General features: G+C 60.9%; 53 protein-coding genes and 2 pseudogenes (1 of these 55 running past the window's edge). 30 read left to right on the forward strand and 25 right to left on the reverse strand.

Annotation, left to right across the window (positions count from 1 at the left end):
- Nucleotides 1-62 precede the first annotated feature (62 nt).
- On the reverse strand, nt 63-665 hold the full coding sequence (locus C5748_RS04095; protein ID WP_105740682.1) for an AraC family ligand binding domain-containing protein: 603 nt from the start codon (nt 663-665) through the stop codon (nt 63-65).
- Nucleotides 666-770: 105 nt separating this feature from the next.
- On the opposite strand from C5748_RS04095, the gene pobA reads away from it, so the two are divergent.
- Complete coding sequence (gene pobA, locus C5748_RS04100; RefSeq protein WP_105740683.1) at nt 771-1,943, forward strand: 4-hydroxybenzoate 3-monooxygenase; 1,173 nt, start codon at nt 771-773, stop codon at nt 1,941-1,943.
- Here pobA and pcaQ read toward each other — a convergent pair.
- Nucleotides 1,937-2,863, reverse strand: coding sequence for a pca operon transcription factor PcaQ (pcaQ, locus tag C5748_RS04105; protein ID WP_105740684.1), 927 nt, complete (start codon nt 2,861-2,863; stop codon nt 1,937-1,939). The two genes, pobA and pcaQ, sit on opposite strands and share 7 nt — an antisense overlap.
- Nucleotides 2,864-2,958: 95 nt before the next feature.
- Between pcaQ and pcaD the strand changes: the two genes are divergently transcribed.
- The 10 genes from pcaD to C5748_RS04155 all read left to right on the forward strand — a co-directional run bounded on the left by pcaD (nt 2,959) and on the right by C5748_RS04155 (nt 11,344).
- A complete protein-coding gene (pcaD, locus tag C5748_RS04110) occupies nt 2,959-3,771 on the forward strand; it encodes a 3-oxoadipate enol-lactonase (protein ID WP_105740685.1) in 813 nt (270 codons plus the stop codon).
- Nucleotides 3,764-4,168 (forward strand): 4-carboxymuconolactone decarboxylase, encoded by a 405-nt coding sequence (pcaC, locus tag C5748_RS04115; RefSeq protein WP_105740686.1) that lies wholly within the window; start codon nt 3,764-3,766, stop codon nt 4,166-4,168. Before pcaD ends, pcaC begins: the two co-directional genes overlap by 8 nt.
- Nucleotides 4,158-4,907: a protocatechuate 3,4-dioxygenase subunit beta gene (pcaH, locus tag C5748_RS04120; protein WP_105740687.1), complete on the forward strand. Its 750-nt coding sequence runs from the start codon at nt 4,158-4,160 to the stop codon at nt 4,905-4,907. Before pcaC ends, pcaH begins: the two co-directional genes overlap by 11 nt.
- On the forward strand, nt 4,907-5,521 hold the full coding sequence (pcaG, locus tag C5748_RS04125; protein WP_105740688.1) for a protocatechuate 3,4-dioxygenase subunit alpha: 615 nt from the start codon (nt 4,907-4,909) through the stop codon (nt 5,519-5,521). Before pcaH ends, pcaG begins: the two co-directional genes overlap by 1 nt.
- A gap of 7 nt (nt 5,522-5,528) precedes the next feature.
- Entirely contained in the window at nt 5,529-6,593 is a 1,065-nt protein-coding gene (locus tag C5748_RS04130; protein ID WP_105740689.1) for a 3-carboxy-cis,cis-muconate cycloisomerase, read from the forward strand.
- A 147-nt stretch (nt 6,594-6,740) separates the two neighbouring features.
- Complete coding sequence (locus C5748_RS04135) at nt 6,741-7,922, forward strand: ABC transporter substrate-binding protein (RefSeq protein WP_105740690.1); 1,182 nt, start codon at nt 6,741-6,743, stop codon at nt 7,920-7,922.
- A 96-nt stretch (nt 7,923-8,018) separates the two neighbouring features.
- Nucleotides 8,019-8,882 carry a branched-chain amino acid ABC transporter permease gene (locus tag C5748_RS04140; RefSeq protein ID WP_105740691.1) on the forward strand — a complete coding sequence of 288 codons (864 nt, stop codon included), beginning with the start codon at nt 8,019-8,021 and terminating at the stop codon, nt 8,880-8,882.
- Complete coding sequence (locus C5748_RS04145) at nt 8,882-9,886, forward strand: branched-chain amino acid ABC transporter permease (protein WP_105740692.1); 1,005 nt, start codon at nt 8,882-8,884, stop codon at nt 9,884-9,886. Before C5748_RS04140 ends, C5748_RS04145 begins: the two co-directional genes overlap by 1 nt.
- Nucleotides 9,883-10,647, forward strand: coding sequence for an ABC transporter ATP-binding protein (locus C5748_RS04150; protein ID WP_105740693.1), 765 nt, complete (start codon nt 9,883-9,885; stop codon nt 10,645-10,647). The genes C5748_RS04145 and C5748_RS04150 overlap by 4 nt, the downstream gene beginning before the upstream one ends.
- Complete coding sequence (locus C5748_RS04155) at nt 10,628-11,344, forward strand: ABC transporter ATP-binding protein (protein ID WP_105740694.1); 717 nt, start codon at nt 10,628-10,630, stop codon at nt 11,342-11,344. Before C5748_RS04150 ends, C5748_RS04155 begins: the two co-directional genes overlap by 20 nt.
- 44 nt (nt 11,345-11,388) lie before the next feature.
- Here the strand turns inward: C5748_RS04155 and C5748_RS04160 are convergent, their stop codons facing one another.
- The 6 genes from C5748_RS04160 to C5748_RS04185 form a co-directional block, all read right to left on the reverse strand.
- On the reverse strand, nt 11,389-11,610 hold the full coding sequence (locus C5748_RS04160; RefSeq protein WP_105740999.1) for a hypothetical protein: 222 nt from the start codon (nt 11,608-11,610) through the stop codon (nt 11,389-11,391).
- 44 nt (nt 11,611-11,654) lie between these two features.
- Nucleotides 11,655-12,086, reverse strand: a complete 432-nt coding sequence (locus tag C5748_RS04165) for an SRPBCC family protein (protein WP_105740695.1) — start codon at nt 12,084-12,086, stop codon at nt 11,655-11,657.
- Entirely contained in the window at nt 12,083-12,406 is a 324-nt protein-coding gene (locus C5748_RS04170; RefSeq protein ID WP_105740696.1) for an ArsR/SmtB family transcription factor, read from the reverse strand. Before C5748_RS04170 ends, C5748_RS04165 begins: the two co-directional genes overlap by 4 nt.
- A gap of 126 nt (nt 12,407-12,532) precedes the next feature.
- Nucleotides 12,533-13,561: a glycoside hydrolase family 25 protein gene (locus tag C5748_RS04175; RefSeq protein ID WP_105740697.1), complete on the reverse strand. Its 1,029-nt coding sequence runs from the start codon at nt 13,559-13,561 to the stop codon at nt 12,533-12,535.
- 168 nt (nt 13,562-13,729) lie between these two features.
- Nucleotides 13,730-15,082, reverse strand: a complete 1,353-nt coding sequence (locus tag C5748_RS04180; protein ID WP_105740698.1) for a four-carbon acid sugar kinase family protein — start codon at nt 15,080-15,082, stop codon at nt 13,730-13,732.
- Nucleotides 15,079-16,344 carry a ribulose-bisphosphate carboxylase large subunit family protein gene (locus C5748_RS04185; RefSeq protein WP_105740699.1) on the reverse strand — a complete coding sequence of 422 codons (1,266 nt, stop codon included), beginning with the start codon at nt 16,342-16,344 and terminating at the stop codon, nt 15,079-15,081. Before C5748_RS04185 ends, C5748_RS04180 begins: the two co-directional genes overlap by 4 nt.
- 186 nt (nt 16,345-16,530) lie before the next feature.
- Here C5748_RS04185 and C5748_RS04190 point away from each other — a divergent pair, with 186 nt between their 5' ends.
- The 9 genes from C5748_RS04190 (at nt 16,531) to C5748_RS04235 (ending at nt 27,791) form a co-directional block, all read left to right on the forward strand.
- Entirely contained in the window at nt 16,531-17,355 is an 825-nt protein-coding gene (locus C5748_RS04190) for a phosphogluconate dehydrogenase C-terminal domain-containing protein (RefSeq protein WP_146119476.1), read from the forward strand.
- A 95-nt stretch (nt 17,356-17,450) separates the two neighbouring features.
- Nucleotides 17,451-18,392 carry a D-ribose ABC transporter substrate-binding protein gene (locus tag C5748_RS04195; RefSeq protein ID WP_105740700.1) on the forward strand — a complete coding sequence of 314 codons (942 nt, stop codon included), beginning with the start codon at nt 17,451-17,453 and terminating at the stop codon, nt 18,390-18,392.
- Nucleotides 18,393-18,589: 197 nt separating this feature from the next.
- Nucleotides 18,590-19,267 (forward strand): DUF2291 family protein, encoded by a 678-nt coding sequence (locus tag C5748_RS04205; protein WP_245428793.1) that lies wholly within the window; start codon nt 18,590-18,592, stop codon nt 19,265-19,267.
- Entirely contained in the window at nt 19,264-20,814 is a 1,551-nt protein-coding gene (locus tag C5748_RS04210) for a sugar ABC transporter ATP-binding protein (protein ID WP_105740701.1), read from the forward strand. The genes C5748_RS04205 and C5748_RS04210 overlap by 4 nt, the downstream gene beginning before the upstream one ends.
- Nucleotides 20,811-21,875 (forward strand): ABC transporter permease, encoded by a 1,065-nt coding sequence (locus C5748_RS04215; protein WP_105740702.1) that lies wholly within the window; start codon nt 20,811-20,813, stop codon nt 21,873-21,875. Before C5748_RS04210 ends, C5748_RS04215 begins: the two co-directional genes overlap by 4 nt.
- 2 nt (nt 21,876-21,877) lie before the next feature.
- The gene (locus C5748_RS04220; RefSeq protein WP_105740703.1) at nt 21,878-22,918 is read left to right on the forward strand and encodes a Gfo/Idh/MocA family protein; all 1,041 of its coding nucleotides are present in this window, start codon (nt 21,878-21,880) and stop codon (nt 22,916-22,918) included.
- Complete coding sequence (gene apnL, locus C5748_RS04225) at nt 22,918-24,852, forward strand: D-apionate lactonase (RefSeq protein ID WP_105740704.1); 1,935 nt, start codon at nt 22,918-22,920, stop codon at nt 24,850-24,852. Before C5748_RS04220 ends, apnL begins: the two co-directional genes overlap by 1 nt.
- A gap of 123 nt (nt 24,853-24,975) precedes the next feature.
- A complete protein-coding gene (locus C5748_RS04230; protein ID WP_105740705.1) occupies nt 24,976-25,698 on the forward strand; it encodes a transcriptional regulator NanR in 723 nt (240 codons plus the stop codon).
- 101 nt (nt 25,699-25,799) lie between these two features.
- Nucleotides 25,800-27,791, forward strand: a complete 1,992-nt coding sequence (locus tag C5748_RS04235; RefSeq protein WP_105740706.1) for a PhoX family protein — start codon at nt 25,800-25,802, stop codon at nt 27,789-27,791.
- Between the two features lie 69 nt (nt 27,792-27,860).
- Here C5748_RS04235 and C5748_RS04240 read toward each other — a convergent pair whose 3' ends face one another.
- From C5748_RS04240 to C5748_RS04310, 16 genes and pseudogenes are all read right to left on the reverse strand, one after another.
- The gene (locus C5748_RS04240; protein WP_158259806.1) at nt 27,861-28,835 is read right to left on the reverse strand and encodes an NAD(P)-dependent oxidoreductase; all 975 of its coding nucleotides are present in this window, start codon (nt 28,833-28,835) and stop codon (nt 27,861-27,863) included.
- A 76-nt stretch (nt 28,836-28,911) separates the two neighbouring features.
- Nucleotides 28,912-31,587: a nitrate reductase gene (locus C5748_RS04245; protein WP_425350205.1), complete on the reverse strand. Its 2,676-nt coding sequence runs from the start codon at nt 31,585-31,587 to the stop codon at nt 28,912-28,914.
- Nucleotides 31,588-31,689: 102 nt separating this feature from the next.
- Nucleotides 31,690-31,893 (reverse strand): annotated as a pseudogene (locus tag C5748_RS29390) (hypothetical protein); the annotation flags it as partial.
- The gene (nirD, locus tag C5748_RS04250; protein ID WP_105741002.1) at nt 31,893-32,225 is read right to left on the reverse strand and encodes a nitrite reductase small subunit NirD; all 333 of its coding nucleotides are present in this window, start codon (nt 32,223-32,225) and stop codon (nt 31,893-31,895) included. The pseudogene C5748_RS29390 and the gene nirD, both read right to left, overlap by 1 nt.
- Before the next feature lie 198 nt (nt 32,226-32,423).
- Nucleotides 32,424-34,874 carry a nitrite reductase large subunit NirB gene (nirB, locus tag C5748_RS04255; RefSeq protein WP_105740709.1) on the reverse strand — a complete coding sequence of 817 codons (2,451 nt, stop codon included), beginning with the start codon at nt 34,872-34,874 and terminating at the stop codon, nt 32,424-32,426.
- A gap of 10 nt (nt 34,875-34,884) precedes the next feature.
- A complete protein-coding gene (locus tag C5748_RS04260) occupies nt 34,885-36,645 on the reverse strand; it encodes an ABC transporter ATP-binding protein (protein WP_105740710.1) in 1,761 nt (586 codons plus the stop codon).
- Nucleotides 36,646-36,654: 9 nt separating this feature from the next.
- Nucleotides 36,655-37,740, reverse strand: a complete 1,086-nt coding sequence (locus C5748_RS04265) for an ABC transporter permease (RefSeq protein ID WP_105740711.1) — start codon at nt 37,738-37,740, stop codon at nt 36,655-36,657.
- 75 nt (nt 37,741-37,815) lie between these two features.
- Nucleotides 37,816-39,168 carry a CmpA/NrtA family ABC transporter substrate-binding protein gene (locus C5748_RS04270; protein ID WP_245428833.1) on the reverse strand — a complete coding sequence of 451 codons (1,353 nt, stop codon included), beginning with the start codon at nt 39,166-39,168 and terminating at the stop codon, nt 37,816-37,818.
- 399 nt (nt 39,169-39,567) lie between these two features.
- Nucleotides 39,568-40,803, reverse strand: a complete 1,236-nt coding sequence (locus C5748_RS04275) for a CmpA/NrtA family ABC transporter substrate-binding protein (RefSeq protein ID WP_105740712.1) — start codon at nt 40,801-40,803, stop codon at nt 39,568-39,570.
- 2 nt (nt 40,804-40,805) lie between these two features.
- Complete coding sequence (locus C5748_RS04280) at nt 40,806-41,396, reverse strand: ANTAR domain-containing response regulator (RefSeq protein WP_105741004.1); 591 nt, start codon at nt 41,394-41,396, stop codon at nt 40,806-40,808.
- Between the two features lie 89 nt (nt 41,397-41,485).
- Nucleotides 41,486-42,487: pseudogene (locus C5748_RS04285) on the reverse strand (PLP-dependent transferase); the annotation flags it as partial.
- Nucleotides 42,488-42,500: 13 nt separating this feature from the next.
- Entirely contained in the window at nt 42,501-43,214 is a 714-nt protein-coding gene (locus tag C5748_RS04290) for a FadR/GntR family transcriptional regulator (RefSeq protein WP_199194713.1), read from the reverse strand.
- A 296-nt stretch (nt 43,215-43,510) separates the two neighbouring features.
- Nucleotides 43,511-43,900 (reverse strand): helix-turn-helix domain-containing protein, encoded by a 390-nt coding sequence (locus C5748_RS04295; protein WP_105740714.1) that lies wholly within the window; start codon nt 43,898-43,900, stop codon nt 43,511-43,513.
- 402 nt (nt 43,901-44,302) lie between these two features.
- The gene (locus C5748_RS04300; protein ID WP_105740715.1) at nt 44,303-45,682 is read right to left on the reverse strand and encodes an aspartate aminotransferase family protein; all 1,380 of its coding nucleotides are present in this window, start codon (nt 45,680-45,682) and stop codon (nt 44,303-44,305) included.
- A 23-nt stretch (nt 45,683-45,705) separates the two neighbouring features.
- Nucleotides 45,706-47,199, reverse strand: a complete 1,494-nt coding sequence (locus tag C5748_RS04305; RefSeq protein WP_105740716.1) for an NAD-dependent succinate-semialdehyde dehydrogenase — start codon at nt 47,197-47,199, stop codon at nt 45,706-45,708.
- A gap of 121 nt (nt 47,200-47,320) precedes the next feature.
- Complete coding sequence (locus tag C5748_RS04310) at nt 47,321-47,809, reverse strand: Lrp/AsnC family transcriptional regulator (protein WP_105740717.1); 489 nt, start codon at nt 47,807-47,809, stop codon at nt 47,321-47,323.
- Nucleotides 47,810-47,894: 85 nt separating this feature from the next.
- Between C5748_RS04310 and ehuR the strand changes: the two genes are divergently transcribed.
- From ehuR to doeB, 10 genes are all read left to right on the forward strand, one after another.
- A complete protein-coding gene (ehuR, locus tag C5748_RS04315) occupies nt 47,895-49,280 on the forward strand; it encodes a MocR-like ectoine utilization transcription factor EhuR (RefSeq protein ID WP_105740718.1) in 1,386 nt (461 codons plus the stop codon).
- 124 nt (nt 49,281-49,404) lie between these two features.
- On the forward strand, nt 49,405-50,202 hold the full coding sequence (gene ehuA / locus C5748_RS04320) for an ectoine/hydroxyectoine ABC transporter ATP-binding protein EhuA (RefSeq protein ID WP_105740719.1): 798 nt from the start codon (nt 49,405-49,407) through the stop codon (nt 50,200-50,202).
- A gap of 103 nt (nt 50,203-50,305) precedes the next feature.
- Nucleotides 50,306-51,157: an ectoine/hydroxyectoine ABC transporter substrate-binding protein EhuB gene (gene ehuB, locus C5748_RS04325; RefSeq protein WP_105740720.1), complete on the forward strand. Its 852-nt coding sequence runs from the start codon at nt 50,306-50,308 to the stop codon at nt 51,155-51,157.
- An 80-nt stretch (nt 51,158-51,237) separates the two neighbouring features.
- Entirely contained in the window at nt 51,238-51,897 is a 660-nt protein-coding gene (ehuC, locus tag C5748_RS04330) for an ectoine/hydroxyectoine ABC transporter permease subunit EhuC (protein WP_105740721.1), read from the forward strand.
- Nucleotides 51,898-51,906: 9 nt separating this feature from the next.
- On the forward strand, nt 51,907-52,563 hold the full coding sequence (ehuD, locus tag C5748_RS04335) for an ectoine/hydroxyectoine ABC transporter permease subunit EhuD (protein ID WP_105740722.1): 657 nt from the start codon (nt 51,907-51,909) through the stop codon (nt 52,561-52,563).
- 10 nt (nt 52,564-52,573) lie between these two features.
- Nucleotides 52,574-53,353, forward strand: a complete 780-nt coding sequence (gene eutA, locus C5748_RS04340) for an ectoine utilization protein EutA (RefSeq protein ID WP_105741006.1) — start codon at nt 52,574-52,576, stop codon at nt 53,351-53,353.
- Between the two features lie 3 nt (nt 53,354-53,356).
- Complete coding sequence (eutB, locus tag C5748_RS04345) at nt 53,357-54,346, forward strand: hydroxyectoine utilization dehydratase EutB (protein ID WP_105740723.1); 990 nt, start codon at nt 53,357-53,359, stop codon at nt 54,344-54,346.
- A gap of 3 nt (nt 54,347-54,349) precedes the next feature.
- A complete protein-coding gene (gene eutC / locus C5748_RS04350) occupies nt 54,350-55,342 on the forward strand; it encodes an ectoine utilization protein EutC (protein WP_105740724.1) in 993 nt (330 codons plus the stop codon).
- Nucleotides 55,343-55,377: 35 nt separating this feature from the next.
- Entirely contained in the window at nt 55,378-56,559 is a 1,182-nt protein-coding gene (gene doeA, locus C5748_RS04355) for an ectoine hydrolase DoeA (RefSeq protein WP_105740725.1), read from the forward strand.
- A gap of 9 nt (nt 56,560-56,568) precedes the next feature.
- Nucleotides 56,569-57,573, forward strand: a complete 1,005-nt coding sequence (doeB, locus tag C5748_RS04360; RefSeq protein ID WP_105740726.1) for a N(2)-acetyl-L-2,4-diaminobutanoate deacetylase DoeB — start codon at nt 56,569-56,571, stop codon at nt 57,571-57,573.
- Nucleotides 57,574-57,623: 50 nt separating this feature from the next.
- On the opposite strand, the gene C5748_RS04365 is transcribed toward doeB, so the two are convergent.
- Nucleotides 57,624-57,671 carry the 3' portion of a DUF1850 domain-containing protein gene (locus C5748_RS04365; protein ID WP_105740727.1) on the reverse strand. The gene runs 324 nt beyond the window's last position, so 48 of the gene's 372 nt are visible here — the last part of the coding sequence; its start codon lies off the right edge, out of view — the gene reads right to left on this strand; it ends in the stop codon at nt 57,624-57,626.

Here is a 57,671-nt window from a genome sequence, read left to right on the forward strand (position 1 = left end):
CCTTGATCCGTTCCCATTGATCATCCCGAAGAACATCGCAATCCATCACTGACCTCCAAAAGTCAGTGTTGAATCTGATTTGCCGGAATTTTGGAATCCCAAAACCTTAAATCGTCACTACGACCTAGGAATTCATCCCTTCCCCCGGTTGAAAAACGTGCCGTGAGCACCAGCGCCGATGTCAGGCAGGCATCGATGAGATCATTGCCGCCGCTGTGCCGGCTGGCGAATTCCTCGCCGATCCGTTCCAACGTCCGTCCGAGATAAATGGCGTCATCATCATCCTTATCGAGCGATGTCAGGCATGGGGCCGACAACCATTCTCCCAGGCCGCTATGTGTGCCCGGCCGTATGCGCAGATGCGTTGCGACGACCGTGATCACCAGCCCGGCAATATCCCTGGAAAACCGGAATCCATGGTCGACCTGCGGAGGAATGGTGATGACGGCGGGGGGATGGATGGCGTGAACCCGGCCTTCGAATATGGCCTCCCCCGATCCGGCCTGAATGTACAAGATTTGAAAGAAGCCCTCATGGCGATGCAGGGCAATTTCCCAGCGGTGAAGGCTGCTTCGCGAGGCAATCGTCTCGCAATGCAGCCAGAAATCAGGCCTCTTGTCCGGCTTTTCGCCGTAGAGATCATAAATCGGAACGTGTTCGGTCATGCTGCTGCGATCGCTTCATGTTCGATTTATGCAAGTTTATGCCGAAAATGTCCATTGTTGCAGCATGTCCGTTGGCGCAGACTCTGCCTGATTTCGGGAGGATTCATGCGCACGCAAATCGTCATTATCGGCTCTGGGCCGTCGGGGCTGCTGCTTGGCCAGCTTCTGACCGGCGCCGGCATCGACAATGTCATCTTAGACCGCGTCGGCAAGGATCATATCCTGAACCGTGTGCGGGCGGGCGTGCTTGAAGAGGGTACGGCTCATTTGATGGACCAGGCGGGAGCCGCAGGCCGGATGCATGCCGAGGGCCTGCCGCATGACGGCTTTTCGCTTGCCTTCGACGGGCGCGACCATCGCATCGACCTTCACGGGCTGACGAAGGGCAAGCAGGTCATGATCTATGGCCAGACGGAGATCACCCGCGATCTGATGGAAAAACGCGAGATGTCGGACGGCATCTCCATCTACGAAGCGACGAACGTGGAGCCGCATGGGTTCGACGGTTCCGCGCCTTACGTCACCTATGAGAAGGACGGTCTCACGCATCGCATCGATTGCGATTTCATTGCGGGATGTGACGGGTTTCATGGCATCAGTCGCCGGAGCGTGCCTGAAAGGGCCATCCGCACATTCGAAAAGATCTATCCATTCGGCTGGCTGGGGATCCTCGCCGACGTGTCGCCTGTGAACCATGAGCTGATCTACGCCAATCATCCGCACGGTTTTGCGCTGTGCTCGATGCGCTCGAAAACGCGCAGCCGCTATTACGTTCAGTGCCCGCTGGACGACAAGATCGAGGCGTGGAGCGACGATCGCTTCTGGGATGAGTTGCGCCGCCGCCTTCCCGTGCATCATGCGGAAGCCGTTAAGACCGGCCCATCGTTTGAAAAGTCGATCGCGCCGCTCCGTTCCTTCGTCGCCGAGCCGATGCGTTTCGGCAGGCTTTTTCTCGTCGGCGATGCGGCGCATATCGTACCGCCGACCGGCGCCAAGGGGCTCAATCTTGCGGCAAGCGACGTTCATTATCTCTTCACCGGTCTGAACGAGCACTATCGGGAGCGTTCGGATGCCGGGATCGACGCTTATTCATCGCGCGCGCTTTCACGCGTGTGGAAAGCGGTGCGGTTTTCCTGGTGGATGACCATGATGATGCATCGCTTCCCCGATACCAGCGAATTCGACCAGAAAATCCAGGAAGCCGAGCTCGACTATCTCGTCCATTCGCGCGCCGCATCGACCGCGCTGGCGGAAAACTATGTCGGCCTGCCCTACTGATGCCTCAGGACGTCATTCGCCGCTTCGCGGATCGTCTGCATGAGGATCGACAGCGGCAGGGAAGGCACGGCATCGGCGCGTATCGTCAATCCGACAGGCCCCCTGGTTTCACTCGTATCGATCGGAAGTGCGGCCAGCTTGCCATCGGCGATATCGCCTGCCACCACCCCGGCGGAAATAATCCAGACCGCATCGCTTGAACGGACAAAGGCCCGGCCGAACGAATCCGATACCGTCTCGATCTGGTTGGGCAGGGTGGCGATGCCGTTTGCGATGAGGAACTGCTCCACAAAAGGCCGGATGATCGACGCGCGCGTCGGCATGAGCACTGGATATGCGCCGATGCCCGCAAAGATCGATTGCCCGGCGGCAAGCAATGGGTGCCCTGCCCGCACGGTGAACACCACCTGTTCGGAATAAAGATGCTCGAACGAGAAACCCGTCATCTTCTCAGGCGCCGCGAGACGCCCGACGACGAGATCGAGATCGCCGACCCGCAATTGTTCGAGAAGAACGGCATTCTCTCCGGTGACGATCTTGATCCGGCTTCCGGTTTCCTCCTTCAGGAACAGCGCCATGGCCTGCGGCATGATCCTGGTCGAGACCGTCGGCAGTGCACCGACACGGACAGGCGGTGCGTTTCCTGAATATTCCTGCGAAACGGAATCGATGCCTTGTCTCAACGCCGTCAACGCCGCTCCGGCATAGCGCAGGAACACCTCGCCATAGCGCGTGATCTTGATGCCGCGGCCATCGCGCTCGAAGACGCTGACACCCAGTGCCTCCTCCAACTCGCGGATTGTCTTGGTGACCGCCGGCTGGCTGACATACAGCAATTCAGCCGCCTTCATCACACTTTTCTGGCGTGCGACCTCGACAAAGGTTTGCAAATGGCGAAACTTCACGCGGCTGTCGATCATGCTTCTTTCATAACCCATGAGTTAAGAAAAGGCCATGAAATATCATTTTACCTAACCAGATTAAAACTCCAATCTGGACATGGAGGAGACTTCCCGTGCAATTCGCCCGCATCGATGACATCACGCTGCACTATCAGGTGATCGGCGCCACCGCCGAAAAACCGGTGATCGTCTTTGCCAGTTCGCTTGGAACGGACTTCCGGATCTGGCGGGATGTGATCGTGCGCCTCGTCGGCGATTTTGCGATCGTCACCTATGACAAGCGCGGGCACGGCCTTTCCGATGTCGGGCACGCGCCCTATTCCATCGAGAACCATGTCGACGACCTGATCGCGCTCCTCGATCATCTGGCTGTCCAGAACGCCATCATCTGCGGTCTCTCAGTCGGTGGTTTGATCGCGCAGGGTCTCTATGCCAAGCGCCCGGATCTGGTGCGTGCGCTCATTCTCTGCGACACGGCACACAAGATCGGCACGGCGGATATATGGAACGCGCGCATTGCCACGGTCGAGGAAAGCGGCATTGAAAGCATTGCCGACACCGTGCTCGAACGCTGGTTCACGCCCCCCTTCCGCAGCGAAACAAACCCTGCATTCACCGGCTATCGCAACATGCTCATCCGTCAGCCCGTGGCCGGCTATACCGGCACATGCGCCGCCGTCCGCGATGCCGATTATACCGAAGCGGCGGCCAGGATTGCCGTGCCTGCGATATGTGTCGTCGGCGATCAGGACGGATCGACGCCGCCGGATCTCGTCCTCGAATTGGCAAAACTGATCCCGCGGGCGCGATATGAAGTCATTCGGGACGCCGGGCATATCCCTTGCGTGGAGCAGCCGGAAGCCCTGACCGCCGTCATTCGCGCATTCGTCGATCAAACATTAAACGGAGAGCAGCCCCATGGCTGAAATCGAGGCGCCGTCCGACCGCTACAGGCAGGGAATTGCCACGAGGCGCACCGTCCTCGGCGATCCGCATGTCGACCGGGTGCAATCGGCGGAAACCGATTTCGACCGGCCTTTTCAGGAACTGATCACGGAAGCGGCCTGGGGCAGCGTCTGGTCGCGCCCGAACTGGACAAAACGCGAGCGGTCCATGGTGACGATCGCGCTCCTGGCAGCGCTTGGCCATGACGAGGAGGTGGCGATGCATGTGCGTGCCACCGCCAACACCGGCGCAACACGGGAGGATATCGGCGAGGCTTTGCTGCACGTGGCGATCTATGCGGGGGTTCCGGCGGCCAATCGCGCCATCAAGATCGCCAAGGACGTGTTCGCGCAGATGGATACGGAAAATGTCGGATAGATCGAACATGAAAGCTGAAACGGGCGCCTTTTTTCCGCGCGACCGCAATTGGCATGCGCCGGCGCTGACGCCGGGTTACAAAACATCAGTGCTGCGTTCGCCGCAAAAGGCGCTTCTCTCGCTCGACAATACGCTGTCGGAGATCACCGGACCGGTGTTCGGCCATTCGATACTCGGTGAGCTTGATAATGATTTGATCCATAATTTCGCCCGCCCCGGTGAATCCGCGATCGGCGAGCGGATCATCGTGCACGGGCGCGTCATCGACGAGCGCAGCCGTCCGGTCGCCGGCGCGCTGCTTGAATTCTGGCAGGCCAATGCCGGCGGACGTTACCGCCACAAGAAGGAAAGCTATCTCGCGCCACTCGATCCCAATTTCGGCGGCTGCGGCAGGACGATCACCGACGAGGACGGCTATTATCGTTTCCGCACCATCAAACCCGGCCCCTATCCATGGCCGAACGGTGTCAACGACTGGCGTCCGGCGCATATCCATTTCTCGGTGTTCGGCCATGGCTTCGCGCAGCGGCTGATCACGCAGATGTATTTCGAGGGCGATCCGCTGATCTGGAGATGCCCGATCGTCAACACCATTCCCGACAGGCGCGCCATCGAGCAACTGATCGCCCCGCTCGACATGGCCAATACCATTCCCATGGACGCGCTTGCTTATAAATTCGATATCGTGCTGCGCGGACGCCGCTCCACATTGTTCGAAAACAGGCTGGAGGGCAATTGATGGTCCAGGCCCTTGGATTGCTGAAGGAGACTCCATCCCAGACCGCCGGACCCTATGTCCATATCGGCTGCACGCCGAATTATGCGGAAATCGCGGGCATCTGTGCGGCCGACCATGGCTCGGTCATGCTCGACGACAAGACGCGTGGCGAGCGCATTACCGTGCACGGCCATGTCATCGATGGCGCGGGAGCGCCGCTGAAGGACGCGCTGGTCGAGATATGGCAGGCCGACGGCGCCGGACTTTACAACAGCCCGTCGGAGATGCGCGGGAAGTCCGATCCGAATTTCACCGGCTGGGGCCGCTGCCCCACCAGCGCCGATACGGGAGAATTCCTGTTCGAGACGGTGAAGCCCGGGCGCGTGCCATTCAGGGATGGCCGGCCGATGGCGCCGCACATCACCTTCTGGATCGTGGCGCGCGGCATCAATATCGGTCTGCATACGCGCATGTATTTTCCTGACGAGGCAGAGGCCAATGCCGAAGACCCGTTGCTTGCCCGCATTGAACATCGGCACCGCGTTGCAACGCTGATTGCATCAGGCAAAAGCCCGCTCTACACCTTCGATATCCACCTCCAGGGCGAGAAGGAAACCGTCTTTCTCGATATATGACCCATTCATGAGCTCTTCCGTTTTCGACCATCCCTTTCTTTCCGGCCTCTTCGGTGACGACGACATCGCGGCATGTTTTGCCTGGGATGCCGATCTGCGCGCCATGCTTATCTTCGAGGCGGCTTTGGCAAAGGTGCAGGGCGAGATGGACATCATCCCGGCGGAAAGTGCCGCGGACATCGAGAAATGCTGCGCCAGGTTTCAGCCCGATCTCACCGAGTTGAAGCGGGCCGTCGCAACTGATGGTGTGGTCGTACCCGAACTCATCGGGCAATTGCGCCGGGCGATCGGCGGGACAAGTGCGGCGCATGTGCATTTCGGCGCAACCAGCCAGGATGTGATCGACACCAGCCTGATGCTGCGCCTGAAACCGGTATGCGAAATCTTTGTCGAACGTCTTTCCCGCCTGATCGAGACCATGGAAGAGCTGGAGCGGCGGTTCGGTGATAACAGGTTGATGGCGCATACGCGGATGCAGGCGGCGATCCCCATCCATGTTTGCGACCGGCTGCGTGCATGGCTTGAACCTTTGCTGCGTCACCGTGAGCGGCTGGCGGTTTTGAGCAAAACCGCGCTGGCCGTTCAATTCGGCGGCGCGGCCGGCACGCTGGAGAAATTCAACAATGCCGGGCCGACCCTGCGCGCCGCCCTGGCCGCTGAGCTCGCGCTGGCCGATCAGCCGCAATGGCACAGCCAGCGCGACCGCATTGCCGAATTCGCGGGGCTTTTTTCGCTGATCACCGGCAGCCTCGGAAAGTTCGGGCAGGACATAGCTCTTCTTGCGCTCGCCGGAGATGAAATCGAACTGGCGGGCGGCGGCGGCTCTTCGGTCATGCCGCACAAGCAGAACCCCGTCGCAGCCGAAACGCTCGTCGCGTTGGCCCGGTTCAATGCCGTCCAGCTCTCGGGAATGCATCAGGCGCTCGTCCATGAACAGGAACGGTCCGGCGCCGCATGGACACTGGAATGGATGCTGTTGCCGCAGATGGTGGGCGCCACCGCCGCGGCGCTCAGGCTGGCACAGGAGACGGCGGGCAACATCCGACGTCTTGGCGTCCCACCGGAAACATGAATTCTGCCGCCATATCCATAATCTCTGGATTATGATTCAGGCTTTTTATTTCATTTTACATTACTGTTCGACATGACAAACTTGGGACCAAATCAGCTGAAGCAGAGACACCGGTTCGGGGAACGGGCCGATGGCGGGAGGAGAAACATGAAACGGATAGCCATGGCTGCGTTGGCGGCTCTTGCACTGACTACGATGAGCGGCATAGCCAGTGCGGACACGATCAAGGTGGGTGTCGTCGGCCCCTTCTCGGGACCATTTGCCTTGCAGGGCAAGAATTTCAAGGCCGGCATCGACGCCTATATGACCCTCAACGGCAATACGGTCGGCGACGATACGATCGAGATCCTCTACCGCGACGTGCCGCAGCCCGACCCCGCGCAATCCAGGGCGCTGGCGCAGGAACTCGTCGTCAAAGAAGGCGTGCAATATCTCACGGGATTCTATTTCACGCCGGACGCCATGGCCGTGACGCCGCTTCTCGAACAGGCCAATGTGCCGCTGGTGATCATGAATGCCGCAACCTCGGCGATCGTCACCAAGAGCCCGCTCGTCGTGCGCACGTCGTTCACCACCTGGCAGACCTCGACGCCGATCGCCAAGGTCGCCTATGATCGCGGGGTCAGCAAAATCATCTCGGTGGTCAGCGACTATGGTCCGGGCGTAGACGCGGAAAATGCGTTCAAGACCGCCTTCGAGGCGGCTGGCGGAACGGTCGTCGAAGCGATCCGCATGCCGCTTTCGACGAATGATTTCAGCCCGATCATGCAGCGTATCAAGGATTCGGGCGCCCAAGCCGTCTTCGCCTTTCTGCCGTCGGGACCAACGACGCTCGGCTTCGTCAAGGCCTACAACCAGAATGGATTGAAGCAGGCCGGCATTCAGTTCTTCGCACCCGGCGACCTGACGCAGGAATCGGACCTGCCCGCGCTCGGTGATACCGCTGAAGGCATCCTGACCACCTTCCATTATGCCGTGTCGCATGACTCGCCCGAAAACAAGACTTTCGTCGAGGCGGCACAAAAGGCCATCGGCAACCCCGCCGAGCTTTCGTTTCCCGCCGTCGGGGCCTATGACGCCATGCATGTGATCTACAAGATGATCGAGGCGACAGGCGGCGAGCAGGATGCCCAAAAGGCCGTCGACGCGGTCAAGGGTCTTGCCTGGCAAAGTCCGCGCGGTCCGGTCGAGATCGATCCCGAGACGCGCCACATCACGCAGAATATCTATCTGCGCGAAGTTGGAAAAAACGAGGACGGGACGTACTACAACAAGGAAATCCAGACCTTCGAGAAGCAGGGCGATCCCGGATTGGCCGCCGCCAAATAAAGACTGGCGGGAAGCAGATTGCGCTCGCCCGATCCTCCGCGATAATCAGGATCGGGCGGGAAACATCTGCCTGCGGACAGCATCGGGAATGGCTTCATGCAAACCATCTTCAGTATAGCAGTCGATGCGCTCGCCTATGGCATGGTGCTCTTCGTCATCTCAATCGGGCTTTCGGTCACCATGGGCCTGATGCGGGTCGTCAACCTGGCCCATGGCGCATTTGCCATGATCGGCGGCTATATCGCCTCCTATGCCGCCCGTGATCTCGGGCTCGGCTATGGTTTCGCGGTGCTCATCGCCGTATTTGGCACCATACTGATCGCCATCCCTGTGGAGCGCCTGCTCTACCGGCGCATATATGGCGCGCCCGAACTGACCCAGGTGCTGATGACCATCGGCATCACCTTCTGCATTATCGGCATCACCAATTTCGTCTTCGGTCCGACGCTCAAGACGATCCCGCTGCCCGCGGAACTCCAGGGATCGGTCGACCTCGGCTTTCGCTCCATTGCCACTCAGCGGCTATTCGCCATCGTCTGTGGCCTGGCGGTCGCGCTGGCGCTCTGGTATCTGGTCGAGCGTACCTCTTTCGGCATAAAATTGCGTGCGGCCGTCGATGATGCCGCCATGGCTGCGGCTCTCGGCGTGAAGACGGAAATCGTCTATGCCGTCAGCTTCGCCATTGCCGTCGGCCTTGCCGCCTTCGGCGGTGTGGTCGGCGCGGAACTTCTGCCGGTCGAGCCTTATTATGCCTTGCGCTATATGGTGACCTTCCTCGTCGTCGTTTCCGTCGGCGGCGCGGGCTCCATACCGGGTGCGCTCCTGGCCTGCCTCCTGCTCGGCGGCATCGACACGGCGGGCCGTTATCTCATGCCGGAATTCGGCGAGTTCTTCTTCTATCTGGCGGTGATCGCCATCGTCTGCATCTTTCCGCGCGGCCTGGCCGGGAGGGCCAAATAATGGCGCTGCTCACCAATCGGGAAAGCGCCGCCGCGCCGCGCCGGAGCAGCCGATACAGCCGCGATCTCATCGGCATTGCCGTGATCCTCGTCTTCGCCGTGCTCGGCTATCTGCTCTTTCCCAACAACCTGGCGCTGCTTACCCGCATCACGGCGATTGCACTTCTCGTTCTGTCGCTTGACCTCGTCACCGGCTATTGCGGCGTGGCGACGCTTGGCCATGCCGCCCTCTTCGGCGCGGGCGCCTATGCCGCGGGAATGGCCGCCGTTCATGGCGGGATCACCGAGCCGGTCAGCATGGTGGTGATCGGCGCGCTCGGGGGAGCGGCCGCCGGCCTGATTTCCGGGCTTGTCATCCTGCGCGCGCATGGCCTGCCGCAATTGGTGCTGTCGATCGCGATCATCCACCTCTTCCATGAGGCGGCCAACAAGGCCTCGTCATGGACCGGCGGCAGCGACGGGCTTTCGGGCATCGCGCCGGATCCGCTTCTCGGGCTGTTCGCCTTCGATCTGTGGGGTCGTACCGCCTATGTCTTCGGCATCGTTCTCCTGCTTGCCGTTTTCATTGTGCTGCGCCAACTGGTGCGCTCGCCTTTCGGCATGCTGTGCCGCGGCATCAAGGAAGATCCAATCCGCATCCGCGCCATGGGCGGTTCCGTCCAGGCGACGCTGATCCGCATGTATGTGATCTCCGGCGCTGTGGCCGGCATTGGCGGAGCGCTCAGCGCCGTCTCGACGCAGGTCGTCGGCCTCGATAGCCTGAGCTTCACGCTTTCGGCGGAATCGCTGGTCATGCTGGTTCTGGGCGGCACCGGTTCGCTCTATGGCGCATTGATCGGAACGCTCGCCTTCATGTGGTTCGAGGACCTCGTTTCCGCCGCCAATCCTTTCCACTGGCTCACCATGGTCGGCGTATTGCTGATCGCGGTGGTACTGTTCGCCCCGCGCGGCCTGTTCGGCACGGCGTCCGCTCTCGCCGCGCGCTTGTGGAAAGGCCGGCCATGAGCCCGATCTTCGAAGTCGAGAAGCTGAAAAAATCCTTCGGCGGTCTTGCCGTGGCCAATGACGTTTCACTGTCGCTTGCATCAGGCGACCGGGTTGCGTTGATCGGGCCCAACGGTGCGGGCAAGACGACCTTCGTCAATCTGGTCACCGGGAATCTGACGCCTGATTGCGGTGTCGTCCGGCTCGGTGGCGCAACGATCACGCATCTCGATGCGATGCGGCGGGTCCGCCTGGGCCTCGTGCGCTCCTTCCAGGTAACGCGGCTTTTCCAGGATATGACGCCACAGGAACATATCGCTCTTGCGATCCTGCAGCGTGACGGACGCTCCGGCCGCATGTTCGGCAGTTTTCTCGCCATGCCCGATGTCATGAGCGAAACCAATGATCACCTGTCGACCCTCGGCCTCCTGGAGCTTGCCGACAGAAAGGTCCGCGAGATCGCCTACGGCCAGCAGCGCCTGCTCGAGATCGCGCTGGCGCTGGCGCTGCACCCAAAGGTGTTGCTGCTCGATGAACCCGCCGCCGGCGTGCCGCAGAGCGATACCGGCCGCATCGAACAGGCGCTGGCGCAACTGCCCGCCGATCTCGCCGTCCTGATGATCGAACACGACATGGACCTCGTCTTCCGTTTCGCCAGCCGCGTGGTCGTTCTCGCCGCCGGTCAGATCATCTTCGACGGGTCGCCGGCCGATGTCACACGCGATGCTCATGTCCGCGAAGCCTATCTGGGGAGCTATGCCAATGCCCGCAGCGTCACTTGAGGTGCTCGATCTGAGCGCCGGATACGGCCCCACACGGGTTCTTGAAAGCGTGTCCTTCAGCGTCCCGGCGGGTGAGCGACTGGCCGTGCTTGGCCGCAACGGCATGGGCAAAACCACCCTGCTCGCCACGCTTGCCGGCCAGACGAGGCGATATGAGGGTAAAATCAGCCTGGGCGGTGCCGATATCACGGGATTTGCGAGTGCAGACCGGGCCCGCACCGGCCTTGGATATGTTCCGCAGGCGCGCTGCATCTTTCCGACACTGACCGTCGAGGAGAATTTGTTCGTCGGCCTGAAGGGCAGACCGCGCAGCGCACTCCAGGAGGCCTACGACATGTTCCCGCGCCTGTTCGAGCGGCGCGGAAATCTCGGCTCCCAGCTCTCCGGCGGCGAACAGCAGATGCTTTCGACCGCGCGTTCCATCCTCGGCAGGCCGACCGTCCTTCTGCTCGACGAGCCGCTGGAAGGCCTCGCGCCGGTGATCTGCGAGGAGCTTATGGCTGCCTTCACGCGCCTGGCGCAGACCAGCGACATGACCATCGTCCTGGTCGAGCAGCGCATCCAGAGCGCCATCGATTTCGCCGATCAGGTGATCATCCTCGAACGGGGCAGGCTGGCATGGTCGGGAACGCCCGGGGCGCTGGCTCAAAGCCATGAGACGGTCGACAAACTGCTCGGCGTCGGCGGCCTCCACTGATCCCTAAAGATGATTGAGGGGGTTCATGGCCATTGCGTTCACTGTTATCCGCCGGTGCGTCGCGCGCCGCGCCACTGGGTGGCATACGGCAGCACGAACATGTACAGGCCGGTGAACAGCAGCAAAAACAGCGGGAGTAGTGGTGAGTAGACGACCCAGCTGGGGGGCTCCCCCAATCCCATGGCGACGAAGTTGGCGATCACGGTCGCCGTAAAGGCCATGGACAGCCAGCGGTGGGACTGTCTGATATACTTGTTCCAATCCAATCGAATCTCCTTTGAAGATGAGCCGAAGCGTAAGGCGGCAGGCTTCACTCCGTCCGCGCCAGAACCTCTTCCAATTTCGCAAAGAATTGCTGCCAGCCGAGCTTTGCGCCGCCATAGGCCTGTTTTTGATCCGGCCGGAAGCCTGACTGCTCCATGCGAAGGTGGGTGCCCGTGCTTGTCGGGGTAAGCGTGAAGGTCACCACACTCTTCAGATCGTAGGCAGGATCGTCATGCGTGAAATTCCAGGTGTAGGACAGCATTCTGTTCGGCTCGATGGCCAGAACCTCGCAGTCCAGCACGCCGCCCCAATCTCCGCGAAGATTGAAATGATGGCCCACTGACGGCTTGAAGTCGTTCTTCATGAGCCACGCCTCGATCAGGTGCGGCTGCGTGAGCGCGCGCCAGATCTTTTCCGGCGGAAACGGTACATCCCGTTCGACAACGACGGCGCGCATTTCAGTCGACGTTTTGTTCATTGGTCCATCCTCTTCAACAGATCTTCGAGGTCATCGAACCGGTTCTCCCAGAACCCTGTCATCTCGCTCGTCCAATCGATCAGCGGGGTCAGCGCGCTGAGCTGTGCGCTATAATGCGTCTGGCGACCTTCGTGGCGGTCGCGCACCAGCCCGGCCTGCTTCAAAACGCCAAGATGCTTCGAGACGGCCGGTTGCGAGACCCCGGCGTGAGCCGTCAGTTTCCCAACCGTCTGCTCTCCTTCGCGGCACAATCGCTCGAAGATAGCCCGCCTGGTCGGATCGGCGAGCATTCTGAAGAGCGTGTCATGGGCATTTGGCATCGCAACATATAACTCGTTGGCTATTGATTGAACTCATAACCGACGGGATATATGTAAGTCAAGCGAGAAGGTGGTGCGGCATGATGATGCCCGTCACGGGAACGCCCGCCACTTCATCGGAAGCGATCACCTTGAGCGCGCGGCCACCCATCTGTGCCATGCATCTTCGCTGCCATGGAACGCATTGAGGTCGATCCTGCCATCGACGCCATGCGAAAGGCCGGAACCTGAATATTGCCAGAATACCCATTTCCTGCCGGGATAGACCTTTGAGGGGTGCTCGGCCACGGCGCGAAGCCAGAAGGGATAATCGCGAAATTTTCCGCGCAGATTGTCGCGGTAGAAATCGGGCGCTGTGTAGATGATCGGGCGTTGGCCGTAATGTCTCTCCAGCTTGTCCATGAAGACCTGCATCTTCTTCAGGACGTTTTTGCGCGACGGGCGCCGCTTGCAACGGGACTCGCCGTTCCATTCGACGTCGATGACCGGCGGCAGGGCGCCTTTCACCTTTGGAACATTGCGGATGAACCAGTCAGCCTGCTCGCCAGCGGTTCGGCACCAGTAGAAGAAGTGATAGGCGCCCCGCCTCAACCCGGCCTCGTGAGCCCGATGCCAGTTCTTCTTGAACATCGGATCAAGATGGTCGCCGCCATCCGTCGCCTTGATATAAACGAAATTCGCGCCCTGCGTGCGCAGCTTTCCCCAGTCTATCTCGCCTTGCCAGCGTGAAACGTCGACGCCGTGGACGGCCAGGGCCTTGGGCGAAGCACGACCGAAATTTATCGGCTTCGCGTCGCGAAAACGGCGGCTGTAGATCCGCCCCCGCGCAAAAGTTTTTGCCGATGGCTTCGACGGCACCACAAACGCGACCGGTTCAGCCTTGGGTACGCGCATGTCCGGCGCCTTGACCGTGGGCACCAACGCATCGGGAATGGGAGCTGACGGCGCCATGGCCATCATCTGTTGCGGCGGCTCTTCATTCGAAGCGGCTGAACCGATTTCAGCTGGCGGTATCACATTTACCGGTGGGGTGATGGAGCTTGTCGTCTCAAGCGACGGCTGCGCCAGAAGCTGGTCCACACCCGAACTGGTGGACGTGCAACCGGCCGAGACCGCGCAGGCGAAGAGGATGGCTGACACGCCTGGGAAACGCATATGTACCTTTACGCAAAACAGAACAGACTCGCGGCGAAACCCGACACGGTCGAATCCCCCTTGCCGTAACTGCTAACGATAAATTACCAAGAAAGATTGAATCCAATTTTAACCATATGGAATAACCGATCGTGGGCTTTACGAAATTCCGTTTGCAAGGGCTGTTTCCTACTTTTGCAGCGACTGCTCCAGCTTTCCATCGCGTATCCGCACGAAGAAATCGTCCTTCCCCACCTGCCCGCCCTTGAGGACGATCTCGAAGCTGCCGGCATGGTCGGCGCGGTGGGCGAGACATACCGGCGAGCCGGGCGATTGCGGGATCGGATGGCGCAATGTCAGCGCGGCGATGCCGAGCGCGTCGAGCGCATGGCTCGATGTGTCACCACCTGCAACGATCACGCGATTGAGCGCCTGTTCGCCGGCGAGCCTCTGCAGCATGGCGCCGAGCCTTTGTCCGACCCGGTCATTGTCGAGGGGATGTGTATCGGCGGCCTGCTGCTTCGCGTCATCGCCCGGACCAAGTGCCGTGTAGAGCAAAGGACTGGCGCTTTCCCGCAACGCTTCCAGCGCCGCGGCCAGAGCCGCCTCCTCGGCCCGGTCACCGCCCTGCCCCGAAGCCAACGCGACGTAATCGACCGCGATGGGAACGAAGCCGTTTGCCGAGGCATGATTTATCTGCCGCTCCGTCGTCGGCGAACAACTACCCGAGACAACCGCAATGCGGGCTGCCGCATCGAGCGGTTCATAGGCCTTCCGAGTGCCTACGATGCCGACGGCGCGCCAGGCCTCGATGAGTGCATATTCTACCCCCGAAGATCCGACGACGAACGGCCCCAAGCGGTGACGTTCGTTCCACAGCATTTCGCCGGCAAGCCGCTGGCTGACCGGATCAGCCACATCGATCAGGACGGCTCGGACAGAGGCCGCAAGAGCGGCGGCGAGCCTATCCGCCACAGTGCCTGCATGCATGGCCGGCAGATCGACCAGACCGATCGCCAGTTTCGTCTGATGGGAAAGATGGAGGCGCAGGTCCGCCTCGTTCATCGGCGTCGCCGGATGCCGGCTCATGACGGGGTGGCGGTCGATGCGAAACACCGTCTCGCCATAGCGCGCGAACAATTCGCCGAAAAACGTATAGCGGCCGAGCTGATGCGCACCGACGATGATGGGAGCGACGCTCTGGCCGAATATTTCCAGTCCGATCTCCAATGCGCGGCCGATAGAGCCTTGACGCGGCGCGCTGTCGAAGGTCGAGCAGACCTTGTAATGACAGATCGGCGCGCCGAGACCGCCGAGCCAGCGAAATATGCCGGGAAGCTCTGCATCCATCCATTCCGGCGGCTTGCTGCGGCTAAATCCGGCTAGCCCTATGGCCCGGGCATGGGAGAAGCGTTGCAGCCATGCATCATCGGGTTTGCGGGTGAACAGCACCGTCTCGACACCATTGGAGCTCAAGGCTTCCATGACGTCGGTCGAACCGGTGAAATCGTCGCCGTAATAGGTGAGAAGCGGAGGACTCATGCAAGCCTCGAGCGGAACGCACCGATCGCCGCGGCAAGGGCCGGATGGCTCTTTGCATAATCATCGAGAGATATGCCTTCGGCTGCTGCCTGCCAGCCCTCGCGCAGGCTGGCTATACCGCCGGCGAGACCGTCCGGATGCCCCATGATGCCGCCGCCTGCGCAGTAGATGAGATCGGTCGATTGCAGTGCCGCATAGGTATCTTCGATCTGCTCGGCAGACTGCCCCGACGAGAACACCGGCATCGCCACATAGTCCCGGCCGCCATCGAACAGCGGCGTGAGGCACTGTTTGGCGGATGCAATGGATGACGCGCCGTCCTCGCTGAACTTGTTGCGAAGACCGTTGACGTGGAGATGATCCACACCTGCGAGCCGCCAGAATTTCTGCCAGGCGATGAAGCTGATGCCGATATCGGGCGAGCGGGAAAAGAGACCCCAGCCGTTGCGATGTCCATGGATTGGAAGGTCGGTATGGCGGCGCAGCGCCGCCACGCCGGGCAAGCCGACGCTGTGGATGCCCACCATCACGCAGGTGCCCCCAGCATCGCGCACGAGATCGGCGCCGCGTTTCATCTCGTCGATCTCGCCGGTGATGTTGAAGGCGTACATCGGTTTCTTGCCGGTGCGTTCCGCGTGATCGTTGAGAACGCGCATGATAGCTTTGACGCGGGCATCGAGCGGACAATGCGGCCCGTTTGCCTGCAACTCATCGTCCTTGACGAAATCGATTCCGCCCTCGGCAAGCTTTTTCACCAGCGCAGCCGTCGCCTCCGGATCGAGGCCGACGCTCGGTTTGATGATGGTGCCGATCAGCGGACCGCTTTCAACACCCGCAAGCCTGCGTGTGCCGGCAATGCCGGCGGCGGGACCGGGATAGGCCTTGGCGAAATCATCGGGAAAGTTGATATCGAGCAGCCGCAGCGCCGAGACTTCGCGCAGTTCGAACAGATTGCCGGCGACGGTCGCAAGCGTATTGGGCAGCGACGGGCCGATATTCTCCATCGGCCAGGACAGGCCGATGCGCCCGCGCGTATAGACCTTGCCCTGCATCTTGCACGGCAGCGCCGGCGTGTCGGAACGGCCGGTTTCGACGATGGATTCGATGCGTGCGCCATGCGCCGCCTTGAGTGCTTCGGTCTCGCCTTCGATCTTCAGGAATGTCCCCGACGATTGCTCGCCCGCAATGACCGCCGCCGTATATGCGAGGTCCAACGGTGTCTCAAGTTCATATTCCGCATAGAGCCTGCTCATCGCTTCCATCCTTCCCGGCAACAGTATCTTTGTCCGATTTCTTATCAGGCGATCCGTCATCAGATCAACTCATTATACCAGTTGACATGATGATAATTGCTGGACATATTTCCCCGAACAAAATTCATTTGTCTTGCCGCATTTATGCGGACGTCAGGTGTTCCACCTGACTGCAAAATGCTCGGAGGGTCTTTCATGAAAATCGCATTGCTCGGCGCCGGTGGAAAAATGGGTGTGCGCCTTGCGACCAATCTGAAGGGCTCGCGCTTCGACGTCGCACATGTCGAGATCAGCGAAGCCGGTCGAAAACGGCTGAAGGAAACTCTCGGTTTCGACTGCGTGCCGACCGACGAGGCCCTGGCGGGTGCAAAGGCGGTCATCCTTGCCGTGCCCGACACCGCGATCGGCGCGGTTTCGGGCTCGATCATCGACAAGCTCGATCCCGGCACCATGGTCATCGCGCTCGACGCCGCCGCGCCTTTCGCCGGCCATTTGCCGGTTCGCGACGACATCGTCTATTTCGTCACCCATCCCTGCCATCCGCCGATCTTCAACGACGAGACCGATCCGGCAGCACGGCGCGACCATTTCGGCGGCATAGCGGCCGCGCAGTCGATCGTCAGCGCACTGATACAGGGGCCGGAAGAAGCGTTCGGCCTCGGCGAGGAGATTGCCAGGACGATCTATCAGCCGATCCTGCGCTCGCACCGCGTCACGGTCGAGCAGATGGCGTTGCTTGAGCCAGGCCTGTCGGAAACCGTCTGCGCCACGCTTCTGGTGGTGATGCGCGAGGCGATGGAGGAGGTCATCCGCCGCGGCGTCGATCGCGAGGCGGCGCGCGACTTTCTATTGGGACACATGAATATTCTGGCCGCCGTCGTCATGGGAGAGATCGACGGCGTCTTCTCGGATGCCTGCAACAAGGCGATCGAGAACGGCAAGCCACGCCTGATGCGGCCTGATTGGCTGGGCGTGTTCGAGCCTGCGGAAATAGCGGAGAGCATCCGCCGCATCACCTGAGAAAAGGTGGGCGAAACCGGATGCAACGAAGCTAAAAAGAGGTGAAATCGTTGAAGTAAAACTGGGAAAACGGACCAAATTGGGAGGAGAAAAGAATGACTTTATTCAGGAAAATGCTGCTTGCCGGCGTAACCGCCGTTTCACTCGCGGCGACACCGGTTGTTGCCGGTGCGGCGGATCTTATCGCCATCATCACGCCGTCGCATGACAATCCGTTCTTCAAGGCCGAGGCCGAGGGCGCGAAAGCGCGTGCCGAGGCGCTTGGCTATGAAACCATCGTCCTTGTGCATGACGACGATGCCAACAAGCAGAACCAGCTGATCGATACCGCCATCGCGCGTGGCGCCAAGGCGATCATTCTCGACAACGCCGGTTCCGACGCATCGGTCGCCGCCGTCCAGAAGGCCAAGGATGCGAAGATCCCATCCTTCCTGATCGACCGCGAAATCAATGCAACGGGCATCGCCGTCGCGCAGATCGTCTCGAACAATTACCAGGGCGCGACGCTCGGCGCTGAACAATTCGTCGAGCTGATGGGTGAGGAAGGCAATTATGTCGAGTTGGTCGGCCGTGAAGCCGACATCAATGCCGGCATCCGCTCCAAAGGCTATCACGATATCATCGACCAATATCCTGACATGAAGATGGTATCGCGCCAGTCCGCCAACTGGAGCCAGACGGAAGCCTTCTCCAAGATGGAATCCATCCTGCAGGCCAATCCGGATATCAAGGGCGTGATATCCGGCAACGACACCATGGCCATGGGCGCCTGGGCCGCACTGAAGGCGGCGAAGCGCACCGATGTCATCGTCGTCGGTTTCGACGGCAGCAATGATGTCCGCGACTCCATCCTTGAAGGCGGCATCAAGGCGACGGTTCTCCAGCCCGCCTATCGCCAGGCGGAACTCGCCGTCGAACAGGCCGACAAGTATCTGAAGACGGGTTCGACCGGCGAGGACGAGAAGCAATTGATGGATTGCGTTCTCATCACCGCAGACAATGCCGGCAAGCTCGAAACCTTCGCGCTGAAGGACTGAGTGAGGCAACACCCCCCTCTGCCCTGCCGGGCATCTCCCCCTCAGGGGGGGAGATTACGCCTTCATAAACGCCCGGCACCAATCGCTGCCGTTGGAGGACGATAGGCGTGGTTCGTGTCAGCCAATCTCCCCCCTTGAGGGGGAGATGTCCGGCAGGACAGAGGGGGGTGCTTCGCTATGACGGATGGAATTCGCAAATGACCACGCGCATGAAAATGCTTGCTGCTATCGCCATGGCCGGGATCGTGCTGGGCGTTACCGGCTGCAAGATCAAGAAAAACGAGCCGTCGGCCAAAAAGGCGGATAACGGCGTCGAAATCTTCTTCGACAATGGCGGTTTCAACGCCGATGAATTTATCGCTAAGGCCTGGCCGGAAAAGATCGAACCTTATTTTCGCGACAATGCGCATGATTTTACCGAGGTCAGGGCGCTCATAGCGACAGACCCGGAGGCCGCCGGCAAGAAATACGGCCACAGCGAAAACCCGGTCCAGACACCGTGGAGCTTCGCCGTCCGTCTCGAAGGCCAGATCGTCGACGCCAACACCAAGTCGCGCGCCGCATTCGTCTCGGTCGATACGGATGGCGACACCAAGGCCGATGCCAAGATCCAACTGGGCCCGGTCATCAAGGGTACGTCGCTGCGCGATGTGCTGCCGTTCATCCCTTTCAGCGCCTTCAAGAACCAGATCGAATACGCCAATGTCGGCCGGGCGCTGAACAAATATGTCTATGAGAACAATCTCTCCAAACTGCCGCGCGACGATCTCGTCGGCCAGCATGTCTCAGCGACAGGCGCATTCACTCTGCCCGCACAGGGACAGGAAATCCTCGTTACGCCTGCCGAGATCAAACTTACTGGAGGCGCGCAATGAGCGAAGTCGCGCATGAGACCGCGCTGAGCGTCCGCAAGGTGACCAAGGTCTATCCCGGCACGATCGCCCTCAAATCGGTGGATTTCGACGTGCGCCGGGGTGCCGTCAATGTGCTTGTCGGTGAAAACGGGGCGGGGAAATCGACGCTGATGAAGATCATCGCCGGCGTCGAGCAACCGAGCGAAGGCGAGATCCTGCTCGATGGCGAGCCGATCCGGCTGGCAAACACGCAGGACGCGATCCGCCATGGCATCGGCATCGTCTTTCAGGAACTGAACCTCTTTCCCAACATGACGGTGGCGGAAAACATCTTCATCACCCGCGAGCGCTGCCGGCTTGGCTTCGATATCGATGCGGCGGCGATGCGCGACGAAACCCGCAAGCTGATGCTGCGGCTCGAACACGACATCCCGCCCGACGCCATCGTCGGGGATTTGCGTATCGGGCAACAGCAGATCGTCGAGATCGCCAAGACGCTGTCGCAGGACGCCCGCATCCTCATCATGGACGAGCCCACCTCCGCGCTCAGCGCAGCCGAGGTGGAAATCCTGTTCCGCGTCATCAAGGAGCTGAAAAGTCAGGGCGTCGCCATCGTCTACATCTCGCACCGGCTGGAAGAACTGGTGCGCATCGGCGATTACATCACCGTGCTTCGCGACGGCAACATCACCGGTTCGCGGTCGATGCAGGATGTCGATGTTCCCTGGATCGTCAAAAGCATGATCGGCGCAGCCTCGAAAGATTATGCCAAGGCCGAGGATCATGTGTTCGGCGATGAAATTTTCCGAGCCGAGGATATCGCGCTTGCCCGCCAGGGCGGCGGCTTTACGGTCGATCATGTTTCGCTGTCGCTCAAGGCGGGAGAGATTGTCGGCATCTACGGGCTGATGGGCGCCGGGCGCACCGAGCTGTTCGACTGTATCATGGGCCGCCATCCGAATGCCGGCGGCAGAATTTTCATCACGGGCAAGCAACTGGCAAAAGCCGATGTGGCGACAAGGATCGCCGGTGGGCTCGCGCTGATCCCCGAGGACCGCAAGGCGGAGGGTCTCGTGCAGATCATGTCGATCAGCGACAACATGACTCTGGCAAGCCTGTGGAATTATGTGCGCGGCATCCATATCGACCGAGGCAAGGAGCGCTCGGCGGTCCAGCGTTTCGTCAGCGACCTCGCCATCAAGATCGCCAGTCCGGATCACGAGGTCGCATCGCTATCGGGCGGAAACCAGCAGAAGGTAGTGATCGGCAAGGCGCTGATGACCGGGCCGAAGGTCCTTCTCATGGACGAGCCCAGCCGCGGCATCGATGTCGGCGCCAAGGCCGAGGTGTTCCGCACCATGCGCAAGCTCGCCGCCGACGGGCTGGGTATCCTGTTCGTCACGTCAGACCTCGAAGAGGTGATGGCGCTGTCGGACCGCATCATCGTCATGTCCGGAGGCCAGATCACCGGCGAATTCGACCGCGCGCACGCCACCGAAGAAGCCATCGTCGCCGCGTCCAGCATCGGCCATGACGTTACAACCCATAAAATGGAGCTTGCCCAATGAGCGCCACGCTAGCAAGACCGGCCAGCGCCTATAATTCCTCGTCGATGCTGATGATGCTCCTGCATCTGCGCACCTTCATCGCGCTCATCGCCGTCATCATCTTCTTTTCCTTTGCCGCGCCGAATTTTCTCAGCACCGCCAACATGATGATCATGTCGAAGCATGTGGCGTTGAACGCATTCCTGGCGATCGGCATGACCTTCGTGATCATCACCGGCGGCATCGACCTTTCCGTCGGTTCGATCGTCGGCCTGTCCGGCATGGTCGCCGGCGGGCTGATCCTCAACGGGCTGGATCTCGGCATCGGCTATACCGTCTATTTCAACGTCATCGAGATCATCATGATCACGCTCGCGCTGGGCGTTGTCGTCGGCGCGATCAATGGCCTTCTCATCACCAGGCTCAACGTCGCACCCTTCATCGCGACGCTTGGGGTCCTCTATGTCGCCCGTGGCCTGGCGCTGCTCTCCTCCGACGGGCGCACGTTCCCAAATCTGGTGGGCAATCCCGAACTGGGCACGACGGGATTTCCGATCCTCGGTTCCGGCACGTTTCTCGGCATACCGATCTCGATCTGGCTGCTGGTCGTGGTCGGCCTCGCGGCCGCCTATCTCGCCGCGCGCACGCCGCTCGGCCGCCAGATCTATGCGGTGGGCGGCAATGAGCGGGCCGCTGCCTTGTCAGGCGTCCGCGTCACCAGAGTCAAGATGTTCGTCTACATGTTCTCCGGCTTCTGCGCGGCCATCGTCGGGCTGATCATTTCTTCGGAACTGGTCGCTTCCCATCCGGCGACCGGCGAGACATTCGAGTTGAACGCCATCGCCGCCGCCGTGCTCGGCGGCACATCGATGTCCGGCGGGCGCGGCAAGATCGGCGGGACCATCGTCGGCGCCTTCGTCATCGGTATTCTCTCCGACGGCCTCGTCATGATGGGCGTCAGCTCGTTCTGGCAGATCGTCATCAAGGGGCTCGTCATCATCGCCGCCGTCGTGGTCGATCAGTTCCAGCGCCGCATGCAGCAGCGCATCGCCCTGCAGAGCCAAGCGGCGGTGGGAGGCTGATGATGGCTAGGGTAAAGCAAAAAGGCGGCCTGATCGGTTGCGGCTTCTTCGCCCACAATCATCTCCATGCATGGCAGGAAATCGAAGGCGCCGAAATCGTCGCCTTATGCGATCGTGACGAAAAGCGGCTCAAAGAGGCCGGCGAAAAGTTCGGCATCGCCAATCTCTATACCGATGCAGCGAAAATGCTCGCCAGCGAAAAACTGGATTTCGTCGATATCGCCACGACCGTTGCCACGCACCGCCCGCTGGTCGAACTGGCGGCAAAGGCGGGCGTTGCCGTGATATGCCAGAAGCCGTTCGCGGAAACGCTTAGTGATGCGCAGGCCATGGTGGATGCGTGCAAGACCGCTGACGTGCCACTCATGGTGCATGAGAATTTCCGTTGGCAATCGCCGATAAGAGCCGTCCGTGCGGTGCTCGATGCCGGGACACTGGGAGACATCTTCTGGGGGCGGGTATCGTTCCGCTCCGCCTATGATGTCTTTTCCGGCCAGCCCTATCTCGCTACCGAGGAACGCTTCATCATCCAGGATCTCGGCATCCATATCCTCGATATCGCCCGTTTCCTGTTTGGCGATGTGGCGCAGTTGAGCGCGACGACGCGCCGGGTCAATCCCGCCATTCGCGGCGAGGACGTCGCCACCATCTTGCTGGACCACGAAACCGGCGCGACCAGCATATGCGATTGCAGCTATGCAACGCAGCAGCCCGAGGAGCTTTTCCCGCAAACGCTGGTCGAGATCGACGGCAGCAAGGGAACGCTGCGGCTCGGAGCGAACTACCAGATGATCGTTCATGCCGATGGCCAAACGCAAACGCTCGACGTGTCGCCGAAGCTCCACGCCTGGGCGAGACGGCCATGGCACAACATCCAGGAAAGCGTGTTCAACATCGAACGGCACTGGACCGATTGCCTCAACAGTGGGCATGAGCCGGAAACGTCAGGTGCCGACAATCTGAAGACCATGGCGCTGGTTTTCGCGGCGTATGAATCCGCCGCCGCCGATCAGAAAGCAATAGATGTGAGGCGGATGGCATGATGTCCGCCGGTCTGAGCGAAGCAATCGCACTCTACGGCACGGAAGAACCGCCGCAGACGTTCAGGCAGCTTCGCGCCGGCGATCTTTCAGCAGAGCTGGTCGATGGAAATCTCCGCTATATCCGTTTTCGCGGCCATGAGATTCTGCGCGCCATATCCTATGTGGTGCGCGACGAGAACTGGGGCACCTACGCCTCTGAGATAAGCGGCCTCGTCATCGAACAGGAGCCTGATCGTTTCACGGTGCGCTACCGCGCCGATTGCGGCGGTACGCTCGCCTACGAGGCCCGCATCTCAGGACATTGCGACGGGCGCCTCGTTTTCGAAGCCATCGCCACGCCCGACAAGGATTTCACCACCAACCGCTGCGGCTTCTGCGTGCTGCATCCCATCCTCAATGTCGCCGGCAGGCCTGTGGCGGTTGGACATAATGACGGTTCCTTGCAGGAGACGGCTTTCCCCGATCTGATCGAACCGTGGCAGCCCTTCAAGGAAATCAGCGCACTGACGCACCAGGTGGCTGAGGGCATCACCGCCATTTGCAGCTTTGCCGGTGACGTTTTCGAGATGGAGGATCAGCGCAACTGGTCCGATGCCTCCTACAAGACCTATGTCCGCCCGCTGGCGCTGCCATGGCCCTATGTGATGTCGGCTGGCCAAGAGAGCCGGCAGGCCGTCGATTTGCGGATCACGACGCAAGACAATGCACCGGCGGCTCCCGCGCGCGACGGCCCGGTCACGATCGCGATCAGCGAGGCGGATTCCGCACCAAGGCACCCCGAAATCGGCCTGCTCATCGAGCCCGACGAACTTGCCGCCACCATGGACGGCATTGCGGCTTTGCAAGACCTCGCCCCGCAATTCCTGCTTTTGCATTTCGATCCGACAGTTGGGCATGGCCCCGGCGAACTGGAGGCTTTCGCCCATTTGCAGCGGGAAGCCGGTTGTCCGGTCACGCTCGAATATGTCGTGGCCTGTGAGGGCGACCTGACGGAAGAATTCTCCGGGCTTGCCACGATGGTGCAAACCGCCGGCCTCAAGCTCGCCGCTCTCGCCGTCTGTCCTTCGGTCGACCGGCAATCGACACCACCGGGCAGCGAATGGCCGGAATGCCCTTCCCTTAGCCATATCTACAATGCTGCGCGCCGTGTATTTCCCGATACGCCTCTCGGCGGCGGCATGTTCAGCTATTTCACCGAGTTGAACCGCAAGCGTCCGCCGGTTGATATGCTGGATTTCGTCACCCACGGCACAAACCCGATCGTCCATGCCGCCGACGATATCTCCGTCATGGAGACACTGGAGACTTTGCCCGACATTTTCCGCTCTGCCCGCGCCATCATCGGGAATGGCACGACCTATCGCCTCGGCCTCTGCTCGATCCCGATGCGGCAGAACCCTTATGGCACGCATACGATGGCAAACCCGGACGGCCGGCGCGTTACAATGGTGCGAACAGACCCGCGGCAGCGGGGGCTGTTTGCCGCCGCATGGATGCTGGGTTATGCCGCGCGTGTCGCCGATCACGACATTGCCTCCATGGTTCCAGCGGCGCTGACCGGACCGCTCGGGATCTTGAGCAGCAAACAATCTCGAATACTGCCGATCCATTCGGTTCTTCGGGAGCTATGCAGATTGTCGGGCAAGAGCGCACCCAAATGCCGCTCGTCCGATCAGGCACGCGTGCTGGCGCTGGCAGCCGATGAACACGACGGCAGCCGAGCCCTCTTCATTACCAATCTCACACCAGCGGTGCAGCAGGTGGAATTTTACAACGATCATGGCTCCAAGCCGGTTGCTGTATCGGTGCTGCACGCGGAAAATTTCGGCGCGACCTTCGATGAAGCAGAGCAGGACTGCGTGGCAGGCAGCCTGTCACTGCCACCCTATGCGGTAGCGCGCATGCGGCTTTGCCGGGGAGCATCCGGCGTTTGAAAGCGCGGCGAAAACAAACGCGGGATTGGGCTATAAGCCTGACCGGCCTATGTTTATATGACGATATGAATCATACGCAGTGATTCCCAACGGATTCTCTTGTCGAGGAGGCCGTCGAACTGAATGACGCAGCACGATGAACGCATAGTCCGGCGAAAGCTCTCCGACGAGGTTTTCGATCGCTTGCGCGATCTGATCGCCAGCGGCGAGCTTGGCCCAGGCGACCTCATGCCTTCCGAACGCGATCTGATGGAGCGTTTCGGCGTAGGGCGGCCCGCCATTCGCGAGGCGATGCAGACATTGCACAATATGGGGCTGATCGTGGTGTCGCATGGCGAACGCGCCAGGGTCAGCGAACTGACCGCCCGCACCATGTTCAAGCAGATCGATGTGGTGGCGAGGATGCTGATCTCGACCACGCCCGAAGCGCTGGATCATCTGAAGGAAACAAGGCGTTTCTACGAGCGGGGCCTCGTCCGTCTGGCAGCGGAGCGCGCTGGCGAAACCGATATCCGTGAGCTGGAGGAGATCCTGGCGCGCCAGGAGGGCCATTTCGGTGATCCGCGCATGTTCATCGCCGATGACCTCGCCTTTCACCGCAAGATTGCAGCCATATCGGGCAATCCGATGCTGGAGGCCTTGAGCGAATCCTTGCTCAACTGGTTGTTCGAATATCATACTGAAATGCTGATCTGGACCGGCAAGGAAAAGGTAACGCTGCGTGAACATCACGCCATTCTCGACTGCATCCGTCAGAAAGAGCCCGATGCCGCGGAAACGGCGATGATCGTCCATATCGACCGCTCGGGAACGCTTTATTCCTATCCCCCGCAGGGCAAACGATAATGGCTGGAAAGAGCCCGGAGGTTCATCTGGGTGTTACATGCGGCTCCTACAGTTTGAAAACGCTCTAAACTGGAGCCGTTTTTCATATTGAGGATAGCCAGATGAACGAACACGTTTCACAGCAAGCCCTGTTTAAGACAAGCCAGCTGGAGGACGCCGACAGCGCACCGCGCAACCCGACCGACAACCCGACCATGGGCGAGATCATCAGCACGCGTTTTTCGCGGCGCGGTTTTCTTCAGGGCTCGCTCGCGGTTTCCGCCATCGCGGCAACGGTCAGCCCGCTGGCGCTCCTGACCGCCGAGGATGCCAAGGCAGATACGGGCTCCGCCTTCTCGTTTAGGGAAGTCGAAGCCGGCGTCGATGCCAATCATCATGTCGCCGAAGGCTATGATGCCGATGTGCTGCTGCGCTGGGGCGACCCGCTTTTCCCCGATGCGCCCGCATTCGATCCGACCAAGCAGACCGCCGAGGCGCAGGCCAGGCAGTTCGGCTACAACAATGATTATGTCGGCTATATCCCTCTCGAGGGTTCCGCCACCCATGGCCTGCTCGTGGTCAACCACGAATATACCAACCCGCATCTGATGTTTGCCGGTCTCGTCACCGTCGCGGATGGCAAGATCAAGCAGAACCCGCTCACCAAGGATCAGGTCGATATCGAGCTCGCGGCCCATGGCGGCACGATCGTCGAGATCGAGAAGGTCGACGGCAAGTGGCAGCCCGTGCTCAGCAGCCCCTATAACCGCCGCATCACCGTCAATACCGAGATGATGCTGTCCGGCCCGGCGGCCGGCAACGACAGGTTGAAGACCAGTGCTGACGCGACCGGCACACGAGTCTTCGGCACCGTCAATAATTGCGCTGGCGGTGTCACGCCCTGGAACACCTACATCATGGCCGAAGAGAACATTCACGGCTATTTCAGCGGCGAACTGCCGGCAGGTCATCGCGAAGCCGCCAATTATGAGCGCCTCGGCATCCCCAACGGCTCTTACGAATGGGCGAACTACTATGATCGCTTCGACGTCTCCAAGGAGCCGAACGAAGCCAACCGCTTCGGCTGGGTGGTCGAGGTCGACGCGCTCGATCCCAACGCCATGCCGAAAAAGCGCACCGCGCTTGGCCGCGTCAAGCATGAAGGCGCGGAATCGATCGTCAGCAAGGATGGCCGCGTCGTCTTCTATCTCGGCGATGACGAGCGCTTCGACTATGTCTATAAATTCGTGACGGCGGGCAAGTTCAATCCCGACGATCGCGCCGCCAATATGGACCTGCTCGATGAAGGCACGCTTTATGTCGCCAAATTCTCCGAGGACGGCACCGTGGAATGGATGCCGCTCGTCTTCGGCCAGGGTCCGCTGACTGCCGAAAACGGTTTCCAGAGCCAGGCCGACGTGCTGATCGAGACGCGGCGTTCCGGCGATCTTCTGGGCGCCACCAAGATGGACCGTCCAGAGGACATCCAGCCCAATGGCGTCACCGGCACGGTCTATGTCATGCTGACCAACAACACCAAGCGCACCGACGAACAGGTCGATGCCGCCAATCCGCGCGCCAAGAACGCCTTCGGCCATATCATCGAGATCATGGAAGCCGATGGCGATTTCGCCGCCACCACGGGCAAATGGGAAGTGCTGCTGAAATGCGGCGACCCGTCCATTGCCGATGTCGGCGCGACCTTCTCGACCGAGACGACGAAGAACGGCTGGTTCGGCATGCCGGACAATTGCGCCGTGGATGCAGCCGGGCGTCTGTGGGTTTCCACCGATGGCAACAGCAACAAGGCGACCGGTCGCACCGATGGTCTGTGGGCTGTCGATACGCAGGGTGAAGCCCGCGCCACGTCGAAGCTGTTCTTCCGGGTTCCGGTCGGCGCCGAGATGTGCGGACCGCTGTTCACGCCCGATGATGAGACCGCCTTTGTCGCGGTACAGCATCCGGCCGATGGTGGAGACGACTGGGACGGCCACGGTCGTCCGTCCTATTACGAGGATCTCTCGACCCGCTGGCCTGATTTCCGCGACGGCATGCCGGTGCGCCCCTCGGTCGTCGCCATCACCAAGCAGGGCGGCGGCAAGATCGCTGTCTAGAACCCGGAGCGGTTAAACGACTTCAATTCTTGCGCTCCCGTCCTAGCGGGAGCGCATTGCTATACACGATCAAAACCTGGAGTTTGCGACGATCCGCTGATCGTCAGCCGGGATTGCTGCGATTCCGGGAATAATGTTCACTGCGATGCCGGTTCTTTGCAATTGAGCCGCGGTCTCATGTGCTGATCCAAATTCGTCGGATTTGAGCCATACCACCCGCTGGCCGCCCTCGCGGACCATTGCCATCAGATGTTGCGGCGGCTTGCTGGAGCCGGTTGCCGCAACCCGTTTTGCCTCGCGACGGGCAAGTTGCAGGATATCCGTCGAGATGCCCTCGTCGAACAGGATGATTTCGGCCGCCTGCAGCGCCCTCACCGCCTTCAGTGGTAAAAGCTCCGCGTCGTGCGACTTCACCTCAATGATCGTCGTATGCGTAGGCTCAGTACGGCCTGCCCCGGATGACAATTCCTCCAGGAAAAGCTGTTCGTCCCGCCGGGAAGGTGCTTCTTCCGCGGTGAAGGCACGATCGACGAAGCGCTCCCAGAATTGCCGCCTGCCCTCACCGGGCGCGAGCCGCTCCACCACCGCCATGCGCAGGCTTTGCGCCAGGTCGGTCCAAGCGGAGAGTGATTGCGGTAGCACGGCCTCGATCCTGCGGCGGATCGCCTGCGCCAGGATTGGGGCTGCGCCATCCGTCGAAATGCTGATCACTGCCGGCGACCGGTTGACGATCGAGCCGAACTGGAACTGGCAATAGGCCGGTCTATCGATGACATTGAAGGGAACACCGGCCGTCCTTGCCGCGCTGGCGAAGGCCGCCGCCTCATCGTCACTCGCGGCGTCCGCGATGGCAATAGCGAAGGCAGGCCAATCGGCGCTTTGCCAGGAAGAATTGCGATGGAAAATCTTGCCGGGTCCGTGCGCCGCCAGGAGCCCGATCATCTCTTCGCAGAGATCGTCTGTCGCATGAACCTCCACCATTGCGCCGCTCATCACCAGCAGCTCCGCCTTCCAGGCGGCGGCTGCCGACCCGTGGGCAATCAAGGCCCTTTTTCCCTTCAGCGATATGAACAGCGGGAGGACGGATAGAGGAGCAATCCGCGATCGGCCGTCGGCTGTATTACTCGGCCGCCTGAACCGGGTGTTTTCGATGACGCGCATCCAGTATCTCCCTGATTTCGGAGCGGCATGACCCGCAATTGGTTCCGGCATTGAGGGCGGTGCCGACCTCCTGCACCGAGCGGCAACCATTATCGATGGCCGCCACGATCTGGTTGATGCCGACGGAAAAGCATGAGCAGACGATGGCGCCAGAATCCGGCTGATCCGCCCCGGGCCGTCCGGCCATCACCGCGATGCGGCGACGGATCTCCGTATGCGCTATGCCAAGCTGCGTGACGGCCCATGTGCGCGAAACGGCCACCGGCTGGCGCGCGGCATAAAAGGCGAGCATAAGCTGTTCCCCGTCGAAAAAGGCAATCCGGCTATCGCCATTTTCCCGGTCGAAATAGGCGAGCGCCTCCAGTTCATCCGGGAGCCGCCAGGTTTCCCGGCACCATGCCTCCCAGCCTCCCGGCTGCTCGGCAAAGGCGCATTCCATGCGGAAGCCATGATCGACCTTGGCGATGGCGAAATAATCGGCGTTGTCGGGTATTGGCCGGTTCATCGACACCGCGAAGCCGTAGGAAGCCGTGGCGTATGGCTCTACGGAAACCCCGACATGCTTCAACGCGGGCTGACCGGAAACCGAATCGGTGATTGATGGCACCAGCACATCGACGCGGGCATTGGAGGCAAATTGGTCCGTCCAGTGGATCGGCACAAAGATAGAACTACGCGGTTGCCGGGCCGTGATCAGAGCGCGGACGACGATCTTGCCGTGAGGGCTGGCGATGCGGATAAGCGTCGCATCGCCAGCCCCGAGCGCTCTTGCATCCGCCGGATTGATCTCGGCGAATGGCTCGGCAAGGTGGGCGGACAGCCGGGCGCTTTTGGCCGTTCGCGTCATGGTGTGCCACTGGTCGCGGATCCGTCCAGTGTTGAGAACCAGCGGGTACGCTGCATGGACACGCTCCGTCGCCATCGCTCGAACCGCGATGAAGCGCGCTTTGTGATCCGGGGTATAGAAGCGGCCATTGGCGAAAAAGCGCGAGGCACCCCCCTCTGCCCTGCCGGGCATCTCCCCCACAAGGGGGGAGATTGGCTGACGCAAATGTTGGTGCTTACCTTTCAACGCTTGTGATTTGGGGCCAGCATCTATGAAGGCCTGATCTCCCCCCTTGTGGGGGAGATGGCTGGCAAGCCAGAGGGGGGTGCCTCGGGCAGTTGCGGGCCATTGGAAGGGCTTCAACGTTTCATAAACGGCGTCAGAAATCCTCGCATAATCCCCAATATCGAAATCGCGCTCCCCCCCATTCTCAAAACCCGAAAGCGCCGCATGTTCTGCAAAAATCTGCGCCGGGTTCTCGAATGCGAAAGCCTCGCCAAACCCCATGCGCTTCGCCACATCGCAGATGATGCGCCAATCGCCGCGCGCCTCGCCGGGGAGCGGCAGGAAGGGGCGCTGGCGGGAAATCCGCCGTTCGGAATTGGTGACCGTGCCGTCCTTTTCGCCCCAGCCCGCCGCCGGAAGCAGCACATGGGCATATTGCGTCGTGTCGGTGTCGCGCATGATGTCGGAGACGACAACAAACGGGCAATTGCGGATCGCCTCGGCCACGCTATCGGCATCAGGCATGGAAACCACGGGATTGGTGCCCATGATCCACAGCGCCTTGATCCGCCCATCAGCCACGGCCTTGAACATGTCCACGGCCTTGAGGCCGGGCTTTTGGGCGATGGCAGGCGCATTCCAGAAACGCTGGACGCGCTCGCGATGCTCAGGCTTTTCGATTTCCATATGGGCGGCGAGCATATTGGCGAGCCCGCCGACCTCGCGCCCACCCATGGCGTTCGGTTGGCCGGTAAGCGAAAACGGCCCCATGCCCGGCCTGCCGATGCGCCCTGTCGCCAGATGGCAATTGATGATGGCGTTCACCTTGTCCGTACCGGATGAGGACTGGTTGACGCCCTGGCTATAGCAAGTGACGACCTTCTGCGTGGTCTCGAACAGCCGGTAGAACGCGATGATTTCCTCGATGGAAAGGCCAGTGAGCGCGTGGGTCTCAGCCTCGCCTTTTTGCGCCGCCGCAAGCGCTTCGGCAAAACCGTTCGTATGGTCGCGGATGAAATCATCATCCATCGCCGGACTGCGGGCGAGATGCGCCAACAGACCGTTGAACAGCGCCACATCGCCATCCGGGCGAACGCTCAAATGCATGTCGGCGATATCGCAGGTCATGGTGCGACGCGGGTCGATGACCACGATCTTCATCGCCGGACGCTTTTCCTTGGCGCTGGCGATCCGCTGGTAGAGGACCGGATGGCACCAGGCGAGATTGGAGCCGGTGAGGATGATGAGATCGGCCTCTTCCAGATCCTCATAAACGCCCGGCACCGTATCCGAACCGAAGGCGCGCCTGTGACCTGCCACCGACGAGGCCATGCACAGTCGGGAATTGGTGTCGATATTGGCGGTGCCGATGAAGCCCTTCATCAGCTTGTTGGCCGCATAATAATCCTCGGTCAGCAACTGACCGGAAACATAGAACGCCACGGAATCCGGCCCATGCTCGGCAATTGCCTCAGAGAATTTCCGCGCCACGAGATCAAGCGCCTCGTCCCACGTCGCGCGGTTGGAATGCCGCGCTTGCCCCTCACCCTTACCCTCTCCCCGCACGCGGGGAGAGGGGGACATAGATATTGTCGCCATTTCTTTTGAGCCAGGCACAGAAGAAGAAAGATGGGAAGCAACACCGATGCCCCCCTCCCCCCGTTCTTCACGGGGAGAGGGTAAGGGTGAGGGGCTAATTTCGGGATAAAGCAGCCGTCCGTCGAGATCGAGCGTTTCGGCCAGCGCCGAACCCTTGGAACAGAGCCGCCCAAAATTGGCCGGATGATCCGGATCGCCCTTCACGCTGACCGCCCCATCATCCGCAACGCTGGCAATGACGCCGCAGCCGACGCCGCAATAAGGACAGGCTGTCTTGACCTCTGCCGTCATCATTCCGCGGCTGCCAGCATCAGGCTTTCGAGCGCGATGAAGAGTTTTCCATCTTCGTTGCGCACGGGGATTGTCCGCACCTCGCCCTCGTCCGCGCCCAGCGCCCTGCCGGTCTCCAGCGAAATCACCCAATTGTGCAGCGGGCAGGTGACGGCGCGGCCATGGACGATGCCTTGGCTGAGCGGGCCACCCCTGTGTGGACAGTGGTCTTCGATCGCGAAGACATCATTCTCCGCCGTGCGGAACACCGCGATCTTGCCCTGCGGCGTCTTCACGCAGCGCGCGCCACGCAGCGGGATATCCGAGAGTTCGCCGATTTCGATCCAGTTCATCGCTTGCTCTTTTCTCATTTCCATCATGTCCTTCATCCTCGTCCCTCGAGGCTCATTTCGCTTCGCTTCATTCGTACCTCAGGATGAGGATGAAGGACGTCGCAGTAGCCCTCATCCTGAGGTGCATAGTGGACCCTGAGTTTGTCGAAGGGGGAACGAAGCCTCGAAGGACGAGGGCGCCTGGCAAATCCGTCAGCACTATTCCGCCGCTCCGGCATATTCCACCGTCGCCATCGGCTTGAACTCATGCTTGTCCTTGCCCGAGACGCGCTCGGACCAGGGATCGACCTGGGCGAATTTCTGGGAAAAGACGAAGCGCTCGTAATACATCTTGCGCTTGTCGTGATCGGTCATGATCTGGCGGCGAATCTCTTCAAGGCCGATGCGCTTTGCCCATTTGTAGATGCGTTCGAGATAACGGCCCTGCTCGCGATACATCTGCGTCAGCGCCACGATATGCTCCAACGCCTCGTCCTCGGTCTTCACCAACCCCAGCACGTCGGTGCCCTTGATATCGAGGCCCGCTGCGCCGGCGAAATGGATCTCGTAGCCTGAATCGACGCAGATAACGCCAATGTCCTTGCAGGTCGCCTCGGCGCAATTGCGTGGGCAGCCCGAGACCGCCAGCTTCAGCTTGGCCGGGGTCCACGACCCCCACATGAATTTCTCGATGCGGATGCCGAAGCCCGTTGAATCCTGCGTGCCGAAGCGGCACCAGTCGGAGCCGACGCAGGTTTTCACCGTGCGCAAGCCCTTGGCATAGGCCTGGCCTGAGACGAACCCCGCCTGCCCCAGATCGGCCCAGACAGCGGGAAGATCCTCCTTCTCGATGCCGAGCAGGTCGATGCGCTGGCCGCCCGTCACCTTGACCAACGGCACGTTGAACTTGTCCACCACATCGGCGATGGCGCGCAGTTCTTTAGCGTTGGTCACACCGCCCCACATGCGCGGCACGACCGAATAGGTGCCGTCCTTCTGGATGTTGGCGTGGACGCGCTCGTTGATGTAGCGCGACTGGTAATCATCGGCATATTCATCCGGCCAGTCGCAGACGAGATAATAATTGAGCGCCGGGCGGCATTTGGCGCAGCCGCAGGACGTCTTCCATTCCAGTTCCTGCATGACGGCGGGAATGGTCTTCAGCCCCTTGGCCTTGATCAGCCGGCGCACATCGTCATGGCCCAGATCCGTGCAGGTGCACATCGGCGTGACGGCGGCGGGGTTGTAGGCATCGCCGAGCGTCAGCTTCATGAGCTGTTCGACCAGCCCGGTGCAGGAGCCGCAGGAGGCGGACGCCTTGGTGTGCGCCCTGACATCGTCGAGCGAGGTCAGGCCCTTGGCTGTGATGGTCGAAGTGATCGTGCTTTTGCACACGCCGTTACAGCCGCAGATTTCCGCATCATCTGGCAAGGCTGCAACGGCCGCCATAGGGTCCAGGGGGGCGCCTCCCTGATAGGCCTGGCCGAAGATAAGCGTGTCGCGCATTTCCGAGACATCGGTCTGTTTACGCAACAGGTCGAAGAACCACGCGCCATCGCCGGTTTCGCCGTAAAGCACGGCGCCGAGGATGCGGTTTTCCTTCAGCACCAACCGCTTGTAGATGCCCGCGCTCGCATCGCGCAGCACGATCTCCTGACGGTCGTCGCTATCTGCGAAATCGCCGGCGGAATAAAGGCTGACGCCGGTGACTTTCAGCTGCGTCGCGGTTTCCACCGGACGGAAGGCGGCGTCCTGCTTGAGAAGCGTCTTCGCCGCCACCTTGGCCATGTCATAGAGCGGGGCGACGAGGCCGTAGCAGATGCGCTCATGCTCGACGCACTCGCCGAGGCTAAGAATGTCCGGGTCAGACGATACCATCTGGTCATTGACGACGATGCCGCGCTCGACATAGAGGCCCGCATCGGTCGCGACGCGCACTTCCGGGCGAATGCCGACCGCCATCACCACGATGTCGGCTGGATAGACGGTGCCGTCATCAAGCCCCACCGCCTCGACGCGATCCTTGCCGAGGATCGCCGTGGTCTGCGCCTTGCAGTGGACCTTGATCCCCCTGCCCTCAAGCTCTTTCTGCAGGAGATAGCCCGCCGCCGGATCGAGTTGGCGTTCCATCAAATGACCCATCAGGTGGAGAACGACCACCTCCATGCCACGCAAGCGAAGCGCCGCCGCCGCCTCCAGGCCCAGAAGACCGCCGCCGATCACCACTGCCTTCGCATTGGGCTTGCCCGCCGCCTCCACCATGGCATCGACATCGTCGAGATCGCGGAAGGCGCGCACGCCGGGCAGATCCTTGCCCACTATGGGGATGATGAACGGCGCGGAGCCGGTGGCTACCACCAATTTGTCGTAGGGTGTTTCGCCCTTCGCGGTGGTGATGAACTTGTTCTGGCGATCGATCCTGGTGACCGTCTCACCGAAGCGGCAGTTGACACCGTTTGAGGCATACCAGTCGGCGTCATGCGTGACGATCTGCTCGTAGGTCTTCTCGCCGGCGAGCACCGGCGACAACATGATGCGGTTATAGTTTCCGCGCGGTTCGGCCCCGAAGAGCGTCACGTCGAAAGCGCCGGGCGCTACCTCGAAAAGATGTTCGAGCATACGCCCGGAGGCCATGCCGGCGCCGACGACGACGAGTTTCTGTTTTACCATGTTGTTCCTCCTATTCCGCCGCTTCCGTGCGGACCACCTTCTGGCGGGCAATGCGTGCAAGACGCCTTTCCTTGATCGAGCAAAGCTGATCTTCGTCAGGATTGGCGCCACCTTCATAGGCTTCCAAAAAATCGAGAAGTTCCTCGCGATAGGCGTAGTAATCGGGGTGGGCGAGCAGTTGCTTGCGGGTTCTCGGCCGCGGCAGGTCCACTTCCATGATGTTACCGATCCGGGCATTCGGTCCGTTCGACATCATCACCACGCGGTCAGCGAGAAGAATGGCCTCGTCGACGTCGTGGGTCACGCAGATCGCCGTCACCTTGGTGCGCTTCCAGACATCCATCAACACTTCCTGCAACTCCCACCGCGTCAGGCTGTCGAGCATGCCGAAAGGCTCGTCGAGAAGCAGAAGCTTCGGCGAGAGCGCAAAGGCCCGGGCGATGCCGACACGCTGCTTCATGCCGTTGGAAAGATCAGCGGCAAACCTGTGCATGGCATCTCCGAGACCGACGCGCGCGAGATAGTATTCGACGATATCCTTTCGCTCGCCCGGCGAGGCTTTGGGGTAGACCTTGTCAACGCCGAGGGCGACATTCTCGCGGGCGGTGAGCCACGGCATGAGCGAAGGCGCCTGGAACACGACGGCACGGTCGGGACCCGCTCCGCTCACTTCGCGATTGTCGAGGATGATGCCCCCCGATGTAATCGGATTGAGGCCGGCGACCATCGACAGAACAGTGGACTTGCCGCAGCCCGAATGACCGATGATGGAGACGAACTCGCCCTTTTTCATCTTCATGTCGAAGCCGTCGACAACCGTCAGCGGACCCTTCGGCGTCGGGTATACCTTGCTTACCTCGAAAAACTCGACATAGCCTTTTTCCACCGTGGAGCGTGCCTTTTGGGCATAGGCGGCGGGCAGTTTATCCGGCTGGGGTTTTTGGGTGATCGGCACGACATTCGGCAGATCGATCAGCCGTGCGCCCTCGCCGGACCGGCTGGTACCGAGATCGATCAGATATTCCGTCACCTCCGCGCGGATGCGGACGAATTCGGGATTGGAATTGAGCTCGCCGCGATCGCGCGGACGCGGAATATCGACCTTGAAGCTCTTGCCGAGTGTGGCTCCGGGGCCCGGCGTCAAAGGTATGATGCGATCGGCAAGCAGGATGGCCTCGTCCACGTCATTGGTGATGAGAACGATCGTCTTCTTTTCCCTTTCGCAGATCTCGGCGAATTCGTCCTGAAGCTTCGACCGCGTCAGCGCGTCGAGCGCGGAAAGCGGTTCGTCGAGCAGAAGCACTTCGGGCTGCATGGCGAGCGCCCTGGCGACCGAGACACGCTGGCGCATGCCTCCCGACAATTCTGCCGGCTTGCGGTCAACCGCATGGGCGAGCCCCACCATTTCAATATACCGGCTGACCAGCTCGCGCCTTTCGCGCTTCGGCTTCGCCTTGTGAACGCTGTTAACCGCGAGCGCCACATTGCCCTGCACGGTGAGCCACGGCATCAGCGCATAGGACTGAAAGACAACCCCACGCTCCGGCTCGGGGCCTGTTACTTCCCGGTTTTTGAAAAGGAGCGCGCCGCTGTCCGGCACGGAGAGGCCCGCGAGCAGAGAAATCAATGTCGACTTGCCGGACCCTGAAAAGCCGACAATCGCGACAAACTCGCCTTCCTCCACCTTCAGGTCCACATTGGCGAGAACCTCGTTGTGGCCCTTCCCCGTACCGAAGGACTTGCAAACGTCGCTTGCTTCGAGAATTGGCATGCCGGCCCCTTAACGATTGGAGGAAAAGGTGAAGGCCTGCTGTAGCGCATACATGACGCGATCCAGCATGAAGCCGATAATGCCGATGGTGAGGACCGCCACCATGATGCGGGCCAACGACGAGGACGAGCCGTTTTGGAATTCGTCCCAGACAAATTTCCCAAGGCCCGGATTCTGCGCAAGCATCTCCGCGGCGATCAGCACCATCCAGCCGACACCGAGCGACAGGCGCAGGCCGGTGAAAATCAGCGGCAGGGCTGAGGGAAGCACCAGCTTGCGGATCGTCGTCGCCGTCGAAAGCTGCAGCACCTTGCCGACATTAACGAGATCCTTGTCGATCGAGGCGACACCGAGAGCCGTATTGATCAGGGTCGGCCACAGCGAGCAGAGCGTCACCGTGACGGCGGAAATGACCAGCGATTTCGGAAGCAGGTCCGACGTGTCGGTATAAAGCGCCGAGACAATCATCGTGACAATCGGCAACCATGCGAGTGGGGAAACCGGTTTGAAAATCTGGATCAGAGGATTGATGGCGCCATTGAACGTGCGTGAAAGCCCCGAGGCGATACCGAGCGGGACGGCGATGGCGGTCGCAATGACAAAGCCCAAACCAACGGTGAAAAGCGAAGTGATGATCTGATCGACGTAGGTCGGGCGCCCGGTATAGGTGCGATCCTTGACCTGATCCGCCTTTCCTTCCGTGATCAGCTTGGCATTGCGTGCATCCTGACGCTCGTAAAAGGCCGCAGCCTTACGGCGCTCGGCAAGGTGATCGGCCCAGAGCGACTTGGCCTGCTGCGCCACCTCGACGGGGCCGGGAATGGCGCCAAGCGACGTCTGCACCTTCGGGGCAAGCACGCCCCATGCGAGCAGGAATGCCAGGATACCCGCCAGCGGGATGATCAGCACCTTCTTCAATTCGGTGAGTTGTTCGGAGAGGCTATCTCCCGCCAATATCCGCAGAATTGGCGTCAGCCAGCCAAGGCCGAAAGCATTCAGCCAGACGGCGGCCCTGTTGATGCGCTGAAACAGCGCTTCCCTGCGGGCCGCTCGTCGCGCGCTCGTCTGGCTGAGAATATCGGTAGCTTCTGTCATATTGCTATCCCTTGCAATGCAAACGCATCATCGACTGGCGCAGGCCCGCCCGCCGCCGTTTTCACGGCATCGGCCTCAGCCCCCGACAACGTCGGCTCCTTCGATCCTCTGATCGTCTTTCAAGCCGATCTTGAGGGAGCCGATGTATGCGTTGGGGTGGCGCCCGTCATAGGTGACGCCATCGATGAAATCGGAGGTGGCCGGCTTGTACCCGTCGGTCTGCCAGGGAAACTCTTCTTTCCTGGCCTTGCCTTCTTCGACCAGCATTTTCGCGGCCTTCAAATAGATGTCGGGCAGATAGACCGACCGGGCCGTTTCCGCGTACCAGGCATCGTCCTTGCCGGACGGGATCTGGCCCCAACGACGCATCTGCGTCAGGTACCAGATGGCGTCGGAATAATAGGGGTAGGTCGCGAAATGGCGGAAGAACACGTTGAAATCCGGGACTTCGCGCCTGTCGCCCTTCTCATATTCGAAGGTGCCGGTCATGGAGTTGGCGATCACCTCGGCGTCGGCACCGACGTAATCGGACCGCGACAGGATCTCCACCGCCTCCGGCCGGTTGGCGTTGTTGTTTTCATCGAGCCACATCGCAGCGCGGATCAGCGCCTTGGTCAGGGCCACCGTGGTGTTGGGATATTTCTCGGTGAACTCCTTGGTCAGGCCAAAAACCTTCTCCGGATTGTTCTTCCAGATTTCGTAATCGGTGATGACCGGAACGCCGATGCCCTTGAACACCGCCGCCTGGTTCCACGGCTCGCCCACGCAGTAACCATCGATGGTGCCGGCCTCCAGCGTCGAGGGCATCTGCGGCGGCGGCGTGACGGAGAGGAGCGCATCGGCCTTGATCTGGCCGGAAACGTCGCCCGGCGAATAATAGCCGGGATTGATGCCGCCCGAGGCAAGCCAGTAGCGCAGCTCGTAATTATGGGTCGAGACCGGGAACACCATTCCGAGATTGAACGGCTTTCCCTGCGCCCTGTACTTGTCGATCACCGGCTTCAGCGTGTCCGCCTTGATCGGGTGCTGGGGCCTGCCATCCGCGTTCAGCGGGATGTTCGGCTTCATCATCTCCCAGACCGCATTGGAGACAGTGATGCCATTACCGTTCAAGTCCATGGAAAATGGCGTGACGATATGAGCTTTGGTGCCAAAGCCGATGCTGGCCGCCAGCGGCTGGCCGGCCAGCATATGGGCACCGTCGAGTTCGCCGGTGATCACACGGTCGAGCAGCACCTTCCAGTTCGCCTGCGGCTCGAGCGTGACGAACAGCCCCTCATCTTCGAAATAACCTTTCTCATAGGCGATCGCGAGCGGCGCCATGTCGGTAAGCTTGATGAAGCCCAGCTTGAGCTCATCCTTTTCAACGTCCAGCATCTCGGCATGGGCGCTGCCCACCACAATACCGCCGGCGAAAAGTCCCGCCATCAGCAAAGAACAGCATTTCAGTCGTCTTCCCATCGCCATGATTTTGGTCTCCTTCGCCGGATCGCCGGCAGTTCCGTTTTGCTTTCCCATAAACGACAGAGAGAGCCGCAAACAAAAAAGCTGCCAAAACGAGCAATCGCGCCCGAACAGGCAGCAATCGTCGCTTTGGCAGCCTTGCCTTTGAACGCCCTTCATTGGACGTTTGCGTATGCGGGTCCCCCTCTGGACTTAAAAAAAGACGAAGCACGAACCGTGCCAATCTCAGAGATGGACTTTTTATTGTATAATTTCAATTAGTTGATCAGTTGCCGCGTTTGTCATGCGCTGAAGGTGCCGTGCTTCAGGGTAGCCTATTTTTCGCGCAAGGCTCATTTTTTGTGCAGCGCGGCGAAATGGGGCCTAGTTTCCGCGATGGCCGTTCTGGCCGGCAATGTAGGCGTCGATTGCATCCGGATCGAATATGCGGCCGTCGAAGAAGCCGTCGGGACCGAGTACCAGGCCGGCCTTTGAGGCGCCGACGGGCTGCGGCCGCGAAAGCGCGCCCTCCACTTTGAGATTGGCGCCCGGAAGCGGAGCCGGAAGGGGCTTGAGCGCTCGGCGATAGATATCCGGCCGGTAGGAATCACGGGCGATCACGGCATTTTTCGCCGAGTGCCCGCATTGTCCCCACCGCACCATCTGGCTGTAAAACCACAAGGCGTGGCTCTGCCAGGGAAATGTCGCCGCCTTGGCATGCCTGACAAAAAAATCGTCGACCTGAACGATATGATCCGGCCGGGTGGCCAGCGCACCCGTCAGGCAGCCGAGAACGAGCTTCTCATCGACATTGAGCCATTGCGGCCGCGACAGGATGGCCGCCAATTCTTCCGCATTGTCCGAGCCCGCACACCATTCAGCCGCTCGATAGAGCGCCCTCAGCAAAGCATCGAGCACGTCGCCTTGGGCATTTGCCCAGCGGGATGTTACGCCAAGCACTTTTTCCGGGCTGTTGCGCCATATCCGCGCCTTGACCGTGATGATGCGACCGCTTCCACGGCTGACGGCCACGCTGTTCCACGGCTCACCTACGCAACACATATCGATATTCCCCGAAGCCAGGGCATCAGGCATGAGCGGCGGCGGCACGACAATGATATCCACATCCCGCTCGGGGTCGACCCCGCAAGCGGTCAGCCAATAGCGCAATTCATAATTATGCCCCGAGAAAGGGTGCACCACAGCGATGCGCAGCCGCTCCATTCCCGCTTCGCTACGCGCTGCAATCACGGTCTTCAGCGCGCGGCCGGCGTCGGCTGGATCAAGATCCCCGGCCATGCCGCGGCCCGACATGTCTTCATAAAGAGGCACTGAGGCCGTGACGGCATTGCCGCCAAGCCCCAGCGCCATAGGCGCAATCAGCGGAACCGAAAGCGGCGAAAGCCCGAGATTGGAAGCTATCGGCATCGGCGCAAGCATATGGGCCGCCTCGAAATGCCCCACCGCAACACGGTCGCGTATATTGGCCCATGACGTCTCGCGGACGAGGTTCACATCAATATGCTCGTCGCGCGCAAACCCTTTTTCCGCTGCCGCAATCAGGATCGCGCTGTCGAGAAGCGGCAAAAAGCCGATGGTGATCTCTGCCCCGTCCGTCATCGCTATTCCTCCAGCAGTCCGGCAGCCATCACGAGGCTCTGCGCGATTTCAGCGATCTTGCGGTTCTGGTTCATGGCCGTTTTGCGCAGGAGCCGATAGGCATCCTCTTCGCTCAGCCCCTTCGATTTCATCAGGATGCCCTTTGCGCGATCGATGATCTTGCGATTTTCCAGCTCGCTACGCGCTTCTTCCAGCTCACGCGCCATCTTCGAAAAAGCATTGAAGCGGCTGATCGCCATATCGAGGATCGGCTTGACGCGCTCCTGCCGCAGACCATCGACGATATAGGCGGAAACCCCGGCCTCGACCGCCGCCTCGATCGTGCTTTGGTCGGAGCGGTCGACGAACATAGCAATCGGCCGGTTGACGGAGCGGGAAAGCTGAAACATGCTTTCCAGCATGTCGCGATTGGGGTTTTCGAGATCGATGACAATGACGTCGGGTCGCAGTGTCTCGATAATACGCCCGACACCTTGAACGTCGTGAATGACCGTGACATTGCCATGCCCCGCCTGCCGCAACCCCTCCTCGATCACGGAGGCGCGGATCGCGTTTTCGTCAATTACCAGAATGATCAGGTCGCGAAGCGTCATGACGGCATACATGCCGCAGGACGGATTTTTTCGCAATGCAATATTGCCAAAACAATTTGCAAGTCTTTTCATGACTAAAAAATAGGCGCGCCCGGAACGATCAGGCTCTCATGCCCGCCCCAGCTCACACCGAGCTGAAACAGCGACAGCGCATTGGTGAAGGCGGGGACATCGACGCCCTCCTTGAAAATGAAGGAGAACAGGCCTGACGTGCCGGAAAGTCCCGGCGGCAGCTGATTGCCGAGACCGGGATGGCAGACCGTCTCAACCGCATCGTGAGCGGCGAGCCTGCGGGCGATGGAAAGGGCTGCCGCCTCATGCGCCTTCATGCGCATCGGCAGGGTGCGCAGGCGGCGGATCAGGAGCCAGGCATCGAAGGGCGAAAGCTTGCCGCCGAGATAGGGATAGGCGACGCTTTTGATCTTCTGGATATGCGCCTTCGACCCGGCCACCACATCGCTATGGCCGCCGAGATATTTCGACGCCGAATGGACGACCAGATCGACCCCGAGCGCCAAGGGCTGCTGGAAGATCGGGCTCGCCCAGCTATTGTCGATGAGGCTCGTCACGCCATGCCGGCGCGCGAGCGCGCGGGCATCATGGGCTTCCATCACCCAGTTCGTCGGGCTTTCCATGTAGAAGAGTTTCGCACCCGGCAGCGCCTTGGCAACGGCATCCTCGTCGAGACCATCCACATAGGTCACTTCGATGCGGTAGCGCTTGAGCAGCGTGCCGAAGAGCCGGTAGGCGTCGGGATAGCAATGCCTGACGCAGACGATGCGGTCGCCCGGCTCGACGAAGCTCAACACGGTCGAGGAGATCGCCGCCATGCCGCTGGCAAATCCAAGCGCATCCTCCCCGCCTTCGAGCCTGGCAAGCATCTCCTCGAAATGCCTGACCGTGGGGTTCAGCCCGCGCGTATAGGTCGGGCGAACCTTTTCCCCGCGATAGGTCGCCTCCATTTCGCCATAGGATGAAAAGGTGAACAGCGAGGTCTGCACGATGGGCGGCACCACAGCGTCGAAAGCATTGCCCTCATCATGGGCGACGATGAGGGAGGCCTGATCGATGATATCGACGCCGCTTTTTATTTCGACCCGCTTTTCATTTCGACATGTCCTTGATGTCTTCCTCGACGATCTGAAGGATCGCCAATGTCTTTTCACGCGCCCTGGCGGGATCGCCGGCAGCGATCGCATCGTAGAGTTCGCGGTGAAAGGGGAAGGAGCGGCGGGCGAAATCCGGCCGGTCGAAAGGCCGGTCCCAGAAACGCTCGAACGCTTCGCGCATCTGCTCCAGCAATTGCGGAAAAAGCGAATTATGGGTGGCATCATAGATCGCCAGATGAAAGGCCAGGTCCTCGCGGCTCGACGTGCCTTTCACATTGTGCGCGTATTCCATCTCGTTCAGCCGCGCTTCGATGATGGCAAGGTCCTCCGGCGTGCGCCGGATCGCGGCGAGCGCGCCGGCCTCGGCCTCGAGTCCGCGGCGAACATCGAGCGTCTGCAACAAGGCATCGCGCAGATGCATGGCATCGATCGACAGGGGCATATGAACGGTGCCGGATGAAACGGTCCGCAGCAGATAGGTGCCGCTGCCCTTGCGGGATTCGACGACGCCGAGCGCCTGGAAATGGCGGATGACCTCGCGCACCGTCGAGCGGCCCACGGCAAGCGCCTGCATCAGCTCACGCTCGGCTGGCAGGCGATCGCCCGCCTTGAGCTTCGAGCGTTCGATATAATCGGCAAGCGCCTTGAGAACGGCGCGCGTTCGGTCGGCCGGCGGCAATGGCTGCAGATCATGCCTGGGAGCTTCGATGCTCATACTGTCCAGCCTTGTCCCGGCATATTGTACGCCTGGTTCATTCAAATTGGTCTGACATCTGATAGATTGCATCGGCGCCGGCGAGGCGTCAAGTGGCGAGCAGCCATAAATCCGCAGGGATAGCGATATCGCCGCTATCCTCCCGGATAGGTGCTGGCATATTCATTTGTGGAGGAGTGAAGAAGGTCGCAGCGAGACGCGCCGAAAGGGACCGTCAAGCAGTCCATCATCCCGCCAGAGCAGAGCAATGCTCGATTACCAGGGCCGTCAAAGGCTCCGGCTGTTTTGATTCAGAGGGCTCCCTTGCCTTCTGCCGTTTCCAGATTGCCGTTCGAATGCACACGGTTGAACGCTTCGATCTGCGCAACCAGATCCTGAACGCGTTGCTGCGCCGACGCGGCATCCGTCATCGCAGCGCGAAGGCTGCGCAAGAGAACGTCAAGTTGGAGAGCGTTAAGTTCAACAGGACTATCTTCCGACGGGCCGGGGCCTCTTCCCATCAACAGCCATGACGGGCTTACGCCCAGAATACCCGCCATCATCGCGACGCGGTTGGCGCGCGGTGCAGCGCTGTCGGTTTCCCAGGCTCTCCAGCTTGCGGTCTTGACGCCAAGCCTTCGCGCCGCCTGCGCGATCGAGAGCTGCATTGCCTCGCGGGCCAGCGAAATACGGCCGCCCATGGTGTTGTCCTGTGAGAATTCATTATCGGGATGTTGATCGAAAATCGCTCTATCCTCCAGTCTCGCCTAAGTTGTTCTGAATCTTCCGCGAAGCATCGGGGCGAGCGCCTGGGGTGCTTCGGAAACCCTACCCGAAACGGTAGAATTTAATGGGCACGGGGCGCGCACCACGCTGCCCCGGGCAAACCGCAGGTTCGCCCATGTGCTCCGCCGACTATATGCGGCCATTGTGTAAATTCTGCCACAGCGGCGCTGGGCGAAGGAAATATGCACAACTCCAAGTACCGGCGAACGACCGGCCGGGTCAACCCCCGGAGGCCTCAAAATGCGAAAGGGCCGAGCCTTGTCGAGGCTCGGCCACCAGACATGCAGTTGTCAGTCACGGTGCGCCAGCATCCGGCATCAAGGACGCGGCAGGACCGTCTCGACCGCATCGAGCGCTGCGGAAACCACGATATCGGCCTCCTCGCGCGTCAGGCAAAGCGGCGGTGCGAAGCCGAGAATATCACCCTGCGGCATGGCCCGGCCGATGACGCCGCGCTCCCCCAGCGCCGTTGCGATCTTCGCACCGATTTTCAGCGCCGGATCTAAGAACACCCGATCGTCCTTGTCCGCGACGAATTCCACCGCCGCCATCATGCCATCGCCGCGCACCTCGCCGACATTGGGATGATCTGCCAGCGCATTGCTGAGGCTCTGGCGGAAATAGGCGCCGGTCTCGCCTGCATTGCGCACGAGGTCGAGCTTGTCGATCAGTTCCAGATTGGCGACGCCTGCAGCAGCACAGATCGGATGCGCCGAATAGGTCCAGCCATGGCCGATGGGGCCAAGCTCGTCCGAGCCCTTGACCAGCACTTGCCAGACCCTGTCGGAGACGATGGTGCCGGAGAGCGGTGCATAGGCCGAGGTCAGGCCTTTGGCGATGGTGATCAGATCGGGCTTGATGCCGTAATGGTCCGAACCGAACATGGTGCCGAGCCGGCCGAAGCCGGTGACGACCTCATCGGCAACGAGCAGGATGTCGTATTTCTGCAAAACGGCCTGGATCTTCTCCCAGTAGCCGGCTGGCGGCGGAACGATGCCGCCGGTGCCGAGAATCGGCTCGCCGATGAAGGCGGCGACGGTTTCCGGCCCCTCGGCCAGGATCATCTCCTCCAACTTGTCGGCACAATGTTGCGAAAACTGCTCTTCGCTCATCGAGCGGTCGGCGCGGCGGAAATAATAGGGTGCTTCGGTGTGCAGGATCGGCGCGCGCGGCAGGTCGAACGCATTGTGGAAGAGTTCCAGGCCGGTCAGGCTTCCGGTCATGACGCCGGAGCCGTGATAGCCGCGCCAGCGCGAGATGATCTTCTTCTTTTCCGGGCGACCGAGGATGTTGTTGTAATACCAGATGAGCTTGATGTTGGTCTCGTTCGCATCCGATCCCGACAGGCCGAAATAGACGCGGCTCATGCCTTCCGGCGCGCGATCGATGATCATCTTGGCAAGCGTGATCGAGACATCCGTGCCATGCCCGACATAGGAATGGTAATAGGCGAGATTCTTCGCCTGTTCGGCGATGGCATCGGCGATTTCCTGCCGGCCATAGCCGACATTGACGCAGTAAAGACCGGCGAACGCATCGAGGCTTTTGCGCCCGGCGCTGTCGGTGATGTAGACGCCCTCGCCTTCTCGTATGATGCGTGTGGGAGTATCACCACGCGCATGCATACCCATGTGGGTCGACGGGTGGAAGAAATGATCGCGGTCCCAGGCAGTGAGTTCGTTCGAACGGTCAAGCATGTCGATTTCCTGTTATTCGTATTTCAGTTCAGGTCGAGGCAGAGATATTTGAGTTCGGTGAAGGCTTCGATGCCATGGCGCGATCCCTCACGCCCGAGGCCGGACTGTTTGACGCCGCCGAACGGAATGGGCGCGCCGGTGATCTTGACCCGGTTGAAGGCGATCATGCCGTATTCGAGCGCGCGCCCAAGCCTCGCCATGCGCGCGCCGTCTTTGGTGACGACATAGGCGACGAGGCCATATTCCGTGGCATTGGCGCGGGCGACGACCTCTTCCTCCGTCTCGAAGGACGTCACCGCCGCCACCGGCCCAAACGTCTCCTCGCGCATGATCAGCGCATCGTCGGGAACCTCGGTCAGAAGCGTCGGACGGTAAAAGAGCGGCCCCGCCTCGTGGCGGCTGCCGCCGGTCAGACAATGGGCGCCGCGCTTCAGCGCGTCCTTGACCTGCTCCTCCACCTTGAGGACCGCGCGCTCATGCATCAGCGGCCCGATATCCACGACATCCTCCAGACCCGGCGCGACCTTCAGCGCCGCGATCCTCTCGGCAAAGGCCTTGCAGAAGGCATCATGCACCGGGCGTTCGACATAGATCCGGTTGGCCGCGAGGCAATCCTGACCCGAGGTGGCGAATTTGGCGGCGATGGCGATATCTATGGCGCGATCGATATCCGCATCGGCAAAGACGATCAGCGGTGCATGGCCGCCAAGCTCCATGACGAGGTTCTTCATCGTCGGCGCGCATTGCGCCGCGATCAGCCGCCCGATTTCGGTCGATCCGGTAAAACTCATGGCCCGGACGCGGGCATCCTCGCACAGACGCCCGACGATCGTCGCGGCATCGCCGGTGACGATATTGAACACGCCTGCGGGAATGCCCGCCCGGTCGGCCAGTTCGGCAAGCGCCAACGCTGATAGCGGCGTTTCGGAGGAAGGATGTGCGACGATGGTGCAGCCTGCGGCGAGAGCCGCCGCGGCTTTTCGCGTCAGCATGGCAGCCGGGAAGTTCCACGGCGTCACCACGCCGACCACACCCACCGCCTCACGCCGGATCATCATCTCGGCATCGGCGAGATGGCTGGTGACGCTTTCGACATTGAGCCGCTTCGCCTCTTCCGCATACCATTCGATAAACGAGGCGGCATAGTCGATCTCGCCGCGTGATTCCGCCAGCGGCTTGCCCTGTTCCAGCGTCATGATCAGCGCCAGATCTTCCTTCGCCGCGAGAATCAGATCGTGCCAGCGGCGCAGCCTGGTGCTGCGTTCGCGCGGAGGTAAATCCCGCCATGCGGGAAACGCCCTTGCCGCGGCATCGATGGCGCGGCTGGTCTGCTCCGCATCGATCTGCGCCACCCAGCCGATGGCGGCGCCCGTCGCGGGATCGCGGACCTCGAATGTCTGGCCCGCCTGCCCTGCCGTCCAGTGCCCGTCGATATAGGCAAGTTCGCGCAGCATGCGACGGTCGGCCAGGCGGTCGATAGCCGCATGACGGTCCGGGCGTGCAAAATGAGCGGACATGAAGCTCTCCCAAGCTGTTGGTCAGGCTTCATTCTGGCAGGAATACGCGGAGAGAGAGGCCGTTTGCGGCAGGATTTGCGGAGAGATCGTCTCGATATCACGCATTTTGCGGAGAGATGGACTACCCCTCAAGCGGAATGAGATCGGCCACCGGCAGGACGGCGTCGTCCTTGACCGTTCTTGTCACGATATAGGTGAAATAGCGGTCGATGCCGATTTCGCGCTGCAGGAGATCATCGATCAGCCGCTGATAGGCATCGATATCGCGCGCGACGACCTTCAGGATATAATCGACGCCGCCGCCGACCGACCAGCAGGCCACCACTTCGGGAACGGCCTTGATCGCACGCTCGAACCGGTCGAAATCCGCCTGCCGATGTGCACCCAGCGTCACCTCCACCAACACGGTGGCCACCGGCGATACCAGGCGCAGCGCGATGCGGGCGTGATAGCCGGTGATAACGCCGGCTTTCTCCAGCCGCCGCAGCCGCGTCCAGCACGGCGTCGGCGAAAGCCCGACGCGTTCGGCGAGCGCCAGCTTGGTGATGCGGCCGTCACGCTGGATTTCGTCGAGAATGCGGATGTCGATCGGATCGAGTTTTAAAGTCATTTCATGTCCATTGTGGATAGACAATGAACATGACGTTGTGATTTTTCGATTGTCAATTGCACTGACTTCGATCACTTATGAAATCATGACAATATGGCGACCAGATCCCACCACCTTGCGCAGGCCGGCCTATCTCTCGCTTGCCGACCAGATCGCGCAAGCCATCGGAGATGGCAGGCTGGAAAGCGGCGCCCGCCTGCCGCCCCACCGGCGGATGGCCTATGAGCTGAACCTGTCGGTGCAGACGGTAAGCCGCGCCTATGAGGAACTGATCCGCCGCGGCCTGCTTTCCGGCGAGACAGGGCGCGGTACGTTCGTGCGCGCACAGCGGCGCGAACCCGACCCGCCCTATCTGCCCGAGCGGCTCGGCGAAGTCATCGATCTGTCGATCCTCAAGCCGGTCTGTGAGACAATGCATCTGGAGCGGATGAAGAAGGCGCTCGGCTGGCTGGCGGAAACGCTTCCGGCGAGCGCCGCCCTGTCTTTCCGACCCAATGTGGTTTTCCCCCATCACCGCGCCGTAGCGGTCGAATGGCTGAAGATCTGCGGTCTCGATGTGCCCGCCGCCAACATAAGCGTTACCAATGGCGCGACGGCGGCGATGACGGTCGCCTTGATGAGCGCCGCGCCTCCCGGCTCGACGGTCGCGACAGAAGGAATCGGCCATCATACGCTGCCGCCGCTCGCATCCTATCTCGGGCTGACGCTGCAGGGCCTCGCCATCGACGAGGAAGGTATATTACCGGAAGCGCTAGACTTATGCTGCAGAACGACCGGAATCCGGGCGGTTTTCATCCAGCCTTCCGCGATCAGCCCCACCGCGACATTGATGGGGGCCGAACGCCGGGCAGCAATTGCCGAAGTGGCGCGGCGGCATGACATCGCGATCATCGAAAGCGATGTTCTCGGCGCGCTCGTCGAAAATCGCCCAGCCCCCATTGCGGCCTTCGCGCCCGAACGGACCTTCTATTTCACCAGCTTCACCAAGACCGTCATTCCCGGCCTGCGTATCGGCTATCTCGTGGCGCCCGACCGGTATGTCGCAGCAGTGGCGAACCGGCATCTGGTCTCGAACTGGATGGCGACCCCCATGGTGGCCGAGATCGCGACCCGCTGGATCACCGACGGCACCGCGCTGGAACTGGTCCGCTGGCAAAGGGAGGCACTGCACAAGCGCCACCGGATCGTCTCGGAAGTGCTTCCCGATATCCCGTATCTCTCCCATCCACAAAGCCTGCATATCTGGCTCCCCTTGAGCGGAGAACGTACCGAGGAGGCTTTCGTGGCGCATGCGCGCCTGCAGGGCGTGGCAATCGCGCCCGGCGCTTCATTCCGCATTTCGCCGGATGAAAAAGGACGCGCCGTTCGTATCTCACTCGGCTCCACGACCGAGGAAGAACTGCGCTCAGGGCTCGGCGTCGTCGCCAATCTGCTGCGCGGAGACCCGGAACATCTGTTGCTCGCGATTTGAGCGATAAGGTGGTTTTTTCATCACGATCATTTAAATTGACATGATTTGATTTTTCGAATTGACATGATTTGATGACTACCCCATCGTCTATGCATAAGCCTGTCTCAATCAGGGGGAGACACGCATGGCATCAGCCAATGCAGCACCGATCATCGAAATTGACGGCATCAGCAAGAGTTTCGGCTCGTTCAAGGTCCTCGATGAATTGTCGTTCAAAGTCGCGCCGCGTGAAAAGCTGGCGCTGATCGGGCCGTCCGGTTCGGGCAAGACGACGATCCTGCGTATTCTCATGACGTTGGAGGGCATCGACAGCGGCGATATTCTCGTCGAAGGCGATAACCTCTATCGCATGCCTGGGAATGGCGGTCTGCGGCCCGCCGACGAGCATCATCTGCACAAGATGCGCACCAAGATCGGTATGGTTTTCCAGCTCTTCAACCTGTTTCCGCATAAAAGCGTGATCGACAATGTGACGCTCGCGCCGATGCTGACCAAGGGGGTCAAACGAGCCGACGCCGAGCGCCATGCCATGGAATTGCTTGATATGGTCGGCCTCGCGGACAAGGCGAAGGCCATGCCGGCGCAGCTTTCCGGCGGCCAGAAGCAGCGCGTGGCGATCGCCCGCGCGCTGGCGCTTAGCCCCAAGATCATGCTGTTCGACGAGGTCACTTCCGCGCTCGACCCTGAACTGGTCGAGGAAGTTCTCAATGTGTTGTGGCGGCTTTGCGAGGAGACTGACATGACCATGCTTCTCGTCACCCACGAGATGGGATTTGCCCATGATTTTGCCGACCGCATCCTGTTCTTCGACCGGGGCCGGATCGTCGAGGAGGGTAAACCCGACGAGATTTTCCGTCATCCGAAGCAGGAAAGGACGCAAACCTTCCTGAAGAAGATCATCGCGGCCGGGCACCGCGTCTAGAGCATGATCCCGAAAAGTTGCAGACTTTTCGGACAAGATCATGCGGCTAAAACAATGCAATCCGCCCGTCGCGAGAAACTCAAAAACCAAAGGAGTTGGGAACATGATCAACATCAATCGACTGACCGGCGCAGTAAGCACTGCGGTTCTTTCATCCCTTCTTTTCGCCATGCCTGCGAAAGCCGAAGATACGCTGGACAGATTGAAGGAGCAGGGCTTCGCGCGCATCGCGATCGCCAACGAGCCGCCATTTACCGCCGTCAACCCGGACGGAACCGTTTCGGGCGCTGCCCCTGATGTCGCCCGCGCCGTTTTCGAAAAGCTCGGCGTCAAGGACGTCGTGGCCTCCATTTCCGAATATGGCGCCATGATCCCCGGCCTTCAGGCCGGCCGGCACGATGCCGTCACCGCCGGCCTGTTTATGAAGCCGGAGCGCTGCAACGCCGTTGCTTATTCCGAGCCGATCCTCTGCGACGCAGAGGCATTCCTGGTGAAAAAGGGCAATCCGAAGGGCTTCAAGAGCTATGCCGATATCGCCAAGGATGCATCAGCCACCATCGGCGCGCCGGGCGGCGGCACCGAGGAGCGGCTTTCGCTTGAAGCCGGCGTTCCGCGCGACCGTGTCATCGTCGTTCCGGATGGCCAGAGCGGGTTGAAGATGCTGCAGGATGGCCGCATCGACGTCTATTCGCTGCCGGTCCTTTCGATCAATGATCTCGTCAAGAAGGCCAATGATCCGAACCTCGAAGTCGTCGCGCCCGTCGTCAATGCTCCGGTCTATTGCGATGGAGCAGCCTTCCGCAAGGACGACACCGCATTGCGTGACGCCTTCGACAAGGTCCTGGCCGAGATGAAAACCTCCGGTGAATTCGCCAAGATCATCGAGCCATATGGCTTCTCGGCGCAGGCGGCGATGTCGACAACGCGCGAAAAGCTCTGCGCCGCATCGAACTGATCCCTCTCCGTCCATAACGCTCCGGCCGCAAACCCGGCCGGAGCGACTATTCCCAAGTTCAGTAAAGAGGCATGATGCCTATGGGCCAGTGGGCCGGTTATCTGCAGCTTATCCTCGACGGTGCGCTTGTCACGATCAAGCTGACGCTGATGGGATCGGCTCTGGCGCTTGTGATGGCGTTTCTCGCCGGGCTGGGGCGACTTTCGCAGTTCGCAGCCGTGCGCTGGCTTGCGACGGCTTATATCGAGTTCTTCCGTGGCACCTCGATTTTCGTTCAGCTCTTCTGGGCCTATTTCGTCCTGCCGCTGTTCGGTCTTTCGCTGACGCCACTGCAGGCAGGCGTGCTGGCGCTCGGTCTCAATGTCGGCGCCTATGGCGCGGAAGTGGTGCGCGGCGCGGTCAAATCCATCGGTAAGGAACAGTATGAGGCGTGCATCGCGTTGAATTTCAACCGATGGCAGAGCCTCCGCCATATCATCCTGCCGCAGGCTTTCGTGCTGATGCTGCCCACCTTCGGCAACAATGCGATCGAGCTTTTGAAAGCGTCCTCCGTGGTATCCCTCATCTCGCTTGCCGACATGACGTTCCAGGCGCAGGTGGTGCGCGCGCAGACCGGCAGCACGCTCGTTCCGTTCCTGACCATCCTCATTCTTTATTTTGCCATGGCGAGCGTCATCTCTTTCGCCATCCGCTGGCTGGAGCGTTACATGACGCGCGGTCTTGACGGCATCAGGTCATAGGAGGCCACGATGGAATGGGATTGGGCCTTCGTCATACAGATCCTTCCGACCCTCTTTCAGGGCGTGAAGATCACCATTCTGGCAACATTGCTCGGCTCCGTCGTGGCGGCGGCGATCGGCCTCGTCATCGCTATTCTCCGGCGGTCGAAGAACCGGCTGGTGTCGATGCCGATGGGCTTCATCGCGGAGTTCATCCGAGGCACCCCGCTTTTGGTGCAACTCTATTTCATTTTCTATGTGCTGCCTGACCTGGGCCTTACTCTGTCGCCGCTCGTTGCAGGCGTGATCGGTCTCGGGCTGCACTACGGCACCTATACGGCCGAAGTTTATCGCGCCGGCATCGACAATGTGGCGCGCGGCCAGTGGGAAGCCGCCAAGGCGTGCAATCTCACGCCTTTCCAGACCTGGACGCGGATCGTCCTGCCGCAGGCGCTGCCGCCGATGATCCCGGCGCTCGCCAATTACTTTATCGCCATGTTCAAGGAAACGCCGCTGCTCTCGGCAATCACGGTTCTCGAACTGATGAACCAGGCACGCAGTATCGCCAATTACAACTACCGCTATATCGAGCCGATCACGCTCGTCGGCGCGTTCTTCCTCGTCATCAGCCTGATTTCGGTTGTCGGGCTGCGCTGGCTCGAACGCCGCTATGGCCGGATCGGCTGAGGAGAAGATCATGGATATTTCCACGACTATCCGGCGCACTGATTTGCCGCTCGATTATGATGCCCGCCCGATTGAAAAACGTATCGGCCTCATCATTCTTGCCACCGATCACACCACCGAGCCGGACTTCCGCAGGATGGTGGCGAGCGACCGCATTGCACTTTATACGGCGCGCATCGCCTATGCCAATCCGACGACGTCGGAAAATCTGCGGCGCATGCAGCCCGAACTGACCAGGGCGGCAAGCCTGATCCTGCCCGACGAGAAACTCGACGCGATCTGCTATTCCTGCACATCGGCGTCCGTCGTCATTGGAGACAGGCAAATCCAGGCCGCGATCTGGGCGGCCAAACCCGGCATTCCCGTCATCACCCCGACACTTGCCGCGATCAAGGCTCTTTATGCCGTGGGCGCGCGGCGCATCAGCATTCTCACGCCCTATACGATCGGCACGAGCGCGCCGATGGCCGATTATTTCGCAGCCAGCGGCTTTGACATTGCGCGCTTCACCTGTTTCGGCCTTGAAGACGATCGTCAGATGGCGCGGATCAGTCCCGCCTCGCTGGTCGCGGCTGCGCGCGAGGCGATGGCCGGGGATGCCGATGCGCTGTTCATTTCGTGCACGGCGCTTCGGGCGGCGGGCGTTGCCGCTGAAATCGAGCGCATCATCGGCAAACCCGTCATCACCAGCAATCTGGCGACAAGCTGGGCAGCACTTCGCATTTGCGGCGAGACGGAGCCGCAACCGGAGCTGGGCCGGCTGATGAGCCTACCGATGGCGGCTTGGTGAACCATGACTGACAATTTCGTCACGCTTGCCGAAATCGAAGAAGCGCGCCGCGCCATCGCCGGCAGGATCGTGCGCACGCCCACCATAGTCTCGCCGTCACTTTCGGAGCTGGCGGGGGTGCCGGTGTACCTGAAACTCGAACATCGCCAGACCACCGGCAGCTTCAAGTTGCGCGGCGCATCGAATGCGCTCAGCCACCTTTCGGATGATGAGAAGCGTCGCGGCGTGACCGCAGCCTCGACCGGCAATCATGGCAGGGCGCTCGCCCATGCCGCCAGGCTGGAAGGCGTTCACACAATCATCTGTATGTCGCGGCTGGTGCCCGGCAACAAGGTCGACGAGATCCGCCGCCTTGGCGCCGAAATCCGCATTATCGGCAATTCGCAGGACGATGCCCAGGAGGAAGTCGACCGGCTTGTCAGCGAAGACGGGCTGGTCATGGTGCCGCCCTTCGACGATCCGGCTGTTATCGCCGGACAGGGGACGATGGGGCTTGAGATCATTGAGGACGTACCGGATGTCGATACCGTTCTCGTGCCGGTTTCCGGCGGCGGGCTTGCCGCCGGTGTCGCAGCGGCGATCAAGGGATTGCGTCCGCAGGCGAAGATCATCGGCGTTTCCATGTCGGCGGGAGCGGCGATGCGCGCCAGCCTCGATGCGGGGCACCCGGTGCTTGTCGAGGAAAGCGAAAGCCTGGCGGATTCGCTTGGCGGCGGCATCGGTCTCGACAATCGCCACACCTTCGCCATGGTGCGCGATCTCCTCGACGACATCCTGCTCCTTTCCGAAGACGAGATCGCAGCCGGCATCACCCACGCCTATGCGATGGAGCGCGAGATCGTCGAGGGCGCGGCGGCTGTCGGTATCGGTGCAATCCTTGCCGGCAGGATCAGCGCTGCGGGCCCCATTGTCACCATCCTTTCAGGCCGCAACATCGATATGAACCAGCATCGTCATGTCGTCTGCGGCAACACGCACCCGCAAGAGGCCTGACCCATGCCGCGCATGACGATCCTGACTGAAACCGATCTGCGAAAAATCGTGCGGCTCGATCTCGACGCGATCGCCTGTGTCGAATCCGCCTTCGAGGCTCTGGCGACCAAGGCCGTCGCCATGCCGCCGATCCTCAGGCTCGATATTCCCGAATATCGCGGCGAGGTCGACGTCAAGACCGCCTATATCCCCGGCGTCGAAGGCTTCGCGATCAAGATCAGCCCCGGCTTCTTCGACAATCCGAAACTCGGCCTGCCCAGCGTCAACGGCATGATGATGCTCTTGAATTCGCGCACCGGTCTGGTCGAGGCCCTGCTTCTCGACAATGGCTATCTGACCGATGTGCGGACCGCCGCAGCCGGCGCGGTCGCAGCCAAGCATCTGGCGAGGGCCGATGCGACCATCGCCGCGATTTTCGGCGCGGGCGTACAGGCACGGTTGCAACTCGAAGCGCTGGCCCTCGTGCGGCCCATCCGCGAGGCGCGCATCTGGGCGCGCGATCCGCAAAAGGCTCGACAAACAGCCGAAGAATTGCAGGCAAGGCTCGGTATCGATGTGAAAGTCGAAAGCGACGCGGCAAGTGCTGTGCGCGGTGCAGACATCATCATCACCACCACACCGGCGAGCGAGCCGGTGCTGCGCGCCGAATGGCTGGAGCCCGGACAGCATATCACCGCCATGGGCTCCGATGCCGAACATAAGAACGAGATCGATCCCGCCATCATTGCAAAAGCCGAACCCTATATCGCCGACCGTCTCAGCCAGACGAGGTGCTTGGGCGAACTGCACCATGCCATCGCGGCGGGGCTTATCGCGCCTGATGCGCATTTCGCCGAACTGGGCGACATCATCTCGGGCAAGGCGACTGGGCGCTCCTCCCCCCAAGCCATCACGCTCGCCGACCTCACAGGGACCGGCGTGCAGGATACCGCCATCGCCTCGCTCGCCTGCGAAAGGGCGAAGCGCGCGCAGATCGGTACAGATTTCGAAAGCTGATAACGGGTTTTGCCCGAACGAGGAAACGACGGGAAATGAGTGAACCAAATCTGAAATTCACCCGCGAGGAATATGCGCGGAGGCTGGAGAAAACCCGCGCGGAAATGCAAAGGCGCGGCATCGATCTGCTGATCGTCAGCGATCCATCCAACATGGCCTGGCTCACCGGTTATGATGGCTGGTCGTTCTATGTGCATCAGGCCGTCATCGTCCCGCCCGAGGGCGATCCCATCTGGTATGGTCGCGGGCAGGATGCAAACGGCGCCAAGCGGACGGCCTATCTCTCGCACGACAATATCATCGGCTATCCCGACCATTACGTTCAGTCGACCGAACGCCATCCCATGGATTTTCTGGCGAAGGTCATCGCGGAACGCGGCTGGGACAAGATGATGATCGCCGTGGAGATGGACAATTACTGGTTTTCCGCCGCCGCCTTCGCCTCGCTGCAAAAGCACCTGCCCAATGCGCGTTTCGTCGACGGCACGGCGCTCGTCAATTGGCAGCGCGCGATCAAGAGCGCTCGGGAACTCGACTATATGCGCAAGGCGGCGCGCATCGTCGAACTGATGCATGAGCGCATCGCGGACAAGGCCGAGCCGGGGATGCGCAAATGCGATCTCGTCGCAGAAATCTATGATGCGGGCATTCGCGGCACCAAGGAATTCGGCGGTGATTATCCGGCTATCGTTCCCTTGCTGCCATCGGGCGCAGATGCGGCTGCACCGCATCTGACCTGGGACGACAAGCCGATGAAATCAGGCGAAGGCACGTTCTTCGAGATCGCCGGCTGCTATAATCGCTATCATGTGCCGCTGTCGCGCACGGTCTTCCTGGGCAAGCCGACACAGGAATTCCTCGACGCGGAGAAGGCAACGCTTGAGGGCATGGAAGCGGGACTTGCCGCAGCCAAACCCGGCAATACCTGCGAGGACATCGCGAATGCCTTCTTCGCCGTCTTGAAGAAATACGGCATCGTCAAGGACAACCGCACCGGCTATCCCATCGGTCTTTCCTATCCGCCGGATTGGGGCGAGCGCACGATGAGCCTGCGCCCCGGCGACAGGACCGAACTCAAGCCCGGCATGACCTTCCACTTCATGACCGGCCTGTGGCTGGAAACGATGGGGCTTGAGATCACCGAAAGCATTCTCATCACCGAAACCGGCGTGGAATGCCTCGCCAATGTTCCGCGCAAGCTGCTCGTCAAGAATTGAGGCTACAGAATGCTTGCAAGTCTTCTACCGCCCTCCCCGATCGTGCCGACCGTCGCTTTCGACAGAGACGGCGTTCAACACGGTTTTCTGAGGCTGCCCTATAGCCGCGATGATTCCGCCTGGGGATCGGTGATGATCCCCATCGCCATCATCCGCAACGGCAGCGGCCCGACCGCGCTGTTGACCGGGGGCAATCATGGCGATGAATATGAAGGTCCGATCGCGCTCTTCGATCTCGCCCGCACGCTCGACCCACAGGATGTGAACGGCACCGTGATCATCGTCCCGGCGATGAACTATCCGGCATTTCGGGCGGGAACACGCATATCGCCCATCGACAAGGGCAATCTCAACCGCAGCTTTCCCGGAAGCCCCGACGGGACCGTAACGCACAAGATCGCGGATTATTTCACCCGCGAATTGCTGCCGCGCGCCGATATCGTGCTCGACTTCCATTCAGGCGGCAAGACACTGGATTTCGTGCCGTTCGCGGCAGCGCATATCCTTGCCGACAAGAGCCAGGAGGCTCGCGCCTTCGAGGCCGTGAAGGCGTTTTCTGCCCCATGGTCGATGCGGATGCTCGAGATCGATGCGGTCGGCATGTACGACACGATCGCGGAAGACCTCGGCAAGATCTTCGTCACCACGGAACTTGGCGGCGGCGGTACGGCACGCGCCGAAACCATCGCCATCGCCAAGCGCGGCGTGATGAACGTACTGCGCCATTCCGGGATTGTTTCCGGCGAGGTCGAGCATCGGGAGACGCAATGGCTCGACATGCCATCGGGCGATTGCTTCGCCTTTGCCGAAGACGAAGGCATGATCGAGACGATGGCCGATCTGGGCGACCCTGTGTCAAAAGGCCAGATCGTCGCGCGCATCCATCCGATCGGCCGCACCGGCACGGCGCCGGCGGAAATCCATGCCAATATGGACGGCATCCTCGCCGCGCGCCATTTCCCCGGACTGGTCAAGCCGGGCGATTGCGTGGCGGTGGCCGGCGTCGTTGGATAATCAAGGGCGGATGGGTCCGAGAGGGCTGCCGATCAGCTTCGGCGACCCTCTTACTTCTCCTGCTCCGGGCAAAATTTCAACACGACCGGCTTGCCCGG

It is taken from the genome of Phyllobacterium phragmitis, from assembly GCF_002980495.1.
In the GTDB taxonomy this organism is placed as follows: Bacteria; Pseudomonadota; Alphaproteobacteria; order Rhizobiales; family Rhizobiaceae; genus Paramesorhizobium; species Paramesorhizobium phragmitis.

Bases quoted from the DNA above. Each gene is read 5' to 3' on its own strand.
- C5748_RS04095 (WP_105740682.1), bottom strand. From the start codon at position 665: ATGACCGAACACGTTCCGATTTATGATCTCTACGGCGAAAAGCCGGAC.
- pobA (WP_105740683.1), top strand. From the start codon at position 771: ATGCGCACGCAAATCGTCATTATCGGCTCTGGGCCGTCGGGGCTGCTG.
- pcaQ (WP_105740684.1), bottom strand. From the start codon at position 2,863: ATGATCGACAGCCGCGTGAAGTTTCGCCATTTGCAAACCTTTGTCGAG.
- pcaC (WP_105740686.1), top strand. From the start codon at position 3,764: ATGGCTGAAATCGAGGCGCCGTCCGACCGCTACAGGCAGGGAATTGCC.
- pcaH (WP_105740687.1), top strand. From the start codon at position 4,158: ATGTCGGATAGATCGAACATGAAAGCTGAAACGGGCGCCTTTTTTCCG.
- pcaG (WP_105740688.1), top strand. From the start codon at position 4,907: ATGGTCCAGGCCCTTGGATTGCTGAAGGAGACTCCATCCCAGACCGCC.
- C5748_RS04130 (WP_105740689.1), top strand. From the start codon at position 5,529: ATGAGCTCTTCCGTTTTCGACCATCCCTTTCTTTCCGGCCTCTTCGGT.
- C5748_RS04135 (WP_105740690.1), top strand. From the start codon at position 6,741: ATGAAACGGATAGCCATGGCTGCGTTGGCGGCTCTTGCACTGACTACG.
- C5748_RS04140 (WP_105740691.1), top strand. From the start codon at position 8,019: ATGCAAACCATCTTCAGTATAGCAGTCGATGCGCTCGCCTATGGCATG.
- C5748_RS04145 (WP_105740692.1), top strand. From the start codon at position 8,882: ATGGCGCTGCTCACCAATCGGGAAAGCGCCGCCGCGCCGCGCCGGAGC.
- C5748_RS04150 (WP_105740693.1), top strand. From the start codon at position 9,883: ATGAGCCCGATCTTCGAAGTCGAGAAGCTGAAAAAATCCTTCGGCGGT.
- C5748_RS04155 (WP_105740694.1), top strand. From the start codon at position 10,628: ATGCCCGCAGCGTCACTTGAGGTGCTCGATCTGAGCGCCGGATACGGC.
- C5748_RS04165 (WP_105740695.1), bottom strand. From the start codon at position 12,086: ATGAACAAAACGTCGACTGAAATGCGCGCCGTCGTTGTCGAACGGGAT.
- C5748_RS04170 (WP_105740696.1), bottom strand. From the start codon at position 12,406: ATGCCAAATGCCCATGACACGCTCTTCAGAATGCTCGCCGATCCGACC.
- C5748_RS04175 (WP_105740697.1), bottom strand. From the start codon at position 13,561: ATGCGTTTCCCAGGCGTGTCAGCCATCCTCTTCGCCTGCGCGGTCTCG.
- C5748_RS04180 (WP_105740698.1), bottom strand. From the start codon at position 15,082: ATGAGTCCTCCGCTTCTCACCTATTACGGCGACGATTTCACCGGTTCG.
- C5748_RS04185 (WP_105740699.1), bottom strand. From the start codon at position 16,344: ATGGAAGCGATGAGCAGGCTCTATGCGGAATATGAACTTGAGACACCG.
- C5748_RS04190 (WP_146119476.1), top strand. From the start codon at position 16,531: ATGAAAATCGCATTGCTCGGCGCCGGTGGAAAAATGGGTGTGCGCCTT.
- C5748_RS04195 (WP_105740700.1), top strand. From the start codon at position 17,451: ATGACTTTATTCAGGAAAATGCTGCTTGCCGGCGTAACCGCCGTTTCA.
- C5748_RS04205 (WP_245428793.1), top strand. From the start codon at position 18,590: ATGACCACGCGCATGAAAATGCTTGCTGCTATCGCCATGGCCGGGATC.
- C5748_RS04210 (WP_105740701.1), top strand. From the start codon at position 19,264: ATGAGCGAAGTCGCGCATGAGACCGCGCTGAGCGTCCGCAAGGTGACC.
- C5748_RS04215 (WP_105740702.1), top strand. From the start codon at position 20,811: ATGAGCGCCACGCTAGCAAGACCGGCCAGCGCCTATAATTCCTCGTCG.
- C5748_RS04220 (WP_105740703.1), top strand. From the start codon at position 21,878: ATGGCTAGGGTAAAGCAAAAAGGCGGCCTGATCGGTTGCGGCTTCTTC.
- apnL (WP_105740704.1), top strand. From the start codon at position 22,918: ATGTCCGCCGGTCTGAGCGAAGCAATCGCACTCTACGGCACGGAAGAA.
- C5748_RS04230 (WP_105740705.1), top strand. From the start codon at position 24,976: ATGACGCAGCACGATGAACGCATAGTCCGGCGAAAGCTCTCCGACGAG.
- C5748_RS04235 (WP_105740706.1), top strand. From the start codon at position 25,800: ATGAACGAACACGTTTCACAGCAAGCCCTGTTTAAGACAAGCCAGCTG.
- C5748_RS04245 (WP_425350205.1), bottom strand. From the start codon at position 31,587: ATGTCCCCCTCTCCCCGCGTGCGGGGAGAGGGTAAGGGTGAGGGGCAA.
- nirD (WP_105741002.1), bottom strand. From the start codon at position 32,225: ATGAACTGGATCGAAATCGGCGAACTCTCGGATATCCCGCTGCGTGGC.
- nirB (WP_105740709.1), bottom strand. From the start codon at position 34,874: ATGGTAAAACAGAAACTCGTCGTCGTCGGCGCCGGCATGGCCTCCGGG.
- C5748_RS04260 (WP_105740710.1), bottom strand. From the start codon at position 36,645: ATGCCAATTCTCGAAGCAAGCGACGTTTGCAAGTCCTTCGGTACGGGG.
- C5748_RS04265 (WP_105740711.1), bottom strand. From the start codon at position 37,740: ATGACAGAAGCTACCGATATTCTCAGCCAGACGAGCGCGCGACGAGCG.
- C5748_RS04270 (WP_245428833.1), bottom strand. From the start codon at position 39,168: ATGGCGGGACTTTTCGCCGGCGGTATTGTGGTGGGCAGCGCCCATGCC.
- C5748_RS04275 (WP_105740712.1), bottom strand. From the start codon at position 40,803: ATGACGGACGGGGCAGAGATCACCATCGGCTTTTTGCCGCTTCTCGAC.
- C5748_RS04280 (WP_105741004.1), bottom strand. From the start codon at position 41,396: ATGACGCTTCGCGACCTGATCATTCTGGTAATTGACGAAAACGCGATC.
- C5748_RS04295 (WP_105740714.1), bottom strand. From the start codon at position 43,900: ATGGGCGGCCGTATTTCGCTGGCCCGCGAGGCAATGCAGCTCTCGATC.
- C5748_RS04300 (WP_105740715.1), bottom strand. From the start codon at position 45,682: ATGCTTGACCGTTCGAACGAACTCACTGCCTGGGACCGCGATCATTTC.
- C5748_RS04305 (WP_105740716.1), bottom strand. From the start codon at position 47,199: ATGTCCGCTCATTTTGCACGCCCGGACCGTCATGCGGCTATCGACCGC.
- C5748_RS04310 (WP_105740717.1), bottom strand. From the start codon at position 47,809: ATGACTTTAAAACTCGATCCGATCGACATCCGCATTCTCGACGAAATC.
- ehuR (WP_105740718.1), top strand. From the start codon at position 47,895: ATGACAATATGGCGACCAGATCCCACCACCTTGCGCAGGCCGGCCTAT.
- ehuA (WP_105740719.1), top strand. From the start codon at position 49,405: ATGGCATCAGCCAATGCAGCACCGATCATCGAAATTGACGGCATCAGC.
- ehuB (WP_105740720.1), top strand. From the start codon at position 50,306: ATGATCAACATCAATCGACTGACCGGCGCAGTAAGCACTGCGGTTCTT.
- ehuC (WP_105740721.1), top strand. From the start codon at position 51,238: ATGGGCCAGTGGGCCGGTTATCTGCAGCTTATCCTCGACGGTGCGCTT.
- ehuD (WP_105740722.1), top strand. From the start codon at position 51,907: ATGGAATGGGATTGGGCCTTCGTCATACAGATCCTTCCGACCCTCTTT.
- eutA (WP_105741006.1), top strand. From the start codon at position 52,574: ATGGATATTTCCACGACTATCCGGCGCACTGATTTGCCGCTCGATTAT.
- eutB (WP_105740723.1), top strand. From the start codon at position 53,357: ATGACTGACAATTTCGTCACGCTTGCCGAAATCGAAGAAGCGCGCCGC.
- eutC (WP_105740724.1), top strand. From the start codon at position 54,350: ATGCCGCGCATGACGATCCTGACTGAAACCGATCTGCGAAAAATCGTG.
- doeA (WP_105740725.1), top strand. From the start codon at position 55,378: ATGAGTGAACCAAATCTGAAATTCACCCGCGAGGAATATGCGCGGAGG.
- doeB (WP_105740726.1), top strand. From the start codon at position 56,569: ATGCTTGCAAGTCTTCTACCGCCCTCCCCGATCGTGCCGACCGTCGCT.